A 57,671-nucleotide genomic window follows, 5' to 3' on the forward strand; every position below is an offset into this window, starting at 1 on the left:
TAGGCGAGGCACCGAACGAAAGGGGCAAGAGCCTTTTGGTTACTTTGGGGCTTTTCCAAAGTGACTCGCCGTAAGGGCGAAACCACCAGCCGCCATAACAAAACTAACGGATATCCCCCCAATCGCCGGCCAGCTTTAAAAGATCGCCAACGCCCGCAACCGCTCAGCATCCAGAATCTCAATCTCACCGTACTTCAAATTCAAAATCCCCTGCCCCTGCAATTCCTTGAGCAGCTGATTGGTGGTCTGGCGTGACAGCGACAGCATTGAGGCCAGCTGTTCCTGCGGCAGTTGCAGCACACGCCGCGGCGGGGCGATTTCGCCGTAACCGTCAGCGATCATCAGCAAGCGATGCGCCAACCGTGCAGGCGCCGGCATCAGGCTCAGCTGTTCGAGGTTGATGAAAGTCAGGCGCAGTTTCTGGCTCATCAGCAACGCCAGTTGCCGCCAGTACACCGGCTGCTCATCAAGCAAGGCCAGCAGCGCGGCTTGCGGGATGTGCAACAGGATGCACTGACCGACGCCGAACGCATCGTGGGTACGCGGCTGGCCGTCGAACAGGCAGATTTCGCCAAACCAGTGCGGTGACTCCACGAGGCTCAACAACGCTTCCTTGCCCTGCTCGCTGACAGCGCCGATTCGAACGGAACCTTCGAGCACCGCGTACAAGCCGCACGGCGGATCGCCGCGTTTGAACAGCCGCTGCCCCGACGCCAGGCGCCGCACCTTGGCGCTGGCCAACAGACTATTCTGTAAAGGAACAGGTAGATGACTGAACCACTGCCCCGTTTCCAGGCGCGAACGCCAAACCTGCATGCCCATGAAAACTCCTGGAGATTGTCGCCTGGCTGACAGAGCGAGCGGTGAACCCGGGGCATGATCAATCACCCTACAGGAGGAATAACAATGAAAAGCCTCGTTGACCATCTCAGTCAATACGCCGCCTACCACCGTGATCCGCGCAATATTGCCAGCCACTTTATCGGTATTCCGCTGATTGTGGTTGCTGTCGCGGTGTTGCTGTCGCGGCCGCAATGGGCCGGGGGCTGGCTTTCACCGGCGGTGCTGGTCTCGCTGGCATCGGCGTGGTTCTACCTGCGCCTGGAACTGCGTTTAGGCGTGCTGATGACGGTGCTGCTCGGTCTGTGCGTTTGGGCGGGTCATGTGCTGGCACAGCAAAGCACGCTAGTGTGGCTGGCGAGCGGCGTCGGGATGTTTGTGATCGGCTGGGCGATTCAGTTTGTCGGGCATCATTACGAAGGACGCAAACCGGCGTTTGTCGATGATGTGACGGGGTTGATTGTCGGGCCGTTGTTTGTGGTGGTTGAGTTGGCGTTTTTGCTGGGGATGCGACGGGATTTGAAAGAGCAGATCGAGGCGCGGGTTGGGGGTGTTCGGGTCAATCCGAAGCGCGCTGCTGCGTAAGACGCCTTCGCGGGCAAGCCTCGCTCCTACAGGGTTCTGGGTCGATCACATAATTTGTGTACAACCCCAACCACTGTAGGAGCGAGGCTTGCCCGCGAAGTTTTTGCTTTAGATGTTGGCGACTTTCTGCCAGACCTTTGGCTTGAAGAACAAGGTTTCGCCCTTCGCCAGACCGATCAGGCTGTCGTGATCCTTCACCACTTCCGCTTCGATCAAATCACTCTGCCCTTCGACCTTCAACGTCACCCGGGTTGTCGCGCCCAATGGACGGATATCGCGCACTTCGGCCGCGTGGTGATCCTCCAGTTCATGCCGCGACAGCGACACTTCATGCGGACGGAACAGCACGTGTTTGTCTTCGCCCAGATGCAGACGGTTGGAATCGCCGAGGAAGTGATAAACGAAATCGCTGGCCGGGTTTTCGTAGACGTCGCCCGGTGAGCCGATCTGCTCGATCACCCCTTTGTTCATCACCACGATACGGTCGGCCACTTCCATCGCCTCTTCCTGGTCGTGGGTCACGAACACGGAAGTCAGGTTGATGTCTTCGTGCAGCCGCGCCAGCCAGCGACGCAGCTCCTTGCGGACCTTGGCGTCGAGGGCGCCGAACGGCTCGTCGAGCAGCAGCACTTTCGGCTCCACCGCCAAGGCACGAGCCAGCGCGATACGTTGACGCTGGCCGCCGGAGAGTTGTTCCGGGTAGCGATCCGACAACCAGTCCAGTTGCACCATGTTCAGCAATTCGTGGACCTTCGCCGCGATCTGGCTTTCAGTCGGGCGCTGGTTTTTCGGTTTCATGCGCAAGCCGAACGCGACGTTGTCGAACACCGTCATGTGGCGGAACAACGCGTAATGCTGGAACACGAAGCCGACGTTGCGATCACGCACGTCGTGGCCGGAAACGTCTTCACCGTGGAACACGATGTTGCCCTGATCCGGGGTTTCCAGACCGGCGATGATCCGCAGCAGCGTGGTCTTGCCGCAACCCGACGGGCCAAGCAGCGCCACGAGTTCGCCGCTTTGAATGTCCAGGCTGATGTCATTGAGGGCCTTGAACGCATTGAAATTCTTGCTGACGTTACGCACTTCGATCGACATGAATTATTCCTCCGCGGCGCTGGCGCGCAGGCGGTTAATACGGTTTTCGCTCCACTGCTTGAGCAGCAGGATGAAGAGCGCCAGGATCAGCAACAGGCTCGCCACAGCGAACGCGGCCACGTGGTTGTATTCGTTGTAGAGGATCTCGACGTGCAGCGGCAAGGTGTTGGTCACCCCGCGAATGTGCCCGGAAACCACCGACACCGCCCCGAATTCACCCATCGCCCGCGCCGTGCACAGCACCACGCCGTAGATCAGGCCCCATTTGATATTGGGCACGGTGACGTGCCAGAACATCTGCCAGCCATTGGCGCCCAGCAGGCGCGCGGCTTCTTCTTCCTGCGTGCCTTGTTCCTGCATCAGCGGGATCAGTTCACGCGCCACGAACGGCACGGTGACGAAAATCGTCGCCAGCACGATGCCCGGCAAGGCGAAGACGATCTGGATATCGTGATCCTGCAACCACGGGCCGAACAGCCCCTGCGCGCCGAACATCAGCACGTAGACCAGACCGGCGATCACCGGCGATACCGAGAACGGCAGGTCGATCAGGGTCACCAGAATGCTTTTACCGCGGAACGAGTATTTGCTCACGCACCACGCGGCGCTGACGCCGAACACGAGGTTCAGCGGGACCGAAATCAACACGGCGATGACCGTGAGTTTCAGCGCCGACAGCGCATCGGGTTCAAGGATCGCGGTGAAGAACGAACCCAGACCATTCTTCAAACCCTGGGACACCACGATCACGAGCGGCAGCAACAGGAAAAGGGCAAACACCAGCCAGCCGAGGCCGATCAGGATTCGCCGTGACGTGGCACTGCCACGGCGGGCAGCGTTCGAGGAAGCAGCAGCAATAGATGATTGGGACATTTCTGCGCCTCCTTATGGGGTTTCAATACGGCGTTGCAGCAAGTTGATCAGCAGCAACAGGACGAAGGAAACCACCAGCATCAGTACACCAATGGAGGTGGCGCCGGTGTAATCGTACTGGTCGAGTTTGACCATGATCAGCAGCGGCAGGATCTCGGTTTTCATCGGCATGTTGCCGGCGATGAAAATCACCGAACCGTACTCGCCGACCCCGCGGGCAAAGGCCAACGCGAAACCGGTCAACCAGGCAGGCAGCAGCGCGGGCACCAGGATATGGCGGAAAACCTGCAAGGGTTTGGCACCCAGGCACGCCGCCGCTTCTTCCACTTCACGCGGGATATCGGCCAATACTGGCTGTACCGTACGTACTACGAATGGAAGCGTTACAAAAGTCAGCGCCAGCGTGATGCCGAGGGGGGTATACGCGATCTTGAAACCCAGGTCCGCAGCAAACTGACCCACCCAACCATTCGGCGCGTACAGCGCAGTCAGCGCGATACCGGCCACGGCCGTGGGCAATGCGAAGGGCAAATCGATCATCGCATCGATGACCTTGCGACCCGGGAAGGTATAGCGCACCAACACCCAGGCCAGCAGCGTGCCGATGATGCCGTTGATGATCGCGGCGTACAGCGCGGTGCCGAAACTCAGCTTCAACGCCGCCAGCACGCGGGGCGCCGAGATGATCGCCCAGAACTGATCCCAGGTGAGTTGAGCGGCATGCACGAACATCGCCGCCAGTGGTATGAGCACAATCAGGCTGAGGTACACCAAGGTGTAACCCAGCGTCAGCCCGAAGCCGGGTATGACGGGGGAGATACGACGCGACATAAAAGTCCTTGGTTGAAAGCAATCTGCTAAACGCACCTGTGGGAGCGGGCTTGCTCGCGAAGAGGGCATATCCGTCAACAGTTACGTCGCCTGACACACCGCCTTCGCGAGCAAGCCCGCTCCCACTTGGTACGCGCCTAAGCATCAGGCTCGTTGTGTGGCTTGAGTCAGGTTACTGCGCCGAGTAAATCTGGTCGAACACGCCACCGTCATTAAAGAATTTCGGTTGCGCGGTTTTCCAGCCGCCGAAGTCTTTGTCGATGGTCACCAGTTCCAGTTTCGGGAACTGCTGGGCGTATTTGGCGGAGACGTCCTTGTCACGTGGACGATAGAAGTTTTTCGCGGCAATTTCCTGACCGGCCGGGCTGTACAGGTGCTTGAGGTACGCTTCGGCGATCTGCTCGTTGCCTTTTTTCTCGGCGTTTTTGTCGACGACCGCCACTGGAGGCTCGGCCAGGATCGACAGCGAAGGCACGACGATCTCGAACTTGTCGGCGCCGCCGTCTTCTTTCAGCGCCAGGAAGGCTTCGTTTTCCCAGGCCAGCAACACGTCGCCCTGACCGTTGTTGACGAAAGTGATGGTCGAACCGCGCGCACCGGTGTCCAGCACAGGTACGTGCTTGAACAGGGTTTGTACGTATTCCTTGGCCTTGGCTTCGTTGCCACCGTTGGCTTTCAGGCCATAGGCCCAGGCCGCGAGGAAATTCCAGCGTGCGCCGCCGGAGGTTTTCGGGTTTGGAGTGATGACCGACACGTCGTTCTTGATCAGGTCGCCCCAGTCCTTGATGCCTTTAGGGTTGCCTTTACGCACCAGGAACACGATGGTCGAAGTGTACGGCGTGCTCGCTTCCGGCAGACGCTTCTGCCAGTCCGCCGGCAGGGTCTTGCCGAGTTTGGCGATTTCGTCGATGTCACCGGCCAGGGCCAGGGTCACTACGTCGGCACGCAGACCGTCGATCACCGCACGACCCTGCTTGCCCGAGCCACCGTGGGACTGCTGGATTTTCACGGTGTCGCCAGCATGGTCTTTCTGCCAGTACTTGACGAACTCGGCGTTGTAATCCTGATACAGCTCACGAGTCGGGTCGTACGACACGTTGAGCAGCTCATAATCCTTGGCAACCGCAGAACCAGCAAAAAGGGCACTGGCCAGTGCGGCCAAAGCGAAATGACGAATCGACGACATGGTGAAAGCTCCTGGAATTCTTGGTGTGTTGGCTTTTTTTATGAAGTGCTGGAATCGGTTGCCGGTTGCTTAGCTCGACTTGGTGCTCGGGTTCTGCAAACGGAATTTCTCTTTACGCTCGATCTGGACCACTTGAGCGTTGTGTACGGTGATTTCCACGGCGCCAAATCGCAGATCGCGCAGGGCGCTCTGGATCTCACGCAAGATGGTGGCTTCGTCTTGACCGTCAACGCTACGTAGGGATGCGCTCATGGTGCTGCTCCTTCAACTGAGAGGTTGCCTGGCAGTGGGCGGCACTGCTTGCGGCGTGAGGCCAATAGTAGATAGGTGCGGATATTCTTAAAAAGACTATTTAAGAATGTTTATATAACCAAAAGAAATTATTTGCCGGGACGAGGGTTTACGTCTGCGCGACGGATCAAGGATCCAAAAATCAGCACCACGCGATCTTTGTAGGAGCATGGCTTGCCAGCGAAGAGGCCCTTGAAACTCACTTAAATATCGAGACCGCCTTCGCTGGCAAGCCATGCTCCTACAGAGGTCTGCGTGTGGCGGAAATTTTGTGTGGTCAGTGGATCTCGGGGGCGTGCATCCAGTCCAGTTGCCCGGCAGGCACCGGTCGGCCGAACCAGTAGCCCTGGCCAAGATCGCAACCTTGCTCCAGCAGGAAACCCGCCTGCTCGACCTGCTCGATCCCTTCGGCATGCACCTGCATGCCCATGCTTTGCGCCAAAGCGATGATCACGCGCACGATGGCCGCGTCGTCGTCATCCCAAGGCAATCCGGCGACGAAGCCCTGATCGATCTTGAGTTTCTGCACCGGCAAACGCTTGAGTCGCAACAGTGACGAATACCCCGTGCCGAAATCATCGATGGCCAGCCGTACGCCGAGCTCGCGCAAACGATGCATCTGCTCCAGAGCCACTTCCGGGTCATCCATCACCGCACTCTCGGTGACTTCCAGCTCCAGATACGCGGGGTCCAGCCCGGTGTCGCGCAGCACCTGCGCCACCTGCTGATACAGCTCACGACGCGCGAACAAGCGCGATGAAACATTCACCGCGACAAACGACAACGCCACCCCGGCCTGCTGCCAGTGGCACATCTGCCGGCAAGCCTGCTGCATGACCCAGGCATCGATCTCGGCGATCAATCCGGTGCGCTCGGCGATGGGGATGAACTCCGCTGGCGACACCAACCCCCGCTGCGGGTGCTCCCAGCGCACCAGCGCCTCGACACCGACCAGACGACGGGTCTTGAGGTCGTGAACCGGCTGGTAATACACGCGCAATTCCTGCTGTTCCAGCGCACGGCGCAATTCGGATGCCGTCTCAACCCGCTGTTGCGCATGGGCGGTCAATTCTTCGGTGTAGAGCGCGTAACCATCGCGACCAGCGCTTTTGGCCTTGAACAAGGCCGAGTCGGCGTTGCGCAGCAGCTGTTCAGCGCTCAAAGCATCGCCGGGGAACAGGCTGATGCCGATGCTGGCGTTGATAAACAGCCGATGACCGTCAATGTGAAACGGCTCCTTGAGACCGTCGACGATCCGCTGGGCCAGTGCTGCGGCATGCACCAGCTGTGGACAACTTTCAGCCAATACGGCGAACTCATCGCCGCCCAGCCGCGCCAGCGTGATGCCCGGGCCGAACATGGCCTTCAAGCGTTCGGCCACGGCCTTGAGCAATTGGTCACCGACCGTGTGCCCGAGGCTGTCGTTGATCATCTTGAAATGATCCAGATCGATCATCAGCAACGCACAGCCGCGCTTTTGGATTTGCGCCGACGCCAATGCCTGCTCGGCACGGTCGGTGAACAGCAGGCGGTTGGGCAGATCGGTCAGTGGATCGTGATGCGCCAGGTACTTGAGTTCGTGCTCGGAATCCTTGATCGCGCTGATGTCGGAAAACACCGCGACGTAGTGGCTGAGCTTGCCGTGGTCGTCATGAATCAGGCGGATCGTCTGCCATTGCGGGTAGATCCCGCCGTTTTTGCGACGGTTCCAGATCTCGCCGCTCCACTCGCCGCAACGGTTGAGCGTGGCGAACATCGTCTGATAGAAACTCGCCGGGTGGTGGCCGGACTTGAACAGGCTGGGTTGCTGGCCCAACACTTCTTCGCACTGGTAGCCGGTAATCTCCATGAAGGCGCGGTTCACATGGACGATGACCCCATTACGGTCGGTGACCAGCACGCCTTCGCGGGTGCAATCGAACACGGCGGCGGCCTGACGCAAACGCTCCCGGTCTTCATTGCGCTCACGCAATTTGGCGCCGATCCCCAGGCAACGGAACAATCGCGCCCGGGCGAGGAAGATCAGCCCGGCGCTGAGCACCACCCAAACGTAACCGTTGATCAGTTGCCATCGCAGTAACTCATCGGAGCTATCGAAGAAACTGTTCAATAAATAACCACTGAGCTCCAGCCAGACGACGGAAAGCAGCAGGTAAAGCAGCGATGCACGCATGGCATCGCGATAGGTGGCAGACATTCGGCCGTCCATGTCCCTACAAAAGGGTTGGAATTATAGGTTAATGAAACATCAAGCCACTCTTATCTGAAAGGGCGACTGGTTTTATCTGTGGGCTTAGTGATAATGCAACGGCTGTTTTTTTCTTTATCGAGGGCGCTATAGCCTATGTGGTACGAAGGTTTTCTCGGCTTGTCGCCCGGGTCACTGGTGGCAGTCACCCTGCTGATGACCCACGTCACGATTATCGGCGTGACGGTCTATCTGCATCGTTATTCAGCCCATCGCTCGCTTGAGCTCAATGCCGGCCTGAAACATTTCTTCCGCTTCTGGCTGTGGCTGACCACGGCGCAGAACACCCGCGAGTGGACCGCCATCCACCGCAAGCATCACGCCAAATGCGAAACCGTCGATGACCCGCACAGCCCGGTCATCAAGGGCTTGTCCACCGTTCTGCGCAAAGGTGCCGAGCTGTACCGAGCCGAAGCGGAAAACCCCGAGACCCTGCGCATCTACGGCAAGAATTGCCCCGAAGACTGGATCGAACGCAACCTCTACAGCCGTTACCCGCTGTTGGGCGTGGCGATCATGGCCGTCATCGACCTGCTGCTGTTCGGCACCATCGGCATCACCATCTGGGCTATCCAGATGATGTGGATCCCGGTCTGGGCCGCCGGTGTGGTCAATGGCCTGGGCCACGCCGTCGGCTACCGCAACTTCGAATGCCGCGATGCGGCGACCAATCTGGTGCCCTGGGGCATCCTGATCGGCGGTGAAGAACTGCATAACAACCATCACACCTATCCTAATTCGGCAAAACTGTCGGTGAAGAAGTGGGAATTCGACCTCGGCTGGGCCTGGATCCAGGTCTTCAGTTTCCTGCGCCTGGCCAAGGTTCAACGAGTTGCGCCGATTGCCCACCGGGTCGAAGGCAAAGGCAACCTGGACATGGACACCGCCATGGCCATCCTCAACAACCGCTTCCAGATCATGGCCCAGTACCGCAAATTGGTGATCGCGCCGCTGGTCAAACAAGAGCTGGAAAAGGTCGATCACTCGGTCCGTCACCAATTCCACAGGGCCAAACGCCTGCTCTCGCGGGAAACCAGCCTGCTCGATGACAAACACCACCTGCGCATCCAGACCATGCTCGAGCACAGTCAGGCGCTGAAGGTAATTTACGAGAAACGACTGGCCTTGCAGCAGATCTGGGTCAAGACCAGCTCAAATGGTCACGACATGCTGGCGGCCATCAAGGATTGGGTACACGAAGCCGAAGCCAGCGGAATTCAGTCCCTGCGCGACTTCGCCGACCAATTGAAGACCTATTCCCTGCGCCCTGCCGCTACCGCCTGACACCGTTGATCGGTGCGCCCCGTTCGAGGGCGCACCCTTCGGAACTTAGCTCCAAATCCCCTATCTCAAAGACACTTCGCCACTACGGCGGGCTTTGTTGTGGCCGCTGTCGAACACGCGGCACGTCCTTGAGATTTGTGTCGATGGTCAATAAGAACCTGCAAGACTCATCCCTACCCCAGTGGCCGGAAGCCGCGCAAACCCTGATGGCGCTGATGCATGCCCAAGGCGAAGTCGCGCGCCTGAGCGAACGCGAACAGCTGTTCAGCTCGCTGCTGGTGAGCGTTAACGCGGTGCTTTGGGCGTTCAATTGGGAAACCCGCCAGGTGCTCTACGTGAGCCCCGCCTACGAACGGATTTTCGGTCGCCCCGCCGGCCTGTTGCTGGCCGACGCCAACCAGTGGCGCGACAGCATCTACCCCGACGATCTGGAGTACGCCGAGCGCAGCCTCGCCGAAGTGCTGGTCAAAGGCGCCGTTGAAGACCGTGAGTACCGCATCATTACCGCCGACGGCCAGGTGCGCTGGCTCAGCGACAAGTGCTTCATCAACCGGCAAGCCGAACCGGGTCAACCGCTGATCATCGTCGGCATTGCCGAAGACATCACCGACAAGAAGCAGATGGAAAGCGAGTTGCATCGCTTGGCTACCACCGATGTCCTGACCCAGAGCAGCAACCGCCGACACTTCTTCGACTGCGCCCACCTTGAATTCGAACAGGCAAGAAAAAAAGGCACGCCGTTGGCGTTTCTGTTGCTGGACATCGATGACTTCAAATTGATCAACGACACCTACGGCCATCCGGAAGGCGACAACGTGCTGCAACGGATCGCCGAGTGCGGGCAAGCGGCTTTACGGCGCGGTGACGTGTTCGGACGCATTGGTGGTGAGGAGTTTGCGGCGGTGTTCCCCGGTTGCGCACCGGACATGGCCATGCAAGTGGCCGAGCGCCTGCAACGGGAGATTCAGCGGCTGAGCTTCAGCCATGACGACCAGACGTTCGGCATCACCGTCAGCCAGGGATTGACCAGCCTGACGGCCGAAGATCAAAACCTGGATAGCCTGTTCGCCCGCGCGGACGCGGCGATGTACGAAGCGAAGCGCCAAGGCAAGAACCGGATCATCTCCGGCTGAAACCCCAACACAGATCCCTGTAGGAGCCGGCTTGCTGGCGATGGCATCACCGCGGTTAATCAGCCACACCGCGTTGTCCGGATCGCCAGCAAGCCGGCTCCTACAGGGTTTGGAGACAGGTTTATTTTTTGCGCAAACGCATCAATTCCGGCAAGCCAATCTTGAGCAACCGCGCCGTCCGGCTCTTGGCCAGTTCCTCGATGCCTTCATGCTCATTCAATCGCGCCAACTGCGCCGCCATGTTCATCACCAGCGCTTCGCGCGAGTAAACCCCGCCACCGAGCTGGTAGACCGCCGCAATCAGCTCTCGCAGCTCCAGAGGCAGGCGCCAGCGGGTTCGCAACGCCGAACCATAGGCTGCACCGAACTCGGCCAGTGCATCACCGACTTCCTCCCATTCATCCAGCTCTCCACCGGACTGCTTCCATTCCTGCAAACACCGCAGCAACGCAAGGTCACCCAAGCGATGCAGCATGCCTGCGCAGTAACAGCGCTCCTGGTCCAGATCCAGCAAGCGTGCCAATGTCCGGGCGTATTCAGCGGTGTGCAGCGAGAGGTTCCAGTAGCGCTCGGCATAATCGCCCAACAGCGGATCGCTGAGCCGCGCACTGCGCTTGAGCGCCAACCCCAAAATCAGATTCATGCTCTGCCCGGTGCCCAGCCGATGCAACGCCTGGGACAGGGTTTGTACCGCAGCGCCGTGATGCTGGGCCGCACTGTTGGCGGCGGCGATCAGGACGGCAGTGATCTGCGGATCAATGCGGATTTCATCTTCGAGCAACTTCAGGTCAAGGCCGTTGGGATTAAGGCTGCGCTTGACCGCCAGTTCCACGTCGGTCATCAGCGGCGCACCGTCGGCAAACTCACGACGACATTCCAGGTACGCCGACAAGCTCATGCCCGGCGCCAACGCCGGCACCTCACACGACACCTGTTCCCCAGCGTTCAGCAGCAAATCCTGCAGACGGAGGGTCAGGCTTTCCATGTTCAGGGGTTTGGTCAGGTACGCCGAGGGCGCCAGGGGCAAGGCTTCGCGCACGCTGGCGCTGTCGTTGCGGGTGCTCATCAGAATAAAAGGCAACGGCGGATTGCGTTTGCGCTGGCGGACATTGCGCAAGACATTCAAGCCATCGACACCGGGCAACTCCCAGTCGACGATCACCAGGTCATAAGGATTTTCCGCCAGCAGCTCCAACGCCTGTTGACCGTCGGCACATAGATCCAGCCGCGCGTCACAGCGCACTTTCAACAGCACCTGCTTGAGCAAGTCGCGGGACCAGGGGTCAGCTTCGGCAATCAGCACACGCGGTACGGCGGGCAAAACTACAGCGGTCATCTGCATACTCCATTTGCACTGCTTGCACCTTAGTCAATGCGGGCCATTTGAAAAAGTGCGGCAGGTTCTGCAGTCATGAAAAAACCCGCCGAAGCGGGTTTTTTGTCGATCAGGTCACACTCGGTGATCAGAGCTCGGCGAAGCACTCTTCGATGATCGCCAGGCCTTTGTCCAGTTGCTCGTCCGGCGAGGTCAGCGGTACCAGGACGCGCAGAACGTTGCCGTAGGTGCCGCAGGACAGCAGGATCAGGCCTTTTTCACGAGCCTTGGCCACGACAGCAGCGACCGCTGGAGCGTTTGGCTTGTGGCTGTCGCCATCGACGAACAGCTCGACCGCGATCATCGCGCCCAGGGCACGGACTTCGCCGATCACCGGGTACTTGGCCTGGATGGCCTTGAGGCCAGTGACCAGACGCTCGCCGACTGCCTTGCAGCGGTCCAGCAGGTGCTCTTCTTCGAACACTTCCATCACGGCCAGGGCCGCGGCGCAAGCGATCGGGCTACCGGCGTAGGTGCCGCCCAGGCCGCCTGGAGCGATGGCGTCCATGTATTCGGCCTTGCCGCACACACCGGCCAGCGGGAAGCCGCCTGCGATGGATTTGGCGAAGGTGGTCAGGTCGGCGGCAACGCCCATCTGTTCCATGGCGAAGAAGGTGCCGGTACGGCCAGCGCCAGTCTGCACTTCGTCAGCGATCAGCAGGATGCCGTGCTGGTCGCACAGGGCGCGCAGGCGCTTCATGAACTCTTTAGGCGCGACGTAGAAACCGCCTTCACCCTGAACCGGCTCGATGATGATGGCAGCGATGTCACGCGGCTCAGCGTCGTTCTTGAAGATGCGTTCGATGCTGGCGATCGAATCGTCGATGCTCACACCATGCAGTTCGTTCGGGTACAGCGCGCGGAAGATGCCGCCTGGCATCAGGCCCATGCCGGCCGAGTAAGGCACGACTTTACCGGTCAGGCCCAGGGTCATCATGGTGCGACCGTGGTAAGCGCCGGTGAACGCGATCACGCCGGCACGGCCAGTAGCGGCACGAGCGATCTTGATGGAGTTTTCAACGGCTTCGGAACCGGTGGTCACCAGCAGGGTTTTCTTGGCGAAATCACCTGGCACCTTGGCGTTGATTTTTTCGCACACTTCTACGTACGGCTCGTAGGCCAGTACCTGGAAGCAGGTGTGGGTCAGCTTGTTCAGCTGCTCGGTCACGGCGGCGATGATTTTCGGGTGCACGTGGCCGGTGTTCAGCACGGCGATACCGCCGGCGAAGTCGATGAACTCGCGACCTTCAACGTCGGTCACGGTGGCGTTCTTCGCGGACTCGGCGAAGATCGGGTGAATCTGGCCAACACCGCGTGGTACAGCGGCTTCGCGGCGTTTCATCAGGGAAGCGTTAGTCTTGCTCATAAAGTCCTCATTCACCGCTCATCGGGCGGCGTGGTTCAAGGAAAATGCAGCGGGGAGGCAACTGAGGCAGCATGCGATGATCGACTGCCACAGCGTTCCCGGCCACAGAGAAAATTCCGGTTGAAGCACGCAAAGGGTCAGCGCTCTCGTGCCCTTTGCGTTTGAAGCAATGCCTTGCCGGGCTTATGCCCTCGAGCTTAGATGCCCAGGCAGAGGTATTTGATTTCCAGGTAATCTTCGATGCCGTACTTGGAGCCTTCACGGCCCAGGCCCGACGCCTTGATGCCGCCGAACGGCGCGACTTCGTTGGAGATCAACCCGGTGTTGACGCCGACCATGCCGTATTCCAGGGCTTCCGCCACACGGAACACACGACCCAGGTCGCGAGCATAGAAGTACGAGGCCAGACCGAATTCGGTGTCGTTGGACATCGCGATCACGTCGGCTTCGTCTTTGAAGCGGAACAGCGGCGCCAATGGACCGAAGGTTTCTTCCTTGGCCACGGCTGCGTTGTTCGGCACGTTGGTCAGGATGGTCGGCTCGAAGAAGTTGCCTTCCATCGACTTGCCGCCAGCCAGAACAGTTGCGCCTTTGGAAATGGCGTCAGCGATGTGCTCTTGCACCTTGGCCACGGCTTTTTCGTCGATCAGCGGGCCAGTGGTGGTGCCCACTTCCAGACCGTTGCCGATCTTGAGTTTGGCCACAGCCACTTTCAGTTTTTCAGCGAACGCATCGTAGACCGAATCCTGAATGTACAGGCGGTTGGCGCAGACGCAGGTCTGGCCGTTGTTGCGGTACTTGGAGATGATCGCGCCTTCGACGGCCTTATCAAGGTCCGCGTCGTCGAACACGATGAACGGCGCGTTGCCGCCCAGTTCCAGGGACACTTTCTTGATGTCCTTGGCGCATTCAGCCATCAACTGACGACCGATTTCGGTCGAGCCAGTGAAGGACAGTTTGCGAACGATCGGGTTGCTGGTCAGCTCGCTGCCGATGTCGCCGGCGCTGCCGGAAACAACACTGAACACGCCCGCAGGAATGCCGGCACGCTGGGCCAGTTCAGCCAGAGCGAAAGCGGAAAACGGAGTTTGCGAAGCAGGCTTGAGCACCATGGTGCAACCGGCGGCCAGGGCCGGGCCGGCTTTACGGGTGATCATCGCAGCCGGGAAGTTCCACGGAGTAATTGCAGCGGTCACGCCGATAGGCTGCTTGATCACGATCAGGCGCTTGTCTGGCTGGTGGCCCGGAATCACATCACCGTAGACGCGCTTGGCTTCTTCGGCGAACCACTCGATAAAGGAAGCGGCGTAAACGATTTCGCCCTTGGCTTCGGCCAATGGCTTGCCCTGCTCCAGCGTCATCAGGCGAGCCAGGTCGTCCTGGTTCTCGATGATCAGCTCGAACCAGCGACGCAGCTTGTTGGCGCGGTCCTTGGCGGTCAGTGCACGCCAGGCCGGCAGCGCTTTGTCAGCAGCTTCGATCGCACGGCGGGTTTCGGCAGCGCCCATTTTCGGCACGGTGCCCAGAATTTCGCCCGTTGCCGGGTTGTTGACCTTGATCGTCTGACCATTGTCCGCATCAACCCAAGCGCCATCGATGAAGGCTTGCTGGCGGAACAACTGGGTGTCTTTAAGCTGCATGTCGGCTTTCCTTAACAGCACCGCGGCACGCGCGGAGCAAATTATGATTGTAGAAAGGCGCCTCAAAGGCTGCCGTCAGGGAAATCATTCACCGGGCTGAAGCACATAAATAGCGCACGGAATGAACTCGTGCGGTTCAGCACCCAGACAAGAGCGTTTGAAATCTCAAACGAATCCTAGGATCAAAGGGGGTAAAGGACAATAGGCTGTTCGAAAAAAAGAACGAAAACGCCGCATTTGCTCAATTTTTCTGATCAACGTAGCAAACGCAGGTTACGCTTTGAAAAAGCGCAGTCGATTCAGCAGCATGGACGCCCGCAGTGCATATGAGTATCATGGCGCCCGCTTGCACCAGTAGCTCAGCTGGATAGAGTACTGCCCTCCGAAGGCAGGGGTCGTGGGTTCGAATCCCGCCTGGTGCACCATATATAGAAACGAGAAAGCCTCAGGCCGTAGGGTCTGGGGCTTTTTTGTGGGCCATGAAAAACCGCCGAAACGGTTTTTTCATTCAGTCGTCCAGTCGAACTCGTCGTAATCATCGTCTTCGTCGTCCTCAAACTCTTCTTCATCAAGGACGTCCTCCTCCAGAACCTCTTCTGCCTGTTTCGCCAGAAGAAACTCCTTACGACTCTCGGTCACTGCTCGCCGCAGTTCCTCACCCTTGACCGGGCAGCTGAGCATTTGGGCGATGCGGTCGATTTTTTTTGCCACGGCATCCTCCAACGCATCGGCTATAGGCCGATAGTGCGCGCTTTCGGGGGTGGATGCCAAATCGCAGAGCTCCTGATTCCTCAGTTTTTCTTCAATTCCTTAAGCCGGGCCGCGAGATTTTCCTTGGGAAAGCGTTTGTGCAATGTCGCCAACAATTCATCCGCCTCGCGTGCCTGACCGGCGTTCTGCAGCCGAACCACTTCGCGCAATTGCTCATCCAGGGTTTTCACCGGCGCGGCTACGCGTTTGCTGACTTTTGCTTCATCAGCCATTTCGACACTGATCGATTCGCTCTGCGCGGGGGCGGCAAAATCGGCCATCGGCGCGGCTGGGGCAGCCAGCGAGCGCGCAACTGACGACGGTGCTTGCGCCGCCTCTTTTTTGGCAACCGGGGCAGATGCTTTGGGGGCGAAGTCGTAACTCGGTACTTGCTCCGGCGTGCGCTGCACCAGCGCCAGCATCAGCGCGACACCGACAAGGCTGGCAAACGCCACTTGCCAACGAGGTTTCTGGCAAGCCTGAACCCAGCGCTGCCACAGACTCGGTTTCGGCGCGGGGACTTCACGCTGTGCGGCGGCCAGGATGAACGCACCAAGATGGCTCGGCGGTTCGGCGGTCGAATGCTCGCGGAAATGCTGAAGCATTTCATCGTCTGGTGTTTTGCGGGCGTCAGTCATGTCAGTACCTCCTCGGCCAGCAGCCGACGCAGTTTTTGCTGGGCGTAGCGCAAGCGGCTCTTGACGGTTTCCAGCGGTGTTTCGGTGAGGGTGGCGATCTGCGGCAGGTCGAGATCGCCGTGGGCGCGCAGCAGGAACACTTCGCGCTGGTCGGTGGGCAAGGTTTGCAGGGCGGATTCGAGGCGCTGGTTATCGCGGCTCAGGCTCAGCAGTTGTTCGGGATCGGCGGCGTCATCGGCCAGGGCGTGGGTTTGCTCGTCATAGCTGTCGTGCAAGGGGTTGTGGATTCCGTGTTTGCGCCAGTGATCGATCAGGCGATTGCGGGCGATCTGGTAAAGCCAGGTACGAAAATTCGCCCGACCTTGTGGCTGACTGGTGCTGCGGATCAGGCTCAGCCAGGTTTCCTGGTAGACCTCCTCGGCGAGTTCGGATTTGCCGCTGAGGCCTAGCAGGAACCGATAAAGACCTTGCCGGTGACGGGCGTACAGAATCTCGAACGCCGGCCCGTCGCCTTTGCGGTAACGGGCCAGCAGTGATTCGTCGCTCGGTTCAAGAGCAGACATGTCAGTTGTAGCCTCCTTTAACCGGTTCGCTGTTGGATGCGGTGGTGGTTCGCAGGCTCTGCGCCAGTTCCACCAATTGCACGAACTCAGAACGCAGACCGAATGGATCATCACCCCGCGCACCGCGAGCCAACGCCTGCGTGTCCTTCAAGCTGAAATCGCCGGTATAACGCCCGTCCTTGAGCTGTTGGGAAAACGCCGCCACGGCCGCCGCAAATCTAAGGTCGTCACTGGCCTTGCCTTCCGAACCAGCGGCAATCGGCCGCTCAATCAAGCGACTGTTCCCACCTTCCGGCAGCTGATAACGCACACGCAGCATCGCCAATTCTCCAGACTTTGCCGAAGTGGCTGACTCAGCGCTGCCATACCGCAATGGTTCCAACCAGCCCTTCTCACCCTTCGGAACAATTTCGTACAACGCCGTGACCGTATGCCCTGCACCGATTTCACCGGCATCGACCTTGTCGTTACTGAAATCCTCACGCTTCAACGCGCGATTCTCATAGCCCAACAACCGATACTCGCTGACCTGCGCCGGGTTGAACTCCACTTGCAGTTTCACGTTCTTCGCCACCACCGCGAGGGTCGAACCGAGCTGATCCACCAGCACTTTGCGCGCCTCGCGCAGGTTGTCGATGTACGCATAGTTGCCATCGCCGGCATCGGCCAGTTGTTCCATCAGGTGTTCATTGTAGTTATCCACACCAAAACCCAGGGTGGTCAGGGAAACGCCGGTCTTGCGTTTATCCACAGCCATTTGCTTGAGGCTGTCGAAGTCGCTGATGCCGACGTTGAAGTCGCCGTCGGTGGCCAGCAGGATGCGGTTGATGCCTTTGGGGATGAACGCTTGCTGTGCCATTTGATAGGCCAGCTCGATGCCCGACGCCCCGGCGGTGGAGCCGCCTGCCGTCAATTGATCGATGGCTGTACGAATTTTCGCTTTTTCCCGTCCGGAAGTTGGCTCCAGCACCACACGCGAATCGCCGGCGTAGACCACCAGCGACACCCGGTCCTGCGCGCGCAATTGATCGACCAGCAATTTCAGCGTGCTTTTGACCAGCGGCAGCCCCTCGCGACGGTCCATCGAGCCGGACACGTCCACCAGAAACACCAGATTCGCCGGGGCCAGTTCAGCCACCGCACGGTCCGATGCCTTGATGCCAATGCGCAGCAAGCGGGTGTGCGGGTTCCACGGCGACGGCGCCAGTTCCGTGGTCACACCAAACGGCGAGCCATCGGTGGGCAACGCGTAGTCGTAGGGGAAGTAATTGACCATCTCCTCCAGGCGCACCGCACCTTCTGGTGGCAGTCGGCCTTGATTGAGCAGGCGGCGGACATTGGCATAAGCGCCGGTGTCGACGTCGGCGCTGAAGGTCGAGACCGGCGCCTCGGCGACGCTGTGAATCGGGTTATCCGCCAGCGCCTGATACTGCTCGCGCTGCTCATCCTGATAACCCGGCGGCGCAGATTCAGGCGCGAAACTCGCCATCGGTGCCGGACTCACGCTGCGTTTGGCCAAGGTCGCATCGGCCATGATCGCCTCACTGCGCACCAGCTCATGTTGTGCAGGAGACGCAACTGAAGGGGATTCAGGCTTGGACGAAACACCACAACCGGCAACGGCCAGCAGCAACCCGACGCTGAAACCCTGGGCGGCCGGGCGGAGGAAATGCAGAGGGAGGGACATGGGGGCTGACCTCAGGAGGAAATTGATCCATTCATCCTCTGAGACGGGCAGCCTCACCAGTTCGGGTTAAACCCGCTGAAAAAAAACATCAGCGGTGATAACGCCGCACCACGCTGCTGTTTTTCAGCACATGACCTTTGATTTTTTCCAGCAACTGCGCGCGGGTCAGACCGGCCGGTAAGGCGTCCGGAGCAAGGTCCAGGGCGTAGAGCTGGATGATGTAGTGGTGGGAGCTGTCGCCGACCGGCGGGCAAGGACCGATGTAGCCGATGGTGCCTTTGCTGTTGCTGCCGCCCACGCCTTCAAACGCAGACTTGGCGCCAACACCGGCCGGAATCTGGCGGGTCGCGGATTTGATGCCGTAATGAATCCAGTGGTCGGAACCCAACCCTTTCTGACCGTCCGGGTCGTGCATGACGATGGCGTAACTCTGGGTGCCCGCAGGGCCTGCGGTCCAGCTCAGGGCCGGGGACTGGTTCTTGCCGCCACAACCGGCCGCATCGCTGGCCGCCGCCGAAGTGAACAGGCGGTTGTCGGTGACACCGGGAATGCTGACGGTGAAGCGTTCTGCGGCCTGCGCCGGAAACTGCACGCAAAGGGCGACGGCAACAGCCGCCAGCCAAGGGTTCAGAGAGGTCAATCGGGTCATACCGGAGCACCTTGTGCGGGTGGGGCCGTGGTCGGCGTGCAAACTATAGCCGGACCGTTCACGCGGTGGCAGTGGGAATTGGCTGAACCTCGGGATAAGCGCCAAACTCTTAAGTGAAACGCTTGCCTGGAGAACGATCATGGCACTGCACCGCGTCGCCCGTTTTGCCGATGTGTCCGAAAACCGAGGCCTGGAAGTCCGGATTGGCGACACCAAGATCGTCTTGCTGCGGGTCGGCGCCCAATTGCGCGCCTATCAGGGTGAATGCCCGCACGCCGGGGCGCCGCTGGCCGAAGGTGCGCTGTGTCACGGTCGTCTGATTTGCCCGTGGCACAAGGCCGCTTACCGGATCGAGGACGGCGCGCTCTGTGAACCGCCGTCGCTGGACAGCCTCAAGCGCTATCCCCTGGAGGTGCGCGACGACGAAGTCTGGGTCGACGATCAGCCGCTGGACGATGCTCACACCCCGCCGGCCGATGATGAACGTACGTTTGTGATCATCGGTGCCGGCGCCGCTGGCACGGCGGGTGCGGCGGCGCTGCGCGAAAAGGGTTTCGGCGGCCGTGTGCTGCTGATCGACCGCGAGCCTGACGCCGGTTACGACCGTACGGTGTTGAGCAAATTCGTGATCGCCGGGGAAATGCCGCCGGAAGAAGTCCCGCCACTGCGCGATGAAAGCTTCTATCGCGAGCAACGCATCGATCGCATCAACGGTGAAGTGGCGAGCCTGGATGCACAAAACCGGACGGTGCAGCTCAAGGACGGCCAGACATTGACCTATGACGCCGCGCTGATCGCCACGGGCGGCACACCGAACGCTCTCGACATTCCCGGCGCCGACCTGCCGCAGGTGTTCTTGCTGCGCTCGAAAGACCAGGCACAACGGATTCTGAACACCGCCAAACCCGGCCAACGGGCAGTGATCATCGGCGACAGTTTTATCGCGATGGAGTCCGCTGCGGCGCTACGCGAATACGGTCTGGACGTCACCGTCCTGGCCCGCCACGCGGTGCCCTTCGCCAAACAGTTCGGCGAAACGGTCGGCAAAGCGATTCTTGCCCACCACGTGGCCCACGGCGTGGTGTTTCATACGGAGGGCGAAGCCGCGCAGATCGAAGGCACGAACAAGGTCGAAGCGGTGCGCCTGGATAATGGTCAGCGCTTTCCGGCGGATTTGGTATTGGTCGGCATTGGCGTCAGCCCGGCCACCGGGCCGTTCAAGGATTTGCCAACGGAAAAGGATCAGTCACTGAAGGTCGACGGCGGGATGCGCGTGACCGAAGGGCTTTGGGCGGCTGGCGATATCGCGACCTTCCCGCTCAATGGCCAACCGCAACGAATCGAACATTGGCGCCTGGCGCAACAACAGGCGCGGATCGCAGCGATGAACATGCTGGGCGGTGATGAGCATTACCTGGATGTGCCGTATTTCTGGACCTGGCACTTCGGCAAGAACTACGACTACCTCGGTCACGCCGAAGCCTGGGACGAAGTCGAGTTCAAGGGTGATCCGTACCATCCCCCCTTTATCGGCCTGTTCGGCAAGAATGGTGTGGTAACCGCCGCCATCGCCTGCGATGAAGAGCGGGCGATGGCAATGCTGGCCGAGCAGATGAAGCAGCCGCTGCCGGTTGACGAGGCATGGCGGCTGATTCGGGACGTCTAGGTGTTACTGAACAACGCCTGCACCACCGAGTTTGCTCATCACAAAGCCGATAAACTCTTCGAGGGTCATTTTCTGGCCGTTGAACTCCACCTGGTTGTTGGCGTAGTGCAGTTTGCTGACGATGTTAGTGCCGTCCAGCGTGGCGAACTGCGTACCGACTGCCATGGCGCCGAACATGTCGGCGGTGGCCGTGGCTTGATCGGCAACGACCTTGACGTCAGCCTGGCCGTCGATCTGGCTCTGGACGCTGAGCAAATCAACCAGCATCGGTTTGGACACCTGGATATTGACGTCCAGCAGGGCAATCAACTGTTTGATCAGTTGATCCGGCGTCAGGTCCAAAGATTGTGGCTTGGTCAGGTCGAGTACCAGGTTGGCGCGACTTTCACCGTTGGCGGTGGTGAACGACAGGTTTTCCAGAGCTACTTGCGGGCCGGCTGCCAGCAGTTTCTCCAGACCGGTTTTCACCTGAGCCTCTTCTTCCGGGGTCAAGACCAGTTCGGGGGCCGGTTCGCCAGCTGCAACCGCTTCGGCGGCGGCCTTCTCGTACGGTTGCAGTTTGGTCTGGTAGATCTGCATCAACGACATCGTGGATGGAATGTCGAGGTTCTTCAGGCTCATGGCCATCTGTGCGGAGCCGACCGTCTTGCCGTTCAGGGACACTTCCCCGATCTTGTAATCGGCACGCCCGGAAGCGCTGGTGCCCGACTCTTCGGTCTGGTTCTTCATTTCAAATTTCTTGATGCCCAGCACCGACTGCTGCGCGCCAAAGGTGGTCTTGCTGTCGGTCAGCTCGACGGTGTTCTCGCCGGTGTAAAAGCCGTAGGTACTTTTGACGAGATTGCTGGCCAGGGTCAGGCCGTTCAATTCGACTTTCACCGGTGTCTGGTCTTCAGCCACGGTGGTCAGTGTGAAGTTGTCCATGTAGCCGTTGGCTTTGACTTTCTGCGCCTGGGCGTTGGCGGCGACCTCGAGGTTCAGGCCGGAAAATTTCAGGTGGGACTTGTCGTCCAGCGCAACATCCAGCGGCAGCAGTTCGAGGGTGCCGTTGGTGGCGTTGTCATAGCCGATGTTGACCACGCCGGTGAGCGGCGATTTGTCCTTGGCAGCGGCGAACCACTTCTCGGTGACCGGGGTCTTTTCCAGTTCGTAGTGACTGGTGGCCATGACCGGCAGCAATTTCAGCGACATCAGGCGCGAGAGCGGCAGCGGACCGTGTTCGATGCGGTCGGTGAAAAGCAGTTCGACCGGTGCTTCGCCGAACATCTCGCCCTGGCCCTTGAGGCGGTAGTGCGCGGTGCTGCTGAATACGTGGCGCTCAAGCGATACCAGTTCCAGCGACGCGGTGCCGTTGGAACCAACCAGCGCGGCTTGCAGCTCTTTGTTGGCGTCGGCGATCGAGGTGTTCAGCACCCCTTCGAGTTTGGTGCCGGTGAACCAGGCACCGCCGGCGCTGATTGCACCGATGGCCACGACGATTCCAAGAAGCACGCCTGCTGATTTATTCATGAATGACCCGTTCAATGTCCGTTGTTTGAGGTGTGGTCGTCTTCCCTGAACCCATTTCGGGTTGCGGTCACGACTGCGCTGAAAGTGCGAAGGAGATTAGCATCAGGCGTACCGGGCGGCCCAATGTTTAAAGGTTAAAGAGTGTCTATGGACCGCGCGGAAGGTTTGAGGGTTTCGGCGGATATGAAAACGCCTTCGCGGGCAAGCCTCGCTCCTACAGGTTTGCGTCGAACACGATATGTGTGAACGACGCAAAACCTGTAGGAGCGAGGCTTGCCCGCGAAGGCGTCAGAACTGACGAAACTGATTCAGGAATACTGCACTTCCATCTCATCCAGCTGATGATCAAAGCTTTTCAGCCGCGCCGTCCACGTATAAACCAGCACTTCAAAATCCCGATTGATCACCGCCCCGCCCGTCACGTCCGCGCGCGGGTCGCAGAAATCCAGCTGATAGCGTTCGCGTGCCATGGCGGCGGCGACATCGGAGAGTTCACGGGCATTATTCAGCCAGTGCCAGTCGTCCTCGGACACTTGTTTGTCGAGGGCCAGGCATTGCTTCTTCAAGGTTTCGAGGCTTTTTTCCAGCGGTGTGCCGGTGAGTTCGCCCATGACTTCCTGGAACGTGCGCCCCGGTTGCCAGTAACTGCCCCAGAAGTAACGATCGAACACCGTTTCGACCCGGCGCAAAGCGACCTTGGTGTCCCAGATCAGCACCAGGGTCTTGCCTTGTTCGAGTTGTCTTTTTTTGATGCGCTGCCCCTGGAACGAAGCCCAGGCCACCACCACGATCGCCATCACCGCGATCAGCGCCGCAGCGCTATCGAGAAACACCAGCGCCTTGTCGATCTGGTGGGCCAGCATGATGCCGTAGAAATAGGTGGCCGACAGCAATACCAACGCCGCAATAGCGCACCAGAAGCCGGGAGCATAAGGGTTTTTCATTGTTGGAATCCCCATGACCAACGCGAGCCTTGATTGATGAGTTCGACGCGCGACCTCATCAAGTCAAAGCATAGCAACGGCCTCAGGGTTTGCCGGTATTCGAGCCTTGCGTTCGTCCGCTTTCCCAGCCGCCACCCAGCGCCAGGAACAGATCGATCTGGCTCAACGCAACCTGAGTGTTGGCGGCGGCCAGTTGTGCCGTGACGTCGGTGTAGGTGCGGGTCGCTTGCAGGTCGGCCAGGAACGACTCGCGGCCGGCCTGGAAGAAACGGTGCGTCTGGTCGGCAGCCAGCTTCGCCGATTGTTCGGCGTCCGCCAGGGCTTCTCGACGCTGCAGCAACGCCGAGTACTGCGCCAGGCTGGTCTGGGTTTCACGTATGGCGTTGAGAACGACACCATCAAAGTGCGCCAGGGTTGCCTGGGTCACGGCTTCAGCTTCGCGGATTCGCGCCCGGGCTCCGTTGGTCGGCACGCTCCAGCTCAGCGACGGGCCGAAGCCCCAGCGATTGGTGGAAGGCTCGCCGAGGTTTTCCAGAATGCCGACGGTGCCGATGGTCGCGCCGATGCGGATGTCCGGGTACAGCTCACCGGTGGCGACACCGATACCGGCCGTCGCAGCAGCCAGCCGACGCTCAGCCTGGCGGATATCGGGGCGACGTTTGAGCAGTGAGGCGCCATCGCCCACCGGCACCAATTGCGCGATTTTCGGCAGCTGCGCGCAACTGGCGGTGCCGGCCGGCAATTGATCGACCGGTTTGGCCAGCAGCATCGACAGGCGGAACAGCCCGGCCTGACGCGCAGCCTCGTAGCGCGGCATCTCGGCGCGCAGGGACTTGAATTGGGTTTGCGAACGGGTGACCTGGGTTTCATCGCCTCGACCGGCATCGCGCAGGCGCTGGATCAGTGTGGTGCTCTGCGATTGCAGATCGAGGGAGTGCTGGGCAATTTCCCGCTCTTCATTAGCCGCACACACCTGGGTGTAGGCGCGCACCACATCGGCCACCAAGGTGATACGTGCGGTATCGGCGGCGGCCTGGGTCGCATCGGCATTGGCCTTGGCGGCTTCGATGCCGCGCTTGAGCGTGCCGAACAGGTCGAACTGGTATGAAGCGCTGATGCCGATATCACCGATGTTGGCCACCGGCACTTTCTCAGGCAACAGGAACGCTTCGCCGGACTCCTGCAAACGCTCGGCGCCCATTTTTATGCCACCGCTCCAGCCACCGGCGGCCTCGGCTTCATCGACCTGCGCGCGAGCCCGCAGCAGACTGGCTGCCGCCACACGCAGATCGGTGTTGGACGCCAACGCTTGCTGGACCAGTTGATTGAGCCGTGGATCCTGATACAGCCGCCACCAATCGGCCGGCACCGGCGCCGAAACCACCGGTTTGCCGTCCACGGCCAGTTCGCCCTGAAAATCTTCGCGGTGAACAGCGGCCTCTTCCGGTAGTTGATAATCCGGCCCGACCGTCTGGCACGCCGACAGCAGCAAACTCAATCCGGCAATCGCCAAACCCGAGGCCCTGCTCATTTGGCCGACTCCTGCTGCTGGTCGCCGATGATCGACACCGTCGCGGTGCGCCCGGCAATCATGCGGAAATCCGCCGGTACGTCGTCGAAGGCGATCCGCACCGGAATCCGCTGCGCCAGCCGCACCCAGCTGAACGCCGGGTTGACGTTCGGCAGCAGGTTGCTGCCGCTGCTGCGGTCACGGTCTTCGATGCCGGCGACGATGCTTTCCACATGGCCGCGCAGGCGAGCGCGGTCGCCGATCACGCGAATGTCGACGCTCTGGCCAACGTGGATGCCGTCGAGTTTGGTTTCTTCGAAATAGCCGTCGATGTGAAAGGAATTGCTGTCCACCACCGACAACACCGGACGCCCGGCGGTGACGAATTCCTGCGCACGCGGCGCGCGGTCGTTGACGTAGCCATCCACCGGGCTGCGGATGGTCGAGCGGTCGAGGTTGAGCTGGGCGCTGTCCACCGCCACTTGCGCTTCCATCAGCGCCACTTCGGCACGGGCGACTCGTGATTGGCTCTCTTCCAGTTGCTCGCCCGGCACCAGATTGCCGAGGCCACGGTTACGCTTGGCTTCGCGTTGCGCTTGCGCCAGGGTTTCCTGACGGTCGGCGACTGCTGCTTTGGCTTGGCGCAGGGCGAGCTTGAAACGGTCCTGATCGATGCTGAACAGCACTTGGCCGCGTTTCACCAATTGGTTGTCGCGCACGTCCACTTGCTGAATCAGCCCGGACACGTCCGGGGCGATCTGCACGATGTCGGCGCGAATGTGCCCGTCGCGGGTCCACGGCGCGAACATGTAATACATCACCATGCGCCAGACCACGACAACGGCGAAGGTCACGATCAGCAGGGTCAGGACCACGCGACCAAGGGTCAGAAAAGGTTTTTTCATGTCATCAGGTATCGACTGAGTGAGTCCACGGCGCCGAGCAGCAAAGCGTAGAGAGCCACGTTGAACAATGCCCGGTGCCAGACCAGACGGTAAAAGTGCAGGCGCGTCAGCAACCCGTGCACCAGCAGGTAAATCACATAGGTAATGCCCATCAGCACCAGCAGCGTGGGCAGGAACACCCCGCTGATATCCAGATCACCGATCATAAAGGCGCTCCATCGATGCCATGGGGAAGCGGTTCTTCGAGGTCGCCGGTGCCGAGGAATTCCACACCGGGCAGCAAGGCCAGACGCAAGCCGCTCAAGGCGTGCAGCAGGTGCAGGCGGGCGCCGTCATCGCATTCGCGGTTCAGGGCGCGGCGCGCGCGGTCCATGGTCATCAACAACGCACTGGGCGCCGGCAAACGTTCGCCAGCCTTGAGGCAGGCCTTGAAATACTCGCCGACCTCGGCCACCACTTGGTGCAGCAATGTCTGCGGTACGCCGAACACCCGCGGCGTGTAGGCCAGCAAGTCGAGCAAGTTCAGCGCCACGCGCACTTCGCGTAATGCGATGCCGGTGTCCTGGCCGGTCATGGCCAAGCGCGGCAAATGCTGCATCAAACGGTCGAGCACCTGCACACCCAAGCGGCGATGCTCGGCCAGGGAGGCCGGCTCGGTGAGGCTGACGATGTCGCGCCAACTGAAACGGGTCAGGCGCTTGGCCGCCAGTTCTGCGCCGAACGGCCGGGCGATCAGGGTCCAGACAAACGCAAACAGCAAACCGACCGGGCCGGCCAGGTTGGAATTGGCGAAGCTGAGGAAATCCGCGTCGTAAGCGCCCTGGATACTGATGAAGGACGAGGTGTTGACCAGCGTCAGCAGCATGCCCAGGTAAAACTGCGGCTTGACCGTCAGGGTGCCGATGCAAATGAACGGCACGGCGAACGCCAGCACCAGCATCGGGAAATCATGCAGGTTAGGCAGCACCAGGAACAGGTAAAGACTGGCGAACAGCACCGACATCGCCGTCCAGAAAAAGAACCGGTAAATCTGCGGCGCCGGGTCGTCCATCGACGCGAAGAAGCTGCACGCCACCGCCGCCAGAATCACCGCGCTGCCGCCGTCGGTCCAGCCGAGCAGAATCCACAACACCGAGGCGACAATGATCGCGGTGACCGTGGACGCCGCCGAATAAAACATCAGCCCACGGTCGAGAAACGGTGACAGGCGACTGAGGCGCCAATGCCGGTACACCGCGCGCCAACTGTCCTGGCTTTCGCACTGTATGGCGTATTGCAGGCTGCGGCAGTCTTGCCACAAATCGACCCATTCGCCGAGACGGTACAGCGCGTTGGAGAACAGCAATTGCTTGCGATCATCCAGCGCTTCGGCAGTGGGTTGCAGCGCTTCGAGTTGATCTTTCAGCGCTTGCCAGCGACCGAGGTCGGCATCTTTGTGGTTGAGCCATTCGGTGGTGGCGGCCAGTAATGGCGCGAACTTATCCACAAGCTCCGGCGTGCGCCGCTCAAGGGCGTAAAGCGCGTCATCGAGCGCATCGATCACCGGCAGCAGATGAATCATTCGGCCGCGCAGTTCCTTGGTATTGCGCACGGTTTGCGGGCGCGCGCCTTCGTGGGGCAACTGGCCGATCATCAATTCCAGGGTGTTGAAGGTCGCGACCATCGACGCGCGCAGCGCGCTGACTTCGTCCGGCTGCACGTTGCGGCTGAGGAATCGCAGGCTGTAGGTCGAGGCATCGGCAAACCATTTGTTCACCGAATCGTTGAACACCGGCGCCAGCCGCCGCGGCCAGAACATCGCGCCGACCACAGCCGCGACGGCGATGCCGAGGAAGATCTCTTCAGTCCGCGCTTCAGCGACATCCCACACCGCCAACGGGTTATCCACCACCGGCAAGGCGATCAGCGGCAAGGTGTAACCGGCAAGCATCAACGCGTAGCTGTTGGCGGTGCGCAAGTGCAACGACAGGAACAGCAGAATCCCGGTCCACAGCGCGATAACGATCACCAGCACATAAGGACTCTGAACAAACATCGGCACAAAAAAAACTGCCGCCGCCGCCCCCAGAAACGTACCGACCGCGCGGTACAACGCCTTGGAACTGGTGGGGCCGACAAACGGACTGGAAACGATGTAGACCGTGGCCATCGCCCAATACGGACGCGGCATCTGCATGAGCATGGCGATGTACAGCGCGATCATCGACGCCGCGAAAGTGCGCACGCCGTAGAACCAGTCCCGCGCCGGGGGAACGCCGGTAAAAAATCCGCTCAAGGGTTCACCACCGACGGAGCGTTGGCCGCCTCAAACGCTTTCAATACCCGCAACGCGGCCTCCAGATCACTCGGGGCGATGCCTTCCAGCACTTCATTACGCAAGCGCACCAACTCGATTTCGACGGCCTGCACCAATTCCCGACCGGTGTCGGTCAGGCTCAGGCATTTGGCGCGGCGGTCATGGGCATCTTCGGTGCGACGAACGTAGCCGGCATGACACAACTGATCGAGCAGCCGCACCAGCGAAGGGCTCTCCATCCCGGCCGCCTGCGCCACCGTCACCTGCCGCACGCCCTCACCCAACCGCCCGATCATCAACAACGGAACGGCGCAGGCTTCGGAGATTCCATAGTTGACCAGCGTGGTCTGGCAGATCTTCCGCCAATGCCGGGCGGCCACCACCATGGAGCTGCTGATGTTCATCTGGAGAGCGTCGAGGTTTTTTGGCACGAGCGGAAAGACACACTGTTAGTTTGCTAACTATCAATATGTCATTTGAGGGGAAAGTTGGTCAAGTTTTGAAACAATTTAGTGGCCATCCGTCGTGAGAGGCATCACCGAAAGAAGTGTGCGTACTGAAGATGTATATACTTCGTCAGTACTCTCATCGAGGATAGCACTATGTCAAAACAAGCCGTTTTTACGATGAAACTTGAGCCTGAGCTGCGTGAACAGTTCATGGCCGAAGCAGAAGCTTCTCATCGACCTGCTTCGCAAATCGTCAGGGAAATGATGCGTCAGTTCGTTCAAACACAACGAGAGTCACGTGAGTACGAAGCGTTCTTGCAACGCAAAGTCGACAACGCACGTATTTCCATGCGGGCTGGCGATGGCCTGACCAATGAAGAAGTTGAAACACAATTCGCTGCCAGGCGTGCGCAGGTAACCAGCAAAGGATGAAGATAATCTGGACGCCCGCAGCAGCACAGGATCGTGCAGACATTTGGGATTACCTGCATGCGGTCAACCCAATTGCAGCTCTCGATATGGACAACCGCTTCAATGATGCGATATCTCGCATTTCCCGGTTTCCTGAAAGCGGCCCTGTCGGAATCATTTCAGGTACTCGCGAGTTGATCCCCCATCAAAGCTATCGTTTGGTTTACCAACTCGAATCGGATGCAGCCTGGATACTCGCGCTCGTCCACACATCCCGACAGTGGCCATCAGAAAGTTGATTTGTTACACCCCGCGCCCTTTCCTCAGCAGCACATCCAGTTGATCCACCACCTCCGCCCAATCCGCGTCATCCAGAATGTCGTCGCGCAAAAACTGCGCCTGGCTCGGGCTCCAGAAAAAGGCGTCGGCCAAATGCAATTCCGGTTTGAGCGGTGAATGGGTGGCGATGAATTTATCGATGCTTTCGGCGTCATCGGGCAGGCCGAGTTGTTTGAACAGGGAAGGGAGGGTGTGGGTTGGGGATTCCATGTCTAGCTCCTTTTTTATGGCAAATGAAGGGTGACTGCTGCGCAGTCAATCGCGGGCAAGCCTCGCTCCTACAGGGAATCGTGGTCCACTGTAGGAGCGAGGCTTGCCCGCGAAGGTGGTGTCACTGTCGCCGCAAAACTCAACTACTCAACTCCCGCACCTCGGCATGCGGCACCATTTTCAGGAACTCCGGCACGCTCATGTGCAGCAGGTTGTTGTGGTTGCCGGCCTCCAGGTAGATGTCGTTCTGCCGGGTCAGCAAGGGGTCGATGACCATGTCCAGGCCATAGGACTCACCCAACGCCGGCACCGCGCCGCGTTCGCAGTCTTCGAACAGATGCGCCAGGGTGCTTTCCCGGGTGATCTGCCACTCGCCGCTGCTGCGCACTTTGCTCAGGTCCAGGTGACGACTCGCCGGCAGCACGGCCATCAGGAAATGACCGTGGTGGTCGTCGAGGATCACCGACTTGGCCACCCGTTCGGCAGGAATGCCCGCGACCCGCGCCGTTTCAAGGCTGCTGGCCGAGTGTGGGTGGGTAACGATGTCAAATTCGCAGTGCGCCTTTTCCAGGCTGCGCTGCATGGTTCTTGCCATACGCATGATGCACCTCGGTGTCCGCAACAACGTTCACGGACAATGAATAAACCTGTTCTCACCATTGAAAAGTCTAGGCCCGCTGGCGTCTTCGCGTGGGAAATCTGCCCGCCGGAACACCGTCGACAACTGTACAAAATTCGTACAATCCTCAGCTCGACTAGACTGTATTTAGCGATGGGCACCAGCGGGAACGCGGACTGAACGGATGGGTGAGGCGCTCTCAGGTTCATCGTCGGAACGCCGCCCGGAACAGGCTCGCGCCTACAAGGAGGGTCAAGTGAACATTCGTTGCTGTGCAGTCGCATTACTGTTGGCCCTGAGCGGGTCGGCGTTCGCGGCGGACACAATCGTGCTGATTCCCAACCCCATCGGAATCTGGCTGATCACATTCGGCATCGCGTTCCTGATCGCCGAAGCCGCCTTGCCCAACTACGGCGTGATCGGGTTGGGCGGGATTGTGATGTTCGTCATCGGCGCGGTGATCCTGAGCAACACCGAAGTGCCTGTGCCGTTGATGATCGGCCTGGGGCTGATCAGCGCGTTGCTGTTGATATTCCTGGTGATCCACGCCCTGAAAACCCGACCGCGCCAAACCGTCAGTGGCGATGCAGGACTGGTGGGCAGCGTGGCCCCGGTGACGTCGTTGCAGCCCGGCAATGCGTGCAACGGCTGGGTGCACCTGCAAGGCGAAAAGTGGCAAGTACTCAGCGCCACGCCACTGCAACCCGGGCAACAGGTCCGGGTGGTGGCACGCAAGGGATTAGTGCTGAAAGTGGCCGCGGCTGACGCGGCGCCGGATGGAGAATAACCATGGGCCTGCAACTGGGTTTTGCCGCGCTGCTGCTGTTGGTGATTGCACTGGCGGGATCGACTTTTCGCATCCTGCGCGAATACGAGCGCGGGGTGGTGTTCCAGCTCGGTCGTTTCTGGCAAGTCAAAGGCCCCGGCCTGATCCTGTTGATTCCGGTGGTCCAGCAAATGGTCCGCGTCGACTTGCGTACCGTGGTGCTCGACGTGCCACCTCAAGACGTGATCACCCGCGACAACGTTTCGGTCAAGGTCAATGCGGTGCTGTACTTCCGCGTGCTCGACCCGCAGAAGGCGATCATCCAGGTCGAAGATTTCCTGATGGCCACCAGTCAACTGGCCCAGACCACTTTGCGCGCGGTGCTCGGTAAACACGAACTCGATGAACTGCTGGCCGAGCGCGAACGGCTGAACATCGACATCCAGCAAGTGCTCGATGCGCAGACCGACGCCTGGGGCATCAAGGTCGCCAACGTCGAAATCAAGCACGTAGACCTCAACGAATCGATGGTCCGCGCCATCGCCAAGCAGGCCGAAGCCGAGCGGGAACGTCGGGCCAAGGTCATCCACGCCGAAGGCGAATTGCAAGCCTCGGAAAAACTCATGCAAGCCGCCGAAATGCTTGGCCGTCAGCCGGGCGCCATGCAATTGCGGTACATGCAGACCCTGAGTTCGATAGCCGGGGACAAGAGTTCGACCATCGTTTTCCCGCTGCCCATCGAGCTGCTCAAAGGCATGGCGGATTTGTCGAAACCTTGAACAATCAGCCTTTGGGCAACACGGCGCACTCGCCGAGCCAGGTCAGTAAACGGTCGAGACAGGCTTCGACCGACTGCGCCCCGGTGTCGAGTACCAGCGCAGCGGACGGGGGCGGTTCATAAGGCGCGGAAACTCCGGTAAACCCGGCCAAATCACCGCGACGTGCGCGGGCGTAATGACCTTTGGGATCACGCCGCTCGCACACCGACAGTGATGCGCTGCACCAGACTTCGCGGTAATCCTCGCCCAGACGCGTGGCGAACAGTTCACGCAACTCCAGCAACGGCGCGATCATCGCCAGAATCACGATGTGCCCGTTCTCCACCAGCAACGCCGCCACTTCGCTGGCACGGCGAATATTTTCCTGGCGATCGCTGTCAGCAAAACCCAGATCACGATTGAGCCCGACCCGCAGCCCATCGCCGTCGAGCACGACGCTCTGCACGCCTCGTTCGAACAATTCGGCGTGCAGCGCCTGGGCCAGGGTCGACTTGCCCGCCGCCGGTAAGCCAGTCAGCAAAATCACCGTGCCGCGATGGCCGTTGCGGGCTTCACGTTGTGCCCGGCTGATGCTCGCCGTCGGCGCCTGCAGGTTATTGAGTCTGGACATGCGTCACCGGCACCGTGATGTCGCCCGCCGCCCACGCCGATTCGCGATTGGCCAACGCGGTGGCGATGGACTGGACTTCGGTGGACTGCACCTGGTCCGGCAGCGGATCGAGCCCCGCGCTGGCAAAAATCTGCCCGTACGCGTTGCGCAGATCGGCGTACGACAGGTCGCGGCGCAGATCGGCCTGCAAGGTGTTCAACTCGCCCTGAATCAAGTCCAGTTCGCCCAGCCCCGCCGCCTGATAGCGATTGCGCAGTTGGCCGACAATCTGCCCGTCAATGTCCGACAGTTGCTGATTGGTCTTGAATTGCCGCAGCGCCTCGCGGTAGTTGGCGTTGGCCACATAGAGCTGCGCCAGCACCGCAATCGACATGGCCTGGCGGCGCGCCGTGGCCACTTCTTCACCGGCCTTGGCGACGTTGATCGCCGCCGGCGCCGAGATCACGTTGAACAGGTTCCAGGTCACCTTCACGCCGTAGTCGGCCCAACCCTGCTCCACCAAGAAGGAGTTGCTGTCGTAATGCCCGCCAGCGGAAAACTCCAGCCCCGGCAGCAGACGCAGCATGGCTTTGCGGGTTTCGGCGGCGCTGATGCGGCTCTGGTAATCCTGCTCACGCAGTTCCGGGCGGCTGGTCAGGGCTTCCTGCTCCAGGCGGGCGAGGTCAACCTTGAGTTCCGGGATGACGTAGTCGTCCTGGGTCGCCAGGGTCAGTTCGGTGCCCAGCGGCAGATTGATCAGGGTCGCCAGTTCGGTTTTCGCCAGCGACAGGGCGCGGCGCTGTTCTTCGAGTTGGCGCGTGGCTTCGATCAGCGAGCGTTGATAACCCAACGCCTGGATCGGATCGCCGATGCGCTGCTGGCTCATGCTCTGGCTGTTGCCGCGCGCGGTCTCGACCCGGGACATGAGGCTGTCGATCTGCTTGAGCAAGCGCTCGGCGGCCATGGCTCGCCAATAGGCCGAGCGCACGTCCTGAACGATGGTGTTGATCACTTTGCGCCGGCGTTCCTGAACGATCAGCCGCTGGTCGCCCTGTTGCTTGGCGCTGATGTAGCTGACACCGAAATCGAGCACGTTCCAGACCATGGTCAGGTCTGCCACTTCACGATCGCGGTCCTGTGAAGTAGACGGTTCCAACGACTGAGTGCCGGTCCGCACGCTCTGGCTGCTGGAGGCGCTGACGTTGTTGCGGCCGACATAACCGGCGTCCAGCGCCATGCGCGGCAGCATGTCGAAACTGGCGAGGTCGAGTTGGCGCTTGGCCAGGGCCTCTTCCATGATCTTGAGCCGGCCTTCGAGGTTGTACTTCACCGCGCGGGCCATGGCCTGATGCAGGGTCAGCGGACCGCTGAGCGGTTCCTGCCCCTTGTACATGCTTTGCAGATCGCTTCGGGCGCGCTGTTCGCTGACGCTGCGTTCGATCGGTTCACTTTTAACGGCACATCCACTGATCGCCAGCGCGAGCAGGCTGGCGACAAACAACTGCTGACTTCTCTTCATCCTTGACTGCCCCTGGGTGACGCACTGCTTTAAGTATTTCAGGCCTGCATTTCGCTGATGCCGGCCTGTTTCAAAGCAGCGGCCAGGTCGTTGACCTGCCGTTGCTCGGTATCTTTGAGCTGTTGCAATTGCTGGACGAGGCTCGGCGCGCCAAACACGCCGCGCAGCCCCTGTGAAACATCGCCGGCCTTGATCGAATGGCTGCCAAAGGAATTCAGCGAGTCTCGCTCGTTACCGGACTCCTGATTGAACAGACTCGACAACGTGCTGGTGCTGAAAACCCCGCCATCGCCACCACCGAAACCAAGGAAGCCATGGCCTGCACCTTCGCCGCCGCTGTCGCTGCTGCTGAACACCTGCGCAATGAAACTCTGCGCCAGCGCGCCGTTGTTCATGAAGATGTCGCCCAACGGCCGGATGCCGTTGCCGATCACCCGGCTCTCGAATAACGGAGCAAACGTCAGCGGCGAGCCCAGATCACCAGAGGGCGGGGCGAAGATGATTGGTTGCAGTGGCACGTTCGGTTGATCGGTCACGATCACCGGGTCGCTGCTGAGGAACTCCGGATCCGGGGTCACCTGCACCGTAGCCGGCGCCGGCGTCGGCGCCACGACGCCTATCGCGTAGTTGTTGGAGACCGACACGGTGGCCCCCGCGTTACCCGCCAGGTCGGTGACATTGCTTGTGTCGAGGGCGATGAAGTTGCTCGGGTCACTGACATTGGCAGTTGGCGTGAAGGTCGCGGTCCAGGTCTTGCCGCCGTCGCTGCTGCTCAGGTTGGACAAGTCGCCGTTGGTCACGCTCAGGTCCGACAGGTCGAAATCACTCACGGCCTCGCTGAAGGTGAACGTCACCACCGTGCTCTGGCCGGCAGCCATGCTCGGGTTGGCGACCACGATGCTCACCGTTGGCCGGGTTACGTCCAGGGCGTAGTTGTTGGAAATAGCGATGCTCGCGCCGGCATTCCCCGCGAGGTCCTGCAAGGTGCCGGTGTCGAGCACGATCAGGTTGGTCGCATCGTTGATGCCCGCGGTCGGCGTCATGGTCGCGGTCCAGGTGATACCGCCGTCGCTGCTGGTCAGGTTCGACAGCACAGCGTTGGCCACGCTGATGTCCGACAGATCGAATCCACTCACCGCTTCACTGAAGGTGATGGTCACCGTGGTGGTTTCGCCAATGCCCAGGCGGTTGTCGGCAACCACAATGGTGGCGGTCGGCAGCGCGGTGTCGATGGCGAAATTGTTGGAGTCGGTGGTGCCCACGCCGCTGTTGCCCGAGGCGTTGGCCACGCCGGTGTTGTCGAGGGTAATCAGGTTGCTGGTGTCGGTGATGCTCGACGTCGGGGTGAACGTTGCCGTCCAGGTGACGCCGCCATCGCCCGAAGACACGTTGCTGAGCGTGCCATTTGCAATCGTCAGGTCGGCGTTGGAGAAACCGCTCACCGCTTCGCTGAAGGTGATGGTCACCGTAGCGGTTTCACCCGCCTTCAGCGCCGTGTCGGAGACCACAATAGTGGCTGTCGGCAGCACAGTGTCGATCGTGAAGTTCGCCGAGTTGGTGGTTCCGCTGCCCGTGTTACCGGCGATGTCGGTCACCCCGGTGTTGTTCAGGGTGATGAGGTTGCTGGTGTCCTTGATGCCAACCGTCGGTGTGAACGTGGCGGTCCAGGTGATGCCGCCATCGCTGCTGCTCACCGCGCTCAACGTACCGTTGGGGATGCTCAGGTCACTGTTGTCGAAACCGTTCACGGCTTCGCTGAACGTGATAGTCACCAGCGTGGTTTCGCCCGCGCTGAGGGTGCTGTCGGCGACCACAATGGTCGCGGTGGGCCGGGCTGTGTCGATGGTGTAGTTGTTGGAATCGGTGGTGCCTGAGCCCGAGTTACCGGCCAGATCCGCGATCCCCGTGTTGTTCAGCGTAATGAGGTTGGTCGCATCGTTGATGCTCGCGCTCGGCGTGAAAGTGGCCGTCCAGGTGATGCCGCCGTCGCTGCTGCTGACCGCGCTCAAGGTGCCGTTGGCAATCGTCAGGTCGGCGTTGGTGAAGCCAGTGACCGCCTCGCTGAAGGTGATCGTCACCAGCGAGGTTTGACCCACCGCCAGCGTGGGGTCAGTCACAATGATCGTCGCCGTCGGGCGCACGGTGTCGATGGCGTAGTTGTTGGAGTCGGTGCTGCCGATGCCGGTGTTGCCCGAGCCGTTTTGTACACCGCTGTTGTCCAGCGTGATCAGGTTGGTGCTGTCGGTGATGGCGCTGGTCGGGGTGAAGGTCGCCGTCCAGGTGATGCCGCCATCGCTGCTGCTCACCGCCGTCAAGGTGCCGTTGGCGATGGTCAGGTCGGCGTTGCTGAAACCGGTCACGGCCTCGGAGAACGTGATGGTCACCAGGGACGTTTCGCCGATTTTCAGCGCGTTGTCGGCAATGATAATGGTGGCCGTCGGAATCACGGTATCAATCGTGTAGTTACCAGAGTTGGTGGTGCCGCTGCCTGTGTTGCCGGAGAGGTCGGCCACACCGGTATTGTTCAGGGTGATAACGTTGGTCGCATCGTTCACACCCACTGTTGGCGTGAAGGTCGCGGTCCAGGTGATGCCGCCGTCGCTGCTGCTCACCGCGCTCAAGGTGCCGTTGGCGATGCTCAGGTCCGCATTGGTGAAACCGCTGACCGCTTCGCTGAAGGTGATGGTCACCAGCGAGGTTTCGCCGGCGGTCAGGGTTGGGTCGGCCACGACGATGGTCGCGGTAGGCCGGACGGTGTCGATGGCGTAGTTGTTGGAATCGGTGGTGCCACTGCCGGCGTTGCCCGCCAGGTCGCTGATGCCGGTGTTGTCCAGGGTGATCAGGTTGGTCGTGTCGTTGATGCTGGCGCTCGGCGTGAAGGTCGCGGTCCAGGTGATGCCGCCATCGCTGCTGCTGACCGCGCTCAAGGTGCCGTTGGCAATCGTCAGGTCGGCGTTGGTGAAACCAGTGACCGCCTCGCTGAAGGTGATGGTCACCAGTGAGGTTTCACCGATCCTCAGCGCAGTATCCGCCACGACGACGGTTGCTGTCGGACGCACGGTGTCGATGGCGTAGTTGTTCGAATTGCTGGTGCCGATGCCCACGTTGCCGCTGCTGCCTCCCTGCACGCCGCTATTGTCCAGGATGATCAGGTTGGTCGCATCGGTGATGCTGACGGTTGGCGTGAAGGTCGCGGTCCAGGTAATGCCGCCGTCGCTGCTGCTCACCGCGCTCAAGGTACCGTTGGCAATCGTCAGGTCGGCGTTGCTGAAACCGGTCACCGCCTCGGAGAACGTGATGGTCACCAGCGAGGTTTCGCCGATTCTCAGTGCGGTGTCGGCGACGACAATGGTGGCTGTCGGTGCCACGGTATCAATCGTGTAGTTACCGGAGTTGGTAGTCCCGCTGCCTGTGTTGCCGGAGAGGTCGGCCACACCGGTATTGTTCAGGGTGATGACGTTGGTCGCATCGTTCACACCTGCCGTTGGCGTGAAGGTCGCGGTCCAGGTGATGCCGCCGTCGCTGCTGCTCACCGCGCTCAAGGTGCCGTTGGCGATGCTCAGGTCGGCGTTGGTGAAACCGCTGACCGCCTCGCTGAAGGTGATGGTCACCAGCGAGGTTTCGCCGGCGGTCAGTGAAGTATCGGCCAGTACAATCGTGGCGGTCGGACGCACGGTGTCGATGGCGTAATTATTGGAATCAGTGGTGCCGCTGCCGGCGTTGCCCGACAGGTCGCTGATGCCGGTGTTGTCCAGGGTGATCAGGTTGGTCGTGTCGTTGATGCTGGCGCTCGGTGTGAAGGTCGCAGTCCAGGTGATGCCGCCATCACTGCTGCTGACGGCGCTCAAAGTGCCGTTGGCAATCGTCAGGTCCGCGTTGGTCAAACCACTGACCGCTTCACTGAAGGTGATGGTCACCAGCGAGGTTTCACCGATCCTCAGCGAAGTGTCCGCCACGACGATGGTTGCCGTTGGCCGCACGGTGTCGATGGCGTAGTTGTTGGAGTCGGTGGTGCCGCTGCCGGCGTTGCCCGACAGGTCGCTGACACCCGTGTTGTCCAGGGTGATCAGGTTGGTGCTGTCGGTGATGGCGCTGGTCGGGGTGAAGGTCGCCGTCCAGGTGATGCCGCCGTCGCTGCTGCTCACTGCCGTCAGCGTACCGTTGGCGATGGTCAGGTCGGCGTTGCTGAAACCGCTCACCGCCTCGGCGAAGGTGATGGTCACCAGCGAGGTTTCGCCGATTTTCAGTGCATTGTCGGCCACCACGATGGTCGCGGTAGGACGCACGGTATCAATGGCGTAGTTGTTCGAATTGGTCGTGCCGGTGCCAGCATTTCCGGACAGATCGTTGATCCCGGTATTGTTCAGGACGATCAGGTTGGTCGTGTCATTGATGCTGGCGGTCGGTGTGAAGGTCGCGGTCCAGGTGATGCCGCCATCGCTGCTGCTCACCGCCGTCAATGTGCCGTTGGCGATGGTCAGGTCGGCGTTGGTAAAACCACTGACCGCTTCGCTGAAGGTGAACGTCACCAGCGAGGTTTCGCCGATGCTCAGCGCCGTGTCGGCCACGACGATGGTCGCGGTCGGACGCACGGTATCAATGGCGTAGTTGTTCGAGTCGGTGGTGCCGCTGCCGGCGTTGCCCGCCAGGTCGCTGACACCGGTGTTGTCCAGGGTGATCAGGTTGGTCGAGTCAGTAATGCTGGCCGTCGGAGTGAACGTGGCCGTCCAGGTGATGCCGCCATCGCTGCTGCTCACCGCCGTCAAAGTGCCGTTGGCAATCGTCAGGTCGGCATTGGTTAGACCGGTCACGGCCTCGTTGAAGGTGATGGTCACCAGCGAGGTTTCGCCGGCTTTGAGCGCCGTGTCGGCAAACACGATACCCGCAGTCGGGCGAGCGGTATCGACGACGTAGTTATTGGAATTGGTGGTGCCGACGCCAGCAGTACCCAGGCCGTTGATCACCCCGGTATTGTCGAGGGTGATGACGTTGGTCGTGTCGGAAATACTGGCGGTTGGCGTGAACGTTGCCGTCCAGGTGATACCGCCGTCGCTGCTGCTCACTGCGCTCAAGGTGCCGTTGGCGATGGTCAGGTCCGCGTTGGTGAAACCGGTCACCGCTTCGGAGAAGGTGATGGTCACCAGGCTCGTTTCGCCGATGCTCAACGTGCTATCGGCGACCACAATGGTTGCGGTCGGCGGCGGTGCATAGGCGGTGTTGAGTATCCCGCCGTCGTTGTAGATTGCCGCCACGGCGGTCGGCGAGGTGCCAATTGTCCCCCCGCCCTGCGCAGTACCACCGGCACCGCTGCCCGCGGCATTACCGGCCAGGGCCGCGAAGTTGGCGGCGGTGATCAGCAACGTGCCCTTGTTCCAGATCGCACCGACGCCCCGGCCGCCGATGCCGCCGTTGGAGGCGTTGCTGCCTTGGCCACCGCCACCGCCGCCGCCACCACCGGCGCCGATGTTGTTGGTAATGTTCGACGTGCCGATGATGGTGATAACACCGGAGCTTGCGTTGTAGATCCCGCCCGCCGCGTTGCCGCCGGCGCCACCGACCTTGTCCCAACCGGCGCCGCCGCCACCGCCGCCAATGGAAATCGTGCCATTGGTGGCCGTCGCACCGTTACCGCCGTTGCTGTAGTAGGAAACGCCCACGCCGCCAGCCCCGCCAGTGCTAGTGCCGCCGCGACCGCCCATGTGGGTCGCGTCGTAACCGCCGCCGTAACCACCAACGCCACCGCTGCCTGCCTGGCCGCCCAACGTGCCGGTGCCCGGCCCGGCCGAACCGCCGTGCCCGCCACCCTGGCCGCCCAAACCGCCACCGCCGCCACCGCCACCGCCGTAAAACGCCCCCGTGACACCGCCGCCGCCACCGCCGCCAGAGGCAGCGTTTGACGTCACGGTCACGTTGTTCAGCGTCAGGACCCCTGCGTTGAAAATCCCCCCGGCCATCGAGCCCGTGGCGCCGTAGCCACCGTTGCCGCCCGTGCCCGACACCAGGCCACGGGTGATCACCAGACCATCGAGCGTCACGGTTTTGCCCGCCGCAATTTCAATCACCCGGGTCCTGTACTGACCGTCGAGAGTCACATCCGCCACACCGTCGTTGTTCAAGTCGCCATCAACGATGATGTTCTTGTTGATCAGCAGTTCGGAGGTCAACTGCACCGTCATGCCGGTGCTGAAAGTGACGGTATCGCCGTTCTGCGCCGAAGCGATGGCGGCACGCAACGAGCCCACGCCGGTGTTGGCATTGTTGGTGGCCGTCCAGCTCGCCAGGCCCCACTGATAGTCGCTCATGGCCATTTTCGACAGCACGTTGGCGCTTTCGATATTGCCGGTGGCGATCTCCAGATCCCAGTCGCCACCCACGCCGGTACGGTTGCTGGACGCCGCCACATCACGGCCGGTCAATTGCGCCAGGGAATCGACGAAGTTCAAACCCCGTTCACCCTCGGCGGTGTAGCAGCCGTAGATCAGGATGTCGCCGCCGACGTTCATGTCCTTGCCGATTTCCGCCAGCACCGCGCTGCGGGCCGCGACGTTGTCGGCAGACAGGTAACTGTTCCCCAGCCACAGATCGCCCGCATTGCCGTGGGCGATGATCTGCACCGAGCTGATGCCCTGATGGGTGTCCAGGTAATCGGCAATCTGCTGCAAGCCGTCCTTGGTGGCATCGAGTTGAACCACCTGAGTACCGGGCGCCACACCTTTGAGCAGGCTGTCGGCATCCTTGACCCGGGAATCGACGAACACCACGCTCTGTCCCGGCACGGCAACGGGCGCCACGGCGGGCGTGGCATCGGCCTGGCCGTGGGTGTCCTGGCTGGCGGCCGGTTTCTCCGCAACGGGCGGCTTGGCCGCGTCGGCCGTGGTGTGGCTGTCAGCCTGGGCGGTATCGGCCACCGTGGCCGCGACCGCGCCGTCGAACAGCATTCGCGGTTCCAGGGACATGATCATTGGAGAGGCCAGCGCTCGTGCGCCTTTGGTAATCCGTGACTTGCCGTTGCTCCACCACATGTTACTCACCCGGACTCGAACGTTTTTTCTGCGTAGACGAAAACGCCGCGATCAACTGATCGCAGCATCGGCTTTCATACGAATGACATTGGCGGCGCTGGCAGAGCCATCGAGCCAGAAGGACAATTCTGCGTACTGCTTGAACAAATCCGGCGGCAGAATCGTGCGCCGCGATTGCAACTCGACTTTGGGTTTGACCTTGTGCAGGCCGGACACGCCGAGGGCTTGATCGAACTCCGGCGCATCGTAGGCCAGGTGGTCGAAATCGTGCTCGAACCAGGGTTCGCCAATGAAGTCGTAGACCAGCCGCATCACCCGGTCAGGCGCCTGGGTCAGCAGGTCGTAATCGACGATCAGCAGCGAGTCGGCGTGTTCACCGTAATAGGCTTCCTTGAGCGCCGCCCAGGCAAAACCGACCAGGCGATTGCGTTGGGCGAGGGTTTCGCAGCGGCTGTAAACCGTGTTGCGTTCGACCGCATCGCCGAACAGCTTGGTGTTTTCAAAAGGGTTGGCGCGATAAAGACGCTCGATGCTGTCCATGACCCAGGCAACGTTGCGCACACAGGCAATGACCTTGGCTTGCGGGAACAGATCGCTGATGGCCGGCAGGCGCGAACTCCACAAGCGGTTGGTGTCGAACACCACCGGTTTGTCGGCCTTGTCGGCGTAGAAGGAGTCAAACAGGCCGCGAAGCAAACGGCGACGCAGGTCGGTATCGATCACCGCGCCGAACTCGCTGCCGGCGCTGCATTGTTCGAGGACACCGGAAAAGAGTGAGCCGACGGGGCTGGTCATGCCGGCATGGAAACGCGGGTTCTGCAAAAGGATTGCAGAAAGCAGGGTCGAGCCCGAGCGCGGCAAGCCGGAAATAAAATGGAACTGCTGCAATCCCTTCACCCTAGTCATAAGTCCTTTATGTATGACGGAGCGTAGACCATGAATGGCCTTAGAAGTAGTGGTGTTTTGATATCAAATCGAAGTTACGGCGCTGACTAAAACGCGTTTTTTATTACTGCTTGTGAGGTGAATCGTTTAAGCATTCCACCGGCTCAATGCAGTACGAACAATCGCGCAGTGGCGCCTCCCGCCTGTGTTTCGCCCGAGCGCTGCCAGCCTGAGGGCAACGGCGCGAATTCGTCCGGAACATCGACGGTGCCAATCAGCCAGACTCGGCCACTGCCCTTGGGCAAGCGGTCGAGACTGTCGAGGTACGTGTCCTGAGTCACCAATGTGCCAAAGCCATAGGCGTTCGGCCGGCTCGAAGCGCCATTGGCCAGCGGCGGAGTGAACAGCAGCGGCTTGGCCTCGGTGCGGTTGTAATAGACGTAACTGAGGTACCAGAGCATGTCGCTGGTGACGATCCGGTCACCGGTCACGAAGTGCTGGTTCACGTAGTCGACCATGACGTTGATCTGATCATTGGTGTCCACCGTGGCGTTGTTCTTCAAACCCACCAGTTCAACACCGACAAACAGCACCAGCACCGTCACGGCCAGCACCCGAAAGCCTGAATACAGACGATCAACCGCCAGCGCGACAATCATCGGCAGCCCCAGGGCATACGCCGTCAGGTAGCGCTCGATGAACACCGGCGTGATAAACGAAACCCCGAACACCAGCAGCAACGGCAACGCCGTGTAGATCACCAGCAGGGCGCTGCCACGAAAGACACTGCGGTCCCGCGCCAGCGCCACCCCCACAATGGCCAGCAACGCCAGCGGCATCGCGATGAACATCAGCGTCGGCAGGTTCTCGCCATCGTCCTGGATCAGAAACGACCAGAACATCGAAGGCAACGAGCCAAACGTGACAGGCGTTTCCCAGCCCACATCGCCGTTGGCCTTGAGTTGATCCAGGTGCTGGAGCAGATCGATCAGGCTCGGCGCCCACGGCAGGTACAACAACACGATCGCGACATTCGCCAGCCACCAGCCGGGGCGTTGGACATGGCGCAAGCGATGCCCCGGCTGGACGCGGATCAACCCCAGATACAGCCAGTGGCAGAGCACGCACAGGGCCGTGAAGTAGTGGGTGTAGAACGCAGCAGTCATCAACAGCACATACGCCACCAGATATCGCCTGCGATGCGGGCGCCTGATCCAGTAGGCCAGGGCAATCGTCGCGCCGATCAGCCACAACCCCAGCAGCGAATACATGCGCACTTCCTGGCTGTAGCGCACCGCCGTAGGCAACAGTGCCAAGAGGAAACCGGCCAGCAGCGCTGCACGGCGAGTGGCGAGCAAATCCATCAGCCAGACGCCGAGCCATACCGTGACGATGCCGGGCAAGGCGCTGAGGCAGCGGATCGAAAAAATGCCATCGCCGAACAACCCGACCCAGCCATGCAGCAGCAGGAAATACAGCGGAGGGTGCACGTCATGGGCCGCATGGACCCAGATGTCGGCCACTGAATACTGACTCAGCAGCAGGCTGGACCCTTCATCACCCCAAATGGCGGCCGCCGTCAGGTCGTAGAAACGCACCAGCGCCGCCAACGTCAGGATCGGCAACAGCCAGTGCTCCTGCGCCCAGCGCAACCAGCGCTGAACAATCGCCCAGATGCCGGGTGCGGCGTGCGGCTCATGGGTGCCGCCAAACGGTGTTTCTCTGCGCGCCTCCATTACCCCCCTGAAACAGCCCTCGACCACCCTGCCTGTTGATCACTTTAGGACGGCGCCGGTTCGTCGTCGATGCCGGTTTTGCGACCAGCGACATTCGGCCGTGAGGCGCATCAACTACGCTCTGGTTTGGCGTGACTCAGCCAGGGAAATGAATGGAGTCGGCTGATCGCAACGATGGGGCCGGATGTCCGGACCACGCTTGTGGCGCGCCAGACAACTAACCTGAGGGATGAGGAACTATGGAAGTATTCATCGGCACTATCCAGCCTTTCGCCTTTAACTACGCGCCCAGCGGCTGGGCCTTGTGTAATGGCCAGACGCTCGCAATCCAGCAATACAACGCAATGTTCGCGCTGCTGGGCGTCAACTTCGGAGGCAATGGCGTCTCCAACTTCATGCTGCCCAACCTGCAAGGCCGAATGCCGGTGTGCATGGGTAACGGGCTGAACCTGACCCCACGCGTCATCGGCGAGTTCTCCGGGACCGAGAACGTCACCGCGACCATCACCAACCTGCCCAATCACACCCACGCCCTGTCCGGGCTGACGGCCACTACCACCCTGCAACTGGCCAGCCCGGCGAGCAACCCGGTCACCACCCCCACCGCGACCAACTCGTACATCGGCGCTTCCGGCGGCGGACCGGGCTCGGCGAGCATTTACTCCGATCAGCAAGGTGCGGCGGCCGTGCCGCTCAAGGGTGTGGCCACGACGGTCACCGGGGAAATCTCGTCCGCCGGCGACGGCCTGCCCATGGAAACGATGAACCCGTTCCTGGTGCTGAACTTCAGCATTGCCCTGGAAGGGCTGTTCCCTTCGCGCGGTTGAAATCCGGCCGGGGGATTCAACGCCCCCGGTCACTTTCATTTTGGGAGTGACGCCATGCTGCAACAGGTTCAACACCAACACTTTCAGACACTGCTGGGCAAGACTCGCACGCTGCGGTTGCCGGATGGCAGTGAGCTGCCGATCCATATCGACAGCCTTGAAGAATCACCCCGGGCGCGGATGCCGAAAAGCGAGCGCATGCCGTTCCGGGTCGAGTTCAACAGCCTGCAACCCACAGAGTTCGTAGATGGGTTGTGTGCGCTGGAGTTACCGGAACTTGGCCACGTGGAGGATATTTTTGTCTCGCGGGTGCCCGCCATGGGCAGGGATCCGGGCGTGGGTTACTTCTACATCGCATTCAACTGAACACACCGGGATCAAAATGTGGGAGCGGGCTTGCTCGCGAAAGCGGTGTGTCTGGCAGCGTTTTGTCGACTGACACACCGCCTTCGCGAGCAAGCCCGCTCCCACATTGAGGTTCGGCGGTGCGCTCAGCCATTCGGATACCACACCAACCGCTCCGCCGCCGGATTACGCTCTTCAACCTGAAACCCCAGCGCCAGGTAATGCTGGCGCGCGTGGGCATTGTTGGCCCAGACCACCGTGGCCACCGGGCAGCGAATCTGCTGCGCTGCTTTCTGCACCCCTTGCAGCACCGCCCGACCGTAACCCTGGCCACGAGCCTGCGGGATGAACGCCAGGTACAGCACGCGGATTTCATTGGGACCAAAGTCGGTGGTCAACGCACCGATGGCCGTGTCGAGTTTTTCGATCACGTAGTGCATCGCGTTGGGGAAGTGCTCTCCCAGCCCTTGTTCCTGTACCTGGAATTGCTGGGTGATGACCTGCTCAACCACCTCTCGCTCGCCGTCGATCCATTGCAGATCCGGTCGTGCCGATTGATAAAGCCTGTGCAGAAAAGGTCCATCGTTAACGCGCGACGGCCGCACCACCAAACCGTCGGCCACCACAGAATCCGTGCTCGCCATCGCTGCTCTCCCTAGAAACCGCTTTCCCTGACACCCAACGCGGCCATTCGCCGCCAGGCAACGCCCAGCAATGACTCGCCGCTCCCCTGCAACACCACCACGCCACGCAAAGGTTGAAGCGGCGTCGGGGTGGCCTCGAGGGTGTTCAGCCGCGCGCCGTATTGTCCCTGTACCGGCTCGGCCCGCTGCGAGGCATCCCGGCGCACGGCAATCGGCCCGTGGTGATCGGAGGTCAATGCCTCCTGATCGACATAGGTCGCACCGTTGGTGTCGATTTCGGTCAATTGCACCGCGATCGCCGGGTGCATCGGATCATCGGCGATAAACCGCCCACTGGCGCCCGGTGCAACACGCCACAACTCAGCCTCGGCCAGATAACCCCGCAGCCGTGCGCCGTCTTCCACCACCCGCGCCAACGGATCGTTGGGCGACAACCAGCGGCCGGCGGATAACTGCGGCAACAGATCACGCACCTTGCCCGCCTGTGGTGCCCGAATCAGCAGCCGCTCCCGTTGCGCAGCCAACCCACGGTACTCGGCCACGGCCTCCGCCAGGCGCTGCTCGACAATGCCCGCATCGGCGGCGGTTTCGCTGCGACTTGCCTGGCGGCGCATCTGCAATTGCTGGATCTGGATTTCGCGACGGACGATGGCCTGGCGCGAATCCAGGTCCGGGGACACCAATTCGATCAGCACATCGCCCTGAGCCACCACCTGCCCGTCACTGACGTTCACTTGCTTGACCCGCGCCGCCACCGGCGCATGCAAGGTACTGACGCGCCCGGCCTCGAGCATCGACGGCAGTTCCACGGCACTGCGCCAGGGCAGCGCCAGAAACAGTACAAGCGCGGCCAGCCCCAACGCACTCAACAACACCCGCGACACATGGGCGTGCTCACGCTGGCTCCACCACTCGCGCCACTCGCGCACGATAGGCAGAAAGATGAACCACACCAGCTCCACCAGCATCAGGAAAATCCCCAGGAGCTTGAAGAACAAGTGGTACACCGCCAGCGCAATCCCGAAAAACAGCACCGCGCGCCACAACCACGTTCCATACCCCCAGACCAGCAAACGCCGCCGCATCGTCGGCGACCAGGGTTCCGGAGCCGGGGCGCCATAGCCGAACAAGGTCTCACGCAGATGCCAGCGGCACAGGGCAAAGGCTCGCCCTTGCAGGTTCTCCACGTCCCAGAAATCACTGAGCAAAAAGTAGCCGTCGAACCGCATGAACGGGTTGAGGTTGATCACCAGCGTGGTAATCCAGGTGGCACTGGCGAGCATGAACGCCGCCGTGCGCGCCGGCCCGTCGGGCAACAGCGACCAGGCGAGCAGCGCGATACTCGCCAGCAGCAGTTCGGCCAACACGCCACCGGCCCCGATCAGCAAGCGGGCACGTCGATTATTGACCCGCCAGGCATCGCTGACGTCGGTGTAGAACATCGGCAGCAGCACCATGAACGCCACGCCCATGCTTTGCACCCGACAACCCGCGCGCTTGGCCATGAACGCGTGGCCGAATTCGTGGCACAGCTTGGCAAAGAACAACGCCACACCGAAGGCCAGCGCGCCACCCAGGCTGAACAAATGGGGGAAAGTCGCGATGAATCGCTGCCAATCCCGGGACACCAGAAATACCCCCAGGATCAGTGTTGCCGGCAATCCGAAGCGCAGCGTTTGCGGACCAAATCGCGACAGCCAGGGCCAGGCGCGATTGAGAAAAGCATCCGGCCGCCAAAGAGGAATCCGGAAAAACAGGTACTGATGCAACAAGACCTGCCACCACGACTGATGCTGGGCGGCGGCTTTCAAGTTGTAACTTTCACGCTGCTGCGGGTCGAGGGCGCTGATCAGATCGTGGCTGCGCAGAAAGCTCAGCAGTTGCTCCAGATCGCTGCCGGCCAACGGCAAACCCGGCTCGCGATTGGCGGCGTGCAGTATTTTTTCGGGATCGCCCAGGGACCAATGTCGCAGCAAGCGCATCGCCGCCACCCCGAGCTTGAAATAGCGACCGCGCACCGGGTCGGCCAACGTCCAGCGCGGCGAGCCATCCAGCGCCGGTGAAGCGGGCGTCAGTTGCAAATCCGCACGCAGGCTCGGCAGGCTCATCTACAGGCCCACGCTCTGGCGCAAACCGGCCAGTGGTTTACGTAACAGGTACAGCGCCAGGGGCGCGCGATCGCCGAAGATTTTCGCCGTCCCTCGCAAGCCGATGCGCGGCGGCGCCTGATCGAAACTGGCATCGAGCCGATAGGCCAACTGCCCGCCGGAAGTGGGTTGTGCTTCGTATGCGGCGCGCTCGAGCCGGGCCGAATGCCGTTGCAACGGATCACTGTCGAGGAACAGCGCGACTTGCGCACCCGGCTCCAGGGAAATCGCATCGCTCACCGCCAGCTCGATACGCAGTTCGGCCTGGCTCGGGTCGGCGATTTCCATCAGCCGTTCGCCGGTCTGCACCGGTTTGCCGGTCCAGCGTTCGGCGTCGGCGAACACCGCGATACCGTCGCGCTCGGCCCGCACTTCGCTGCGTTTGAGCAATTCACGGGCGTAGTCCCGTTCGGCGCGTTTTTGTTCGACGCGCGCCGCCAGCAAGTCAATCTTCGAACTGGACTCGGCATCGGCAAACGAGCGCTGGGAATTGGCTTTCAATTCAGCTTCGGCAACGCCCAACGCGCGTTCGGCCACATCAGCCTGAGCCTTGAGGGTGGTGCCTTCGAAGCGCAGCAATGGGTCGCCGGTTTTCACGGTCTGGTTGGGTTTGACCAGGAACTCGGCGATCACGCCGTCCAGCGGCGCAGCCACGACGCGCCCGCCCAATGGCACTACTTCGGCCGGCGCCAGCACCGATTGGCGCACCGGGATCAACATTCCGAGCACCAGCAGCACGATCAACGCGACCTGACGTTTTCGGGTCCAGCGCAGTCGCCAGGGCTTGTGCGGTTGCAGCGCCAGCCAGGCGTGACTGTAAGTGTCGCCGAGTTGCGACAGCAGCACTTGTTCCGCCGGGTTCCACGGTAAATCCCGGGCCAGCCACAGTCCGCCGAACACTTCGCTTTGGTGATCGATCAGCGGCAACCAGAACACCTGGGCGGCGGACAGACTTTGCCAGTCCGCCTGAATCGATTCGCTGAGCAGATCGGGCGCAATCACCCGCGCCTGCTTCAGCACATCACGCTTGAACAACTGCGCCACGGCCTGCTCGACGAACGCCACGAACGGCGCGTTCGGGTCGACGGTACTCACGCCCGTCACCGCGTGCACCTTGCCGGCAATCAACAACGCGGCATGACGAAAACCGAACAACGCCTGAGCGTCATTGACCAGGCTGTAGGCCAGTTGCGACGGAGTGCGTGCGGCGCGGGTCTGGCGCTCAAGATCGAGAAAGCGGGCGAAGACCTGCTCCGCGCCGCCGCTGACCGGAGCGTTCACTTGAGCTCCGCGAAACGCGCCGTGCCGCTCATGCCGGCCAACAAACCAGAGGCATTGGGCAACGTCGCGACCAACAGCAAGGTCTGGCTGCCCTCGTCAATTCGCGCCCCCAGTCGTTTGACCGTGGCATCCAGTGGCCGGCCGGTTTCATCGGGGACAAAACTGAACGTCTGGCCGGGCTTGAGTTTGCCCATCCAGCGCGACGGCACCAGCAAATGGATTTCCAGGGTGCGGTTGTCGACTACATCCAGCAACGGCGCGCCGGCGGCAACGCTTTCAAAACGCTGAACCTTGCGCTCCACCACTTGGCCATCAAACGGCGCAACCACGCTGCAGCGTTTGACCTGAACCTGATACACCTGAGATTGCGCCTGCGTCTCGCTGAGCCTTGCCTCGGCCCGCGCCACTTCGAAGCGCCCGACCGAATTCAACGCCGCCAGTTGTTTGTTGTGAGCCAACTCCTCACCGGCCCCACGGCTCGCAGCCTGCGCCGCATTGAGCTGCGCCTGATAAGCCGAACAATCGAAACGCGCCAGCGTATCGCCCTTCTTGAACGACTCGCCCTCACTGAACGGCAACTCGACAATCCGCCCGGACAACTCACTGGCAAGCATCGCCTGATCCCTGGCCCGCAACACACCACGGGCCTCGGTGCTGGCTGCCGAACCGCCGCTGCCGACGGTGCTGCTGTCCAGCAGCGGATCGTCTGGCACGGGCGTTTGCGCCTGAGCGGTACACGTTAAAATGGTCAATCCGATAACCCACACACGAACTCGTCGCATAACCGTAACTCCCTGACGGATGAGCGGAGTCTATGACAGCGTGGGTGAGCGTCAAGTGGGTGGAGTTTATTGGTAGGAAATGTCTGGTTTCAAATTGATAACTATTTCCCGTGGAGTGGGCTGATCACCCATGCGATGAGTACATGGAATTAAATCCCACACGAAATGGGGAACTTCCACTCGGCCAAAAATGAAAGTAGTCACAGACATTCACATCCCTACACACTCGCTGTCACCGGAACCTTAAAGTCGCAACAATTGTTAATAGTTGAAGCCCGAAGCACCTTGACCATTTGCCAGGCAAATACACAAAACTGAGTTGCCGGCGGTGGAGAAACATCCAGCGAAGTAGAGTTCGGTCAGACAATGGTTGACGCATATCGCGGACCCCATTTAGGATCAACCCACTACTCAACCCCGTACGCAGAGATTCAGTTCTCTGGCCGTTGGGGTGAAAAAACCGGCTTCGGCCGGTTTTTTCGTTTCTGAGGATTGAATTTGTGCGCACTGCGTTCTTTGTTGACGGCTACAACGTGTTCTACGGATTGCTGGCCGGCACGCCATACAAATGGCTAAACCTGCCGCGGTTACTGACGCATATTGCCAATATCGAGAATCCTCAAAGCGTCCTCGCCTCAATCGATTACTTCACCTCTTCCGTCAAACCTGAGCTGGCTACTCGTGGCAGGATTTCAAAAGAGGCTCAAGACACCTACGTTCGCGCCCTGAGAGCCAGCAATGTGACTGTTCATTATGGCCGTCACCAACTTGAGAGGGCCGCAGCGCCACGTTTTATCGACAAAAAAATCGCTGCCTCACGCCAGGATAAAGTCGCGATATGGAAACTCGAAGAGAAAGAAACCGACGTCCATATCGCAATCAGCATGTACCGCACGGCCGCCAGGCAGGCCAACATTCACATGACTGAACACATACAGCAATTCGTTCTGGTATCCGGAGATACCGACATGACTCCCGCGTTACGCGCTATCCGAGAGGACTTCCCGCAAGTGACCGTGGGCGTGGTTCTTCCATGCCGGACCGGATTCAAACGCTCTCCACACGGCTCGCTGATAGAACATTCCCACTGGATGCGCCGAGTCGTCTCCTCAGAAGAGTTGCACTCGCACCAGTTTCCGCCCCGAGTCCCCACCCACAAAGCACCCGCGATCAAACCGGATTACTGGTAGCGCCCTCTACTACCGGATACACCGACTCCCATCCCCCACCCAACGCCTTGTACAACCCGACCATCGCCAGCGACACTCCGGTCGAACTTTCGACCCATTGCTGCTGAGTCGCCAGCAATTCACCTTGCACGGTGAGTACGTTGACGAAATCCACCACGCCTTCCACGTACTGCTGTTGCGCGGTGCGCAGGGCGATCTGGTTTTGGCGTACGGCTTCGGCGAGGCTGTCGCGGCGCAGTTGGCTGGCGTTGTAGGCGGTCAGTTGATCGTCGATTTCGTGCCAGGCGCGCAGCACGGTTTGTTGGTAGGCGATGGCGGCTTCCTGTTGTTGCGCTTCACGCAAATTCAGCACACCGCGCAGGCGACCACCGTCGAACAGCGGCAGACTGAATTGCGGGCCGATGCCGAAAGCACGTGAGCCCCATGAGCCGAAGTCGCTCAGTTGCATGGCCTGCGAACCAAGGTTGCCCGACAGGGTGATGCGCGGATAGAAATCGCCCTTGGCCACGCCAATGTTTGCGGTGGCGGCATGCAAGCGGGCTTCGGCCTGGCGGATGTCCGGGCGGCGCTCGGCCAGTTGCGACGGCAGGCCGATGGCGACCTGACGCGGGGTTTGTGGCACCGGCGCGTCTGTGGATAACTCAGCGTGCAGCGCTTGCGGCGGCTCGCCCATCAACAGGCTCAGCGCGTTGATCAGTTGCGACTGGCGCTGCTCCAGTGCCGGCAAGCGCGATTCGATGGCCGCGACTTGCGCGGCGGCTTCGGCGACATCCAGGTCGGTGGCGACACCGTCGGCCAGGCGCAGTTGCGACAGCTTCAGGCTGTGGCGGGCGACGTCGAGGTTCTGCTCGGTGACGGCTCGTGTGCTTTGCACGCCGCGCAGTTGAATGTAGTCCTGGGCGGTTTCGGCGAGCACCGACAGCAGCACGCCGCGCTGGTCGTTTTCCGCGACTTCAAGGGTGGCGTCAGCCGCTTCGGTTTCACGTCGCACACGCCCCCAGAAATCCAGCTCCCAGGAGGCCGAGAAACCTGCGTCCCACAGGTTGAACGCCGAGTCACCGTGGTGCCCCGACGGATCGCTCAGGCCTTCACCGCTGTTGCGTTTGCGCCCGTAGCTGCCGGTGGCGGCGGTGTTGGGATAGCGTTCGGCGGTGATCACCTGGCGCGCGGCGCGGCTTTGCTGCAAACGGCTGCTGGCGAGTTTCAGGTCGAGGTTGTCGGTCAGAGCGCGTTGGGTCAGGGCCGAGAGTTTCGGGTCCTGGAAAACTTCCCACCAGCGTTCGTCCATGTCAGCGGTTTTCACTTCACTGGCGGCGGCTTTCGACGGTTTCGACCATTCGGTAACTTGCCGGGCTTGAGGCTTCTGGAAGTCAGGGCCGACGGTGCAGGCGGTGAGGCTCATGACGAGCAAGGCGCAAAGGGTGAGTTGAAGCTGACGGCCTCTTCGCGAGCAGGCTCGCTCCCACATTGAGGTTGAGTCATGCACACAATCACTGCTCAAAAGGAGATCCCCTGTGGGAGCGAGCCTGCTCGCGATGAGGCCAGCCCGGTTAACAAACATCTTCATCGTTGCGCAACCTCATGCTTCCCGGTTTCAGCCGTATCAATACTCGCCTCCACCGACATCCCCACCCGCAACCGCTCAGCCAATGGCTGCCCCGGATCGAGGACGATTTTCACCGGAATCCGCTGCACAACCTTGGTGAAATTGCCGGTCGCGTTGTCCGGTTTGATCGACGCGAAAGTCACCCCGGTGGCCGGAGCAATGCTCTCGACACGACCGCGCAACGCTTCGCCGCCAAGGCTGTCGACGCGCACCTGCACACCCTGCCCCGGCTGCACCTCGGTCAGTTGGGTTTCCTGGAAATTGGCGACCACATACGCTTGCGCCAGTGGTACCACGGCCAGCAGCTTGCTACCCGGCGTGACATACGCACCGACACGCACCGCACGCTCGCCCACCATACCGTCCTGCGGCGCGACGATGCGCGTATAGGACAGCTCGTAGCTGGCCATTTCCAGTGCCGCTTGCGCCCGTTTCAATCCACCGTCGGCGGCGTCACGTTGGGCCGTGAGGATCTCCACTTGCTTGCGCTCCGCCGACAGTACCGCTGTGGCATTGGCTAACCGGGCGCTGGCTTGATCAATGCGCGTACGTGCTTGCTGAGCATTCTGAACCGTACCCGCGCCAACGCCGGCAAGGTGGTTGTAGCGGTTCAATTCATGCTCGGCGAACGCCATTTCAGCCTTCGCCGACACCACCGTGGCTTGCGCCTGCGCAATCACTGATGTCTGGCGCTCAAGGGTCGCCCGAGCGTTTTGCAGTTGCGCCCGCGCCACCAGCGTTTCGGCGTCGGCGGCTTGAGCGGCAGCGCGCAGGTCACGGTCATCGATCAGCGCCAGCAACTGCCCGGCCTTGACCTGCTGATTGTCTTCCACCAGCACTTCCTTGATGAACCCGGCGACGCGAGGCACGACCAACGTGAAGTCGGCAGAGACAAAGGCGTCATTGGTGTTCTGTTGCGCGCGCTTGCCAAAAACTCCCGGCGCCAGCAGATACACCAGCACGCCGACCGCCACCACGGAGGCCATTGCGACGGCGATTTTTTGCTTGGATTGAGTCGTCATAAAAACCTTCTGTTTCAGTGAAGCATTCATGTCGGCGCACGCGGCGGATAGATCCGCGTCGGCAGCCAGAAAATCAACAGGATCAGCGCCAAGGCGACACCGCTCATACACAGATAAAGGTCCGAGGCGGTCAGCACCACGGCTTGCTCATGCAGCCGGTGGGCAAGGCCCGCGCTGTCGCTGTCGGCCAGTGGCGAGTTGCCGAGACGGTCCACCAGCATGGTCGAATGAAAATGCAGCCGCGATGTGGTCAGCGCGTCGATTACGCCAGTCGCGATCACCGCCGACAGGCCTTTGACGGTGTTGAACCAGGCCGAAGCGAACGGCCCTTCCATCGGGCTGATGCTGCCGGTCGAGAGCATCAACAGCGGCAACACCGCCATCGGTTGACCGAAGATTTGCAGCAGTTGCAGCACGTAGAAATCGTCGCGAATCCACGCCGATGTCAGTTGCGAGCCACCGATGCACGACATCGCCAGCATGCTCAGGCCGATCCCCAACACCCAACGACAATCGACCCAGCGCAAGTTGCACAACGCCGCCACCAACGGCAGTGCGAGCAACTGTGGCAGCGCCGCCAGCAACATGACCGGTGCAGTCTGCACCGGACGATAACCCTGGACCTGCGCGAGGTAACTGGACGGAATGATGATCACCGCCAGCAAAATCACCAGCACACCCGCCAGGGTCAGCAAGGCGAACGACAGGTTGCGGATGCCGAGCATCTGCATCTTGAAAAAAGGCGTCGGCTGCGACCATTCGTTGATCAGGAACAGCACCAGCAACACCAGCCCTCCGCCGAGCAATCCGCAGATCAGGGTCGACTCGAACCAGTCCAGCCGATTGCCCTGCAGGATGCCGATCACCAGCATGCAGATCGCCGGAAAACCCAGCAGCAGTCCGCGCCAGTTGAACTGCTTGAAACGCTCAAGGCGCAGCGGATCCTGGGGCAAGCCGTAGGCCACCGCTGCCATGGCGAGCAGGCACGGCGCGATGATTTGCCAGAACGTCCATTGCCAGCCGACATGCTCGGTCCACAACCCGGCCAGCGGCGTGCCGAGCCCCGGACCGAAGGTGGCCGTAAGGGCATACCCGGCAAGACCGTAGAGCTTCACGTTGGCCGGTAAAAAACGCAGGGCGACGGTCATCAACATCGGCGGCAAGGCACCGCCCGCCAGGCCTTGCAAAGTGCGCATGAGCAGCAGGCTTTCGTAGTTCGGGGCGAACGGACACAGCACGCCCAACAACGTGAACACGCTGATCGCGCAGAGGGTGAAGCGCCGCAACGAGAACGTCACCGAGCACCACGGCGCGAACGCCATCGCGGCCACCGAGGTCGCGGTGTAACTGGCGACCAGCCAGGTACCTTCGTCATAGCCGATGGCCAATGCGCCGCGAATATCGGCGAGGGCGACCTTGGTCACCATCTCGTTGAGGCTCGACACCAGCACCGCCAGCAAAACACCCACCAAGCCGATGATGATTCGCGGACCGAAGACCGGTGGCGTCACGGCGACCGTTGGGCTGGCCACGGCGAGAGGTGCCGGGGCCGTGAGGGAAGTCATTACTGCAAGCTCCGGGATGTGAATGTCGGAGCATTTTAAGAAGCGCGAGACCTGACGAAAATCAACTTATCGGCAGCTTATAAGTGCGCTCCACGCAGCAATACAAAACCCTGTAGGAGCCGGCTTGCTGGCGATAGCGGTGTATCAGTCGATGAAGATGTTGAATGAAAAATCGCTATCGCCAGCAAGCCGGCTCCTACAGGGGTCCGTGTTCAGTCTGACGTGGGTTGCGCGGCCAGCCATGTCGCATCGCAACACGCCTTGAGGGTTTCACGCATCCAGCGATGCGCCGGGTCTTTGTCAAAACGCGGGTGCCAGGCCTGGGTCAGCATGAGGGTCGGCAACGGGATCGGCAGGGTGAACGAGCGCAATTTCAAGCCCAGCCGCCGCACGCTCAGCAGCGCTTCCTTGGGCACCGGCAGAATCAGATCGGAATCAGGCAAGGCAAACATCGCCGCATGGAAACTCGGCGCGATCACCGCCACTCGCCGCTCCAGGCCCAAGGCATTGAGCGCGGTATCGATCGGGCCGCGAGCAATCCCGCGCCGGGACATGCTGATGTGAGAAAACCCGGCAAAACGCTCGGCGGTGATTTCTTCGTCGAACAGCGGATGGTCTTCGCGCACCAGGCCGACAAAATGGGTGGAGAACAGGTTCTGGACCTTCACTTCCGGCATCAGCGGCCGATTGTTGCTGACGCTCAGATCGATGCGCCCTTCACGCAACGCTTCGTCATCCCCATCGCCCTCCGGAACGAAGCGCAATTCGCAGTGCGGCGCCTGACGCTCCATGGTGTCGAACAGCTTGCCGCCGTAGACACCGACAAAGAAATCGTTGGCGCGGATGCTGAAGCGTCGGCGCAAACTGCCCAGCTCCACGTCATCGGCGGAACGGAACAACAACGCGGCCTGTTCCACCACCTCCCGCACCTGCTCGCGCAACGCCAATGCCTTGGGCGTGGGCACCAGACCGCGGCCGGCACGCACCAGAATCGGATCGCCGATGGCTTCGCGGATTCGTGTGAGCGTGCGGCTCATGGCCGCCGGGCTGAGGTTCATGCGGCGCGCGGCGCCCACCACACTGCCTTCGTCGAGCAAGGCGTCGAGGGCGACCAGAAGATTCATGTCCGGGAGTTGCATGCTGAGCACTCTTGCCTGATCTTGATTGATTCAGACGCAATGCTAGCAAACATCCCCAGATTGATGTGTTGGCAGATCAGGCCCCTTCGCGAGCAAGCCCGCTCCCACATGGGTGATTCATTGAACACAAAATCTGCATCCACTGGAAATCCTATGTGGGAGCGGGCTTGCTCGCGAAGGGGCCAGCCCAACCACCACAAAATCAGCGCTGCATCCCCCAACGCTTCACCGTCACCCGCTCCAGCGAATCAAACACCAGGTTCTCCACCAGCAACCCAATCAGAATCACCACCGCCAACCCGGCAAACACCTTGTCGGTGTACAGCTCATTACGATTCTGAAAGATGTACCAGCCCAAACCGCCCTTGCCGCTGGTGGCACCAAACACCAACTCAGCGGCGATCAGCGTGCGCCAGGCAAAGGCCCAGCCGATTTTCAGCCCGGCGAGAATCGACGGCAGCGCCGCCGGAATCAGGATGAACAGCACGAAACGCATGCCCTTCAAACCGTAATTTCGCCCGGCCATGCGCAAGGTTTCCGAGACCCCCAGGAACCCCGCATAGGTGTTCAACGCCAACGCCCAGAGCACCGAATGCACCAGCACGAAAATCAGGCTGTTCTGCCCCAACCCAAACCACAGCAGCGCCAGCGGCAGCAGTGCAATCGCCGGCAGCGGGTTGAACATCGAAGTCAGCGTACTCAGCAGATCGCGACCGAACTGTGTCGACACCGCCAAAGTGGTCAGGGCAAACGCCAGGACGATGCCGATCAAATACCCCTTCAGCAACACCACCAGCGAAATCCACACCTTGCCTAGCAATTCGCCGCTGAGCAGGCCGTCATACAGCGCAACGGCGGTTTGCAGGAAACTCGGCAGCAGCAAGTCGTTGTTCTGAATGCGGGCAACCACTTCCCACAGCACCGCGAGCAGAATCAGGATCAGGCTTTTGCGAATCCAGCCCTGTTGCCACAGGCGTTGACCCAGGGGCAACTCACGCTCCAGCGGGACGCTGGTCAGCGGCTGCAAAACGGTTTCGAACTCTTCACGCGCAGATGATAACTGGCTCATCGGGCACTCCTCTCAATGGCTCAGTAAGCGATGCGAATGTCGGAAAAATCCAGCTCGCGCTCGGTTTCCGGTGACTGGCCTTCATCGAACAACAACCGATGAATCCTCCGCGCCGACTCCTGAAACGCCACGCCGCCAAGACTGTGCAAATCGTACTGATGGCTGTGGACTTCCGCCCGTACCCGACCGGGATGCGGCGACAGCAGCAGGATGCGATTGCCCACCACCAGCGCTTCTTCGATGGAGTGCGTGACGAACAGCAACGTGAAACGCACCTCTTCCCACAGCAGCAACAATTCTTCCTGCATCTTGCGGCGTGTAAGGGCGTCGAGGGCAGCGAAGGGTTCGTCCATCAGGAGGATTTTCGGCTGCATCGCCAATGCCCGCGCGATGGCAACGCGAGCCTTCATGCCGCCAGACAAGGTGTGCGGATAGGCATCGGCAAATGCCGCCAGCCCGACCTTGTCCAGATAGTGCAGCGCCCGTTCCTCGGCCTCTTGGCGCTTGAGGGTTTTCGACGCCAGCAGCGGAAACATCACGTTCTGTTTGACGGTTTTCCATGGCGGCAGCTGATCGAATTCCTGGAACACCACGATCCGGTCGGGCCCCGGTGCATGGACGGTTTGCCCTTGCAGACGAATCTCGCCTTCAACGGGCTGAATGAACCCGGCAACCGCCTTGAGCAACGTGGATTTGCCGCAACCGGAAGGACCGAGCAGCACAAAGCGGTCCGCCGGGTCGATTTCAAAACTGACTTGGTGGGTCGCTCGAACCACACGCTGCGGCGTGCGGTATTCGAGGCTGACGTTGTCGACCGACAGCAGCGCCTGGGCTGCGACGTTCGGTTTGCTGACCGTGTGGCC

Annotated in this window: 50 protein-coding genes and 1 tRNA gene (1 of these 51 running past the window's edge); 12 read left to right on the plus strand and 39 right to left on the minus strand. The window is 60.8% G+C overall.

Features of this window, described 5'->3' with window-relative positions:
- Positions 1-135: 135 nt before the first annotated feature.
- Positions 136-822, minus strand: a complete 687-nt coding sequence (locus ACM6IO_RS12280) for a Crp/Fnr family transcriptional regulator (RefSeq protein ID WP_414911533.1) — start codon at positions 820-822, stop codon at positions 136-138.
- Between the two features lie 84 nt (positions 823-906).
- Between ACM6IO_RS12280 and ACM6IO_RS12285 the strand changes: the two genes are divergently transcribed.
- Positions 907-1,425: a DUF962 domain-containing protein gene (locus ACM6IO_RS12285; protein WP_414911534.1), complete on the plus strand. Its 519-nt coding sequence runs from the start codon at positions 907-909 to the stop codon at positions 1,423-1,425.
- Between the two features lie 108 nt (positions 1,426-1,533).
- Here ACM6IO_RS12285 and ACM6IO_RS12290 read toward each other — a convergent pair whose 3' ends face one another.
- From ACM6IO_RS12290 to dibA, 6 genes are all read right to left on the minus strand, one after another.
- Positions 1,534-2,523 carry a sulfate/molybdate ABC transporter ATP-binding protein gene (locus ACM6IO_RS12290; protein WP_008039689.1) on the minus strand — a complete coding sequence of 330 codons (990 nt, stop codon included), beginning with the start codon at positions 2,521-2,523 and terminating at the stop codon, positions 1,534-1,536.
- Positions 2,524-2,526: 3 nt separating this feature from the next.
- Positions 2,527-3,396, minus strand: a complete 870-nt coding sequence (gene cysW / locus ACM6IO_RS12295) for a sulfate ABC transporter permease subunit CysW (RefSeq protein WP_008034093.1) — start codon at positions 3,394-3,396, stop codon at positions 2,527-2,529.
- 12 nt (positions 3,397-3,408) lie between these two features.
- Positions 3,409-4,227 (minus strand): sulfate ABC transporter permease subunit CysT, encoded by an 819-nt coding sequence (cysT, locus tag ACM6IO_RS12300; protein WP_007899634.1) that lies wholly within the window; start codon positions 4,225-4,227, stop codon positions 3,409-3,411.
- Between the two features lie 172 nt (positions 4,228-4,399).
- A complete protein-coding gene (locus ACM6IO_RS12305; protein ID WP_226298359.1) occupies positions 4,400-5,413 on the minus strand; it encodes a sulfate ABC transporter substrate-binding protein in 1,014 nt (337 codons plus the stop codon).
- Between the two features lie 69 nt (positions 5,414-5,482).
- Entirely contained in the window at positions 5,483-5,665 is a 183-nt protein-coding gene (gene oscA / locus ACM6IO_RS12310; protein ID WP_008034086.1) for a sulfur starvation response protein OscA, read from the minus strand.
- Positions 5,666-5,981: 316 nt separating this feature from the next.
- Positions 5,982-7,901, minus strand: coding sequence for a phosphodiesterase DibA (gene dibA / locus ACM6IO_RS12315; protein ID WP_192226681.1), 1,920 nt, complete (start codon positions 7,899-7,901; stop codon positions 5,982-5,984).
- Between the two features lie 147 nt (positions 7,902-8,048).
- Here dibA and desA point away from each other — a divergent pair, with 147 nt between their 5' ends.
- Positions 8,049-9,236, plus strand: a complete 1,188-nt coding sequence (gene desA, locus ACM6IO_RS12320; protein WP_414911535.1) for a delta-9 fatty acid desaturase DesA — start codon at positions 8,049-8,051, stop codon at positions 9,234-9,236.
- A gap of 143 nt (positions 9,237-9,379) precedes the next feature.
- Positions 9,380-10,369 carry a GGDEF domain-containing protein gene (locus ACM6IO_RS12325; RefSeq protein ID WP_414911536.1) on the plus strand — a complete coding sequence of 330 codons (990 nt, stop codon included), beginning with the start codon at positions 9,380-9,382 and terminating at the stop codon, positions 10,367-10,369.
- A gap of 121 nt (positions 10,370-10,490) precedes the next feature.
- Here the strand turns inward: ACM6IO_RS12325 and ACM6IO_RS12330 are convergent, their stop codons facing one another.
- From ACM6IO_RS12330 to gabD, 3 genes are all read right to left on the minus strand, one after another.
- Positions 10,491-11,705, minus strand: coding sequence for an HDOD domain-containing protein (locus ACM6IO_RS12330; RefSeq protein ID WP_414911537.1), 1,215 nt, complete (start codon positions 11,703-11,705; stop codon positions 10,491-10,493).
- Between the two features lie 127 nt (positions 11,706-11,832).
- Positions 11,833-13,110 carry a 4-aminobutyrate--2-oxoglutarate transaminase gene (gene gabT, locus ACM6IO_RS12335; RefSeq protein ID WP_008039680.1) on the minus strand — a complete coding sequence of 426 codons (1,278 nt, stop codon included), beginning with the start codon at positions 13,108-13,110 and terminating at the stop codon, positions 11,833-11,835.
- 197 nt (positions 13,111-13,307) lie between these two features.
- Positions 13,308-14,750: an NADP-dependent succinate-semialdehyde dehydrogenase gene (gene gabD / locus ACM6IO_RS12340; RefSeq protein ID WP_008034642.1), complete on the minus strand. Its 1,443-nt coding sequence runs from the start codon at positions 14,748-14,750 to the stop codon at positions 13,308-13,310.
- A 348-nt stretch (positions 14,751-15,098) separates the two neighbouring features.
- Here gabD and ACM6IO_RS12345 point away from each other — a divergent pair.
- Positions 15,099-15,175 (plus strand) — tRNA-Arg (locus tag ACM6IO_RS12345).
- 79 nt (positions 15,176-15,254) lie between these two features.
- On the opposite strand, the gene ACM6IO_RS12350 is transcribed toward ACM6IO_RS12345, so the two are convergent.
- The 5 genes from ACM6IO_RS12350 to ACM6IO_RS12370 form a co-directional block, all read right to left on the minus strand.
- Complete coding sequence (locus ACM6IO_RS12350) at positions 15,255-15,521, minus strand: hypothetical protein (protein ID WP_414911538.1); 267 nt, start codon at positions 15,519-15,521, stop codon at positions 15,255-15,257.
- Between the two features lie 20 nt (positions 15,522-15,541).
- Positions 15,542-16,138, minus strand: a complete 597-nt coding sequence (locus tag ACM6IO_RS12355; RefSeq protein ID WP_414911539.1) for a hypothetical protein — start codon at positions 16,136-16,138, stop codon at positions 15,542-15,544.
- Positions 16,135-16,701 (minus strand): RNA polymerase sigma factor, encoded by a 567-nt coding sequence (locus ACM6IO_RS12360; RefSeq protein ID WP_008034657.1) that lies wholly within the window; start codon positions 16,699-16,701, stop codon positions 16,135-16,137. The genes ACM6IO_RS12355 and ACM6IO_RS12360 overlap by 4 nt, the downstream gene beginning before the upstream one ends.
- Before the next feature lies 1 nt (position 16,702).
- Positions 16,703-18,388, minus strand: coding sequence for a vWA domain-containing protein (locus tag ACM6IO_RS12365; RefSeq protein ID WP_414911540.1), 1,686 nt, complete (start codon positions 18,386-18,388; stop codon positions 16,703-16,705).
- Positions 18,389-18,476: 88 nt separating this feature from the next.
- On the minus strand, positions 18,477-19,037 hold the full coding sequence (locus ACM6IO_RS12370; protein ID WP_008034659.1) for a YbhB/YbcL family Raf kinase inhibitor-like protein: 561 nt from the start codon (positions 19,035-19,037) through the stop codon (positions 18,477-18,479).
- A gap of 139 nt (positions 19,038-19,176) precedes the next feature.
- On the opposite strand from ACM6IO_RS12370, the gene ACM6IO_RS12375 reads away from it, so the two are divergent.
- Positions 19,177-20,703 (plus strand): apoptosis inducing factor family protein, encoded by a 1,527-nt coding sequence (locus tag ACM6IO_RS12375; RefSeq protein WP_192226667.1) that lies wholly within the window; start codon positions 19,177-19,179, stop codon positions 20,701-20,703.
- Between the two features lie 3 nt (positions 20,704-20,706).
- Here the strand turns inward: ACM6IO_RS12375 and ACM6IO_RS12380 are convergent, their stop codons facing one another.
- The 7 genes from ACM6IO_RS12380 to ACM6IO_RS12410 all read right to left on the minus strand — a co-directional run bounded on the left by ACM6IO_RS12380 (position 20,707) and on the right by ACM6IO_RS12410 (position 28,271).
- Entirely contained in the window at positions 20,707-22,212 is a 1,506-nt protein-coding gene (locus tag ACM6IO_RS12380; RefSeq protein WP_223556110.1) for a YdgA family protein, read from the minus strand.
- A 308-nt stretch (positions 22,213-22,520) separates the two neighbouring features.
- Positions 22,521-23,156 (minus strand): hypothetical protein, encoded by a 636-nt coding sequence (locus tag ACM6IO_RS12385; RefSeq protein WP_008034678.1) that lies wholly within the window; start codon positions 23,154-23,156, stop codon positions 22,521-22,523.
- An 82-nt stretch (positions 23,157-23,238) separates the two neighbouring features.
- Positions 23,239-24,687, minus strand: coding sequence for an efflux transporter outer membrane subunit (locus tag ACM6IO_RS12390; protein ID WP_192226663.1), 1,449 nt, complete (start codon positions 24,685-24,687; stop codon positions 23,239-23,241).
- Complete coding sequence (locus tag ACM6IO_RS12395) at positions 24,684-25,571, minus strand: HlyD family secretion protein (protein ID WP_207285558.1); 888 nt, start codon at positions 25,569-25,571, stop codon at positions 24,684-24,686. Before ACM6IO_RS12395 ends, ACM6IO_RS12390 begins: the two co-directional genes overlap by 4 nt.
- Positions 25,568-25,777 (minus strand): DUF1656 domain-containing protein, encoded by a 210-nt coding sequence (locus ACM6IO_RS12400; RefSeq protein ID WP_008034684.1) that lies wholly within the window; start codon positions 25,775-25,777, stop codon positions 25,568-25,570. The genes ACM6IO_RS12395 and ACM6IO_RS12400 overlap by 4 nt, the downstream gene beginning before the upstream one ends.
- Positions 25,774-27,846: an FUSC family protein gene (locus tag ACM6IO_RS12405; protein WP_414911541.1), complete on the minus strand. Its 2,073-nt coding sequence runs from the start codon at positions 27,844-27,846 to the stop codon at positions 25,774-25,776. The genes ACM6IO_RS12400 and ACM6IO_RS12405 overlap by 4 nt, the downstream gene beginning before the upstream one ends.
- Complete coding sequence (locus tag ACM6IO_RS12410; protein ID WP_008034693.1) at positions 27,843-28,271, minus strand: MarR family winged helix-turn-helix transcriptional regulator; 429 nt, start codon at positions 28,269-28,271, stop codon at positions 27,843-27,845. The genes ACM6IO_RS12405 and ACM6IO_RS12410 overlap by 4 nt, the downstream gene beginning before the upstream one ends.
- A 198-nt stretch (positions 28,272-28,469) precedes the next feature.
- Between ACM6IO_RS12410 and ACM6IO_RS12415 the strand changes: the two genes are divergently transcribed.
- Entirely contained in the window at positions 28,470-28,748 is a 279-nt protein-coding gene (locus ACM6IO_RS12415) for an antitoxin of toxin-antitoxin stability system (RefSeq protein WP_226298339.1), read from the plus strand.
- Positions 28,745-29,026 (plus strand): type II toxin-antitoxin system RelE/ParE family toxin, encoded by a 282-nt coding sequence (locus ACM6IO_RS12420; protein ID WP_414911542.1) that lies wholly within the window; start codon positions 28,745-28,747, stop codon positions 29,024-29,026. The genes ACM6IO_RS12415 and ACM6IO_RS12420 overlap by 4 nt, the downstream gene beginning before the upstream one ends.
- Positions 29,027-29,030: 4 nt before the next feature.
- On the opposite strand, the gene ACM6IO_RS12425 is transcribed toward ACM6IO_RS12420, so the two are convergent.
- Positions 29,031-29,276, minus strand: a complete 246-nt coding sequence (locus ACM6IO_RS12425; RefSeq protein ID WP_192226657.1) for a DUF2789 domain-containing protein — start codon at positions 29,274-29,276, stop codon at positions 29,031-29,033.
- Positions 29,277-29,415: 139 nt separating this feature from the next.
- Positions 29,416-29,877 (minus strand): aminoacyl-tRNA deacylase, encoded by a 462-nt coding sequence (locus tag ACM6IO_RS12430; RefSeq protein ID WP_008039666.1) that lies wholly within the window; start codon positions 29,875-29,877, stop codon positions 29,416-29,418.
- A gap of 274 nt (positions 29,878-30,151) precedes the next feature.
- On the opposite strand from ACM6IO_RS12430, the gene ACM6IO_RS12435 reads away from it, so the two are divergent.
- The gene (locus tag ACM6IO_RS12435) at positions 30,152-30,682 is read left to right on the plus strand and encodes an NfeD family protein (protein ID WP_414911543.1); all 531 of its coding nucleotides are present in this window, start codon (positions 30,152-30,154) and stop codon (positions 30,680-30,682) included.
- A 2-nt stretch (positions 30,683-30,684) separates the two neighbouring features.
- Entirely contained in the window at positions 30,685-31,440 is a 756-nt protein-coding gene (locus tag ACM6IO_RS12440; protein WP_008034707.1) for a slipin family protein, read from the plus strand.
- Between the two features lie 4 nt (positions 31,441-31,444).
- On the opposite strand, the gene cysC is transcribed toward ACM6IO_RS12440, so the two are convergent.
- The 5 genes from cysC to ACM6IO_RS12465 form a co-directional block, all read right to left on the minus strand.
- A complete protein-coding gene (cysC, locus tag ACM6IO_RS12445; protein WP_414911544.1) occupies positions 31,445-32,050 on the minus strand; it encodes an adenylyl-sulfate kinase in 606 nt (201 codons plus the stop codon).
- A complete protein-coding gene (locus ACM6IO_RS12450; RefSeq protein WP_414911545.1) occupies positions 32,034-33,548 on the minus strand; it encodes a TolC family protein in 1,515 nt (504 codons plus the stop codon). Before ACM6IO_RS12450 ends, cysC begins: the two co-directional genes overlap by 17 nt.
- Before the next feature lie 38 nt (positions 33,549-33,586).
- A complete protein-coding gene (locus ACM6IO_RS12455) occupies positions 33,587-40,570 on the minus strand; it encodes an Ig-like domain-containing protein (protein ID WP_414911546.1) in 6,984 nt (2,327 codons plus the stop codon).
- Between the two features lie 51 nt (positions 40,571-40,621).
- The gene (locus ACM6IO_RS12460; protein WP_404943250.1) at positions 40,622-41,467 is read right to left on the minus strand and encodes a sulfotransferase family protein; all 846 of its coding nucleotides are present in this window, start codon (positions 41,465-41,467) and stop codon (positions 40,622-40,624) included.
- Between the two features lie 152 nt (positions 41,468-41,619).
- The gene (locus ACM6IO_RS12465) at positions 41,620-43,191 is read right to left on the minus strand and encodes a glycosyltransferase family 39 protein (protein ID WP_414911547.1); all 1,572 of its coding nucleotides are present in this window, start codon (positions 43,189-43,191) and stop codon (positions 41,620-41,622) included.
- A gap of 239 nt (positions 43,192-43,430) precedes the next feature.
- On the opposite strand from ACM6IO_RS12465, the gene ACM6IO_RS12470 reads away from it, so the two are divergent.
- Both ACM6IO_RS12470 and ACM6IO_RS12475 read left to right on the plus strand, forming a co-directional pair.
- Positions 43,431-44,018 (plus strand): phage tail protein, encoded by a 588-nt coding sequence (locus ACM6IO_RS12470; RefSeq protein WP_414911548.1) that lies wholly within the window; start codon positions 43,431-43,433, stop codon positions 44,016-44,018.
- Between the two features lie 54 nt (positions 44,019-44,072).
- Positions 44,073-44,384, plus strand: a complete 312-nt coding sequence (locus ACM6IO_RS12475; protein ID WP_414911549.1) for a DUF6916 family protein — start codon at positions 44,073-44,075, stop codon at positions 44,382-44,384.
- A 125-nt stretch (positions 44,385-44,509) separates the two neighbouring features.
- On the opposite strand, the gene ACM6IO_RS12480 is transcribed toward ACM6IO_RS12475, so the two are convergent.
- The 4 genes from ACM6IO_RS12480 to ACM6IO_RS12495 are packed head-to-tail and all read right to left on the minus strand — an operon-like array spanning position 44,510 to position 49,217.
- Entirely contained in the window at positions 44,510-45,007 is a 498-nt protein-coding gene (locus ACM6IO_RS12480; protein ID WP_414911550.1) for a GNAT family N-acetyltransferase, read from the minus strand.
- 11 nt (positions 45,008-45,018) lie between these two features.
- The gene (locus tag ACM6IO_RS12485; RefSeq protein ID WP_414911551.1) at positions 45,019-47,115 is read right to left on the minus strand and encodes an HlyD family efflux transporter periplasmic adaptor subunit; all 2,097 of its coding nucleotides are present in this window, start codon (positions 47,113-47,115) and stop codon (positions 45,019-45,021) included.
- Complete coding sequence (locus ACM6IO_RS12490) at positions 47,116-48,435, minus strand: efflux RND transporter periplasmic adaptor subunit (protein ID WP_414911552.1); 1,320 nt, start codon at positions 48,433-48,435, stop codon at positions 47,116-47,118. It lies immediately after the preceding gene.
- Entirely contained in the window at positions 48,432-49,217 is a 786-nt protein-coding gene (locus ACM6IO_RS12495) for an efflux RND transporter periplasmic adaptor subunit (protein ID WP_192417301.1), read from the minus strand. The genes ACM6IO_RS12490 and ACM6IO_RS12495 overlap by 4 nt, the downstream gene beginning before the upstream one ends.
- A 500-nt stretch (positions 49,218-49,717) precedes the next feature.
- Between ACM6IO_RS12495 and ACM6IO_RS12500 the strand changes: the two genes are divergently transcribed.
- Entirely contained in the window at positions 49,718-50,407 is a 690-nt protein-coding gene (locus tag ACM6IO_RS12500; RefSeq protein ID WP_414911553.1) for an NYN domain-containing protein, read from the plus strand.
- Here ACM6IO_RS12500 and ACM6IO_RS12505 read toward each other — a convergent pair.
- From ACM6IO_RS12505 to ACM6IO_RS12530, 6 genes are all read right to left on the minus strand, one after another.
- Positions 50,388-51,974, minus strand: coding sequence for an efflux transporter outer membrane subunit (locus ACM6IO_RS12505; protein WP_414911554.1), 1,587 nt, complete (start codon positions 51,972-51,974; stop codon positions 50,388-50,390). The genes ACM6IO_RS12500 and ACM6IO_RS12505 overlap by 20 nt on opposite strands.
- Complete coding sequence (locus ACM6IO_RS12510; protein ID WP_414911555.1) at positions 51,971-53,035, minus strand: HlyD family secretion protein; 1,065 nt, start codon at positions 53,033-53,035, stop codon at positions 51,971-51,973. The genes ACM6IO_RS12505 and ACM6IO_RS12510 overlap by 4 nt, the downstream gene beginning before the upstream one ends.
- Positions 53,036-53,061: 26 nt before the next feature.
- Positions 53,062-54,600, minus strand: a complete 1,539-nt coding sequence (locus ACM6IO_RS12515) for an MFS transporter (protein WP_414911556.1) — start codon at positions 54,598-54,600, stop codon at positions 53,062-53,064.
- A 212-nt stretch (positions 54,601-54,812) separates the two neighbouring features.
- Entirely contained in the window at positions 54,813-55,739 is a 927-nt protein-coding gene (locus ACM6IO_RS12520) for a LysR family transcriptional regulator (RefSeq protein ID WP_192226630.1), read from the minus strand.
- A 202-nt stretch (positions 55,740-55,941) separates the two neighbouring features.
- On the minus strand, positions 55,942-56,808 hold the full coding sequence (locus ACM6IO_RS12525; protein WP_207285547.1) for an ABC transporter permease: 867 nt from the start codon (positions 56,806-56,808) through the stop codon (positions 55,942-55,944).
- Positions 56,809-56,828: 20 nt separating this feature from the next.
- Positions 56,829-57,671: the 3' portion of an ABC transporter ATP-binding protein gene (locus ACM6IO_RS12530; protein ID WP_008024500.1), read on the minus strand. It continues 18 nt past the right edge of the window; the window shows 843 of its 861 coding nt (coding positions 19-861); its start codon lies off the right edge, out of view; its stop codon occupies positions 56,829-56,831.

Origin of the sequence: Pseudomonas sp. IT-P44 (assembly GCF_949768225.1) — a bacterium.
GTDB lineage: Bacteria > Pseudomonadota > Gammaproteobacteria > Pseudomonadales > Pseudomonadaceae > Aquipseudomonas > Aquipseudomonas migulae.

Bases quoted from the DNA above. Each gene is read 5' to 3' on its own strand.
- ACM6IO_RS12455 (WP_414911546.1), bottom strand. From the start codon at position 40,570: ATGTGGTGGAGCAACGGCAAGTCACGGATTACCAAAGGCGCACGAGCG.
- ACM6IO_RS12410 (WP_008034693.1), bottom strand. From the start codon at position 28,271: ATGAACATCAGCAGCTCCATGGTGGTGGCCGCCCGGCATTGGCGGAAG.
- ACM6IO_RS12505 (WP_414911554.1), bottom strand. From the start codon at position 51,974: ATGAAGATGTTTGTTAACCGGGCTGGCCTCATCGCGAGCAGGCTCGCT.
- ACM6IO_RS12465 (WP_414911547.1), bottom strand. From the start codon at position 43,191: ATGGAGGCGCGCAGAGAAACACCGTTTGGCGGCACCCATGAGCCGCAC.
- ACM6IO_RS12305 (WP_226298359.1), bottom strand. From the start codon at position 5,413: ATGTCGTCGATTCGTCATTTCGCTTTGGCCGCACTGGCCAGTGCCCTT.
- cysC (WP_414911544.1), bottom strand. From the start codon at position 32,050: ATGTCCAGACTCAATAACCTGCAGGCGCCGACGGCGAGCATCAGCCGG.
- dibA (WP_192226681.1), bottom strand. From the start codon at position 7,901: ATGTCTGCCACCTATCGCGATGCCATGCGTGCATCGCTGCTTTACCTG.
- ACM6IO_RS12525 (WP_207285547.1), bottom strand. From the start codon at position 56,808: ATGAGCCAGTTATCATCTGCGCGTGAAGAGTTCGAAACCGTTTTGCAG.
- ACM6IO_RS12495 (WP_192417301.1), bottom strand. From the start codon at position 49,217: ATGCGACGAGTTCGTGTGTGGGTTATCGGATTGACCATTTTAACGTGT.
- ACM6IO_RS12420 (WP_414911542.1), top strand. From the start codon at position 28,745: ATGAAGATAATCTGGACGCCCGCAGCAGCACAGGATCGTGCAGACATT.
- ACM6IO_RS12425 (WP_192226657.1), bottom strand. From the start codon at position 29,276: ATGGAATCCCCAACCCACACCCTCCCTTCCCTGTTCAAACAACTCGGC.
- ACM6IO_RS12395 (WP_207285558.1), bottom strand. From the start codon at position 25,571: ATGAAAAAACCTTTTCTGACCCTTGGTCGCGTGGTCCTGACCCTGCTG.
- ACM6IO_RS12385 (WP_008034678.1), bottom strand. From the start codon at position 23,156: ATGAAAAACCCTTATGCTCCCGGCTTCTGGTGCGCTATTGCGGCGTTG.
- ACM6IO_RS12440 (WP_008034707.1), top strand. From the start codon at position 30,685: ATGGGCCTGCAACTGGGTTTTGCCGCGCTGCTGCTGTTGGTGATTGCA.
- ACM6IO_RS12355 (WP_414911539.1), bottom strand. From the start codon at position 16,138: ATGACTGACGCCCGCAAAACACCAGACGATGAAATGCTTCAGCATTTC.
- desA (WP_414911535.1), top strand. From the start codon at position 8,049: ATGTGGTACGAAGGTTTTCTCGGCTTGTCGCCCGGGTCACTGGTGGCA.
- ACM6IO_RS12360 (WP_008034657.1), bottom strand. From the start codon at position 16,701: ATGTCTGCTCTTGAACCGAGCGACGAATCACTGCTGGCCCGTTACCGC.
- ACM6IO_RS12470 (WP_414911548.1), top strand. From the start codon at position 43,431: ATGGAAGTATTCATCGGCACTATCCAGCCTTTCGCCTTTAACTACGCG.
- ACM6IO_RS12480 (WP_414911550.1), bottom strand. From the start codon at position 45,007: ATGGCGAGCACGGATTCTGTGGTGGCCGACGGTTTGGTGGTGCGGCCG.
- gabD (WP_008034642.1), bottom strand. From the start codon at position 14,750: ATGCAGCTTAAAGACACCCAGTTGTTCCGCCAGCAAGCCTTCATCGAT.
- ACM6IO_RS12370 (WP_008034659.1), bottom strand. From the start codon at position 19,037: ATGACCCGATTGACCTCTCTGAACCCTTGGCTGGCGGCTGTTGCCGTC.
- ACM6IO_RS12365 (WP_414911540.1), bottom strand. From the start codon at position 18,388: ATGTCCCTCCCTCTGCATTTCCTCCGCCCGGCCGCCCAGGGTTTCAGC.
- oscA (WP_008034086.1), bottom strand. From the start codon at position 5,665: ATGAGCGCATCCCTACGTAGCGTTGACGGTCAAGACGAAGCCACCATC.
- ACM6IO_RS12325 (WP_414911536.1), top strand. From the start codon at position 9,380: ATGGTCAATAAGAACCTGCAAGACTCATCCCTACCCCAGTGGCCGGAA.
- ACM6IO_RS12285 (WP_414911534.1), top strand. From the start codon at position 907: ATGAAAAGCCTCGTTGACCATCTCAGTCAATACGCCGCCTACCACCGT.
- ACM6IO_RS12390 (WP_192226663.1), bottom strand. From the start codon at position 24,687: ATGAGCAGGGCCTCGGGTTTGGCGATTGCCGGATTGAGTTTGCTGCTG.
- ACM6IO_RS12330 (WP_414911537.1), bottom strand. From the start codon at position 11,705: ATGACCGCTGTAGTTTTGCCCGCCGTACCGCGTGTGCTGATTGCCGAA.
- ACM6IO_RS12485 (WP_414911551.1), bottom strand. From the start codon at position 47,115: ATGAGCCTGCCGAGCCTGCGTGCGGATTTGCAACTGACGCCCGCTTCA.
- ACM6IO_RS12475 (WP_414911549.1), top strand. From the start codon at position 44,073: ATGCTGCAACAGGTTCAACACCAACACTTTCAGACACTGCTGGGCAAG.
- ACM6IO_RS12290 (WP_008039689.1), bottom strand. From the start codon at position 2,523: ATGTCGATCGAAGTGCGTAACGTCAGCAAGAATTTCAATGCGTTCAAG.
- ACM6IO_RS12515 (WP_414911556.1), bottom strand. From the start codon at position 54,600: ATGACTTCCCTCACGGCCCCGGCACCTCTCGCCGTGGCCAGCCCAACG.
- ACM6IO_RS12430 (WP_008039666.1), bottom strand. From the start codon at position 29,877: ATGCGTATGGCAAGAACCATGCAGCGCAGCCTGGAAAAGGCGCACTGC.
- ACM6IO_RS12375 (WP_192226667.1), top strand. From the start codon at position 19,177: ATGGCACTGCACCGCGTCGCCCGTTTTGCCGATGTGTCCGAAAACCGA.
- ACM6IO_RS12415 (WP_226298339.1), top strand. From the start codon at position 28,470: ATGTCAAAACAAGCCGTTTTTACGATGAAACTTGAGCCTGAGCTGCGT.
- ACM6IO_RS12510 (WP_414911555.1), bottom strand. From the start codon at position 53,035: ATGACGACTCAATCCAAGCAAAAAATCGCCGTCGCAATGGCCTCCGTG.
- ACM6IO_RS12520 (WP_192226630.1), bottom strand. From the start codon at position 55,739: ATGCAACTCCCGGACATGAATCTTCTGGTCGCCCTCGACGCCTTGCTC.
- ACM6IO_RS12450 (WP_414911545.1), bottom strand. From the start codon at position 33,548: ATGAAGAGAAGTCAGCAGTTGTTTGTCGCCAGCCTGCTCGCGCTGGCG.
- ACM6IO_RS12280 (WP_414911533.1), bottom strand. From the start codon at position 822: ATGGGCATGCAGGTTTGGCGTTCGCGCCTGGAAACGGGGCAGTGGTTC.
- ACM6IO_RS12400 (WP_008034684.1), bottom strand. From the start codon at position 25,777: ATGATCGGTGATCTGGATATCAGCGGGGTGTTCCTGCCCACGCTGCTG.
- cysW (WP_008034093.1), bottom strand. From the start codon at position 3,396: ATGTCCCAATCATCTATTGCTGCTGCTTCCTCGAACGCTGCCCGCCGT.
- cysT (WP_007899634.1), bottom strand. From the start codon at position 4,227: ATGTCGCGTCGTATCTCCCCCGTCATACCCGGCTTCGGGCTGACGCTG.
- ACM6IO_RS12380 (WP_223556110.1), bottom strand. From the start codon at position 22,212: ATGAATAAATCAGCAGGCGTGCTTCTTGGAATCGTCGTGGCCATCGGT.
- gabT (WP_008039680.1), bottom strand. From the start codon at position 13,110: ATGAGCAAGACTAACGCTTCCCTGATGAAACGCCGCGAAGCCGCTGTA.